This window comes from Brevundimonas sp. (genome assembly GCF_029945885.1).
Lineage (GTDB): Bacteria > Pseudomonadota > Alphaproteobacteria > Caulobacterales > Caulobacteraceae > Brevundimonas.
Genome location: NZ_JAQSDK010000006.1, coordinates 224625 through 279276, shown reverse-complemented (window position 1 = coordinate 279276; position 54652 = coordinate 224625). Strand labels below are relative to the sequence as shown.

The following is a 54652-nucleotide window of genomic DNA, read 5'->3' as shown; positions in this document are numbered from 1 at the left end:
GAAAGGGTGGTCAATCTGGACAAGACCGACGCCCGGATCCTGACGGCCGAGCTGATCCCGGAAACGCCGGAGCTGATCGTGTGCGACGCGAGCTTCATCGGCCTGGCCAAGGTGCTGCCGGCGGCACTGGCGCTGGCGGCGGCCGGGGCCGATCTGGTCACCCTGATCAAGCCGCAGTTCGAGGCCGAAGGCCCGGGTGGCGGCGGCAAGAAGGGGGTGGTCAAGGACCCCGAGGCCCATATCCGGGCGGTAGAGTCGGTCAGTGCCTGGCTGGAGGGCGAGGGCTGGACCGTTCGCGAAACGACCGAAAGTCCGATCACCGGCGGCGACGGCAACATCGAATTCCTGCTGTGGGCGCAAAAGCGGCCGGACTGACCTGACCCCGGACATAGGAGAGCCGCCGGCGGATCTCTCCACCGGCGGCTCCCGTCACGTCGTCGATCGACAGGGGGGCTGTTAATTAATCGACGACGCGATAGCGGCCGTTCTGGTCGGGGCAGGTGCGGACATAGCGCACCTCATCCCGGCCGTCGGGCAGACGGATGCGGCTCTCGGCGAGGCGGCATTCGTCGGTGTTCTGATAACGGGCGTCACGGACCGGCTGGCCATAGCCGTCATAGCGACGGTCATCGGTGCGGCGGTCGTCATAGCGACGGTCGTCACGGCCGTAGCCCTGGTCCCGGTTGTCATAGCCGTAGCTGTTGGAACCGTAGCCGTTCGCGCCGTAGCCGGTCGCGCCGTAGCCGGTCGAGCCGTAGGCCGGCTGGCCATAGCCGTTCTGGCTGTAACCGCCCTGGCCGTAGCGGCTGTCGCACCCCTGGGCCGAGCTGTTGCCGACACTGGCCCCGACCACAGCCCCGAGCACGCCACCGAGGATACTGCCCTCGGTGCGACGGCCCCGGGCGGCGATCTGGGAGCCGGCGATGGCCCCGACCGTGGCCCCGACGAGGCCGCCGGCAGTCTGGCGGCCCTGGACGCAGGAGTCGGCATAACCCGACGGTCCGGCGCGATTGTAGTTATACGGCTGGCCATAGCCCCCGGAGGCGTAGTTCCGGGCCTGTCCCTGATAGCCGTAGGCCTGGGCCGAGGCGGCGGCCGGGATCATCATCAAGCCCGCGGCGGCGAGGGCGACGACGGCGGCGGAGCGGCTGGAGAAGCGGTCAAACATAGGGGTGATCCTGTTTCCCTTTGGCAAACCTGGAAGCCGAACCGTTCGGACCCCTGTCTGTTGCCCCGATAGATAGGGGGGTGAAGCTGAACGGGCTTTGAGCAAGCCGTTCATCTTCGTTCATGTTTCGCGCGGGGGCCCAGCCGGGCTAGAAGGCGGCCATGACCGAGAACGCCCCCCTGACCCTGCTGAAGATCAACCGCCTCGGCGGCCAGGGCGACGGCATCGCCGACACGCCGGACGGGCCGGTTTTTGCGCCCCTGACCCTGGCGGGCGAGACGGTGCGGGCGAGGGTGCGGGACGGGCGGGCCAGCGATATCGAAGTCGTCGAGGCCAGCCCCGAGCGGATCGCCCCGGTCTCGCCCCACTATGGCGACTGCGGCGGTTGTTCGCTGCAACACTGGGCCGCCGCCCCCTATCTGGACTGGAAACAGGAGCAGGTGCGGCTGGCCCTGGCGCGCGAAGGCATCGAGACCGAAATCGAGGCGACCGTGGCCGTCCCCCCCGGCACGCGCCGGCGGCTGGCCCTGCACGCGCGACGCGGACCCGACGGCCGGGTCATCCTGGGGTTCAAGGCCCGCAAGTCGTGGCGACTGGTCGAGGTCACCGCCTGTCCGGTGGCCGATCCGCGGCTGGTCGCGGCTTTTCCGGCCCTGACCCGGGTGGCCGAGGCGTTTCTGGAGCATCCGAAATCGGCTCCGACCCTGCATGTGACCCTGACCCTGACCGGGCTGGACGTCGATGTGACCGGGGTTGAGCGCAAGTCGGGGGGGCTGTCGCGCGACCGGCAGATGCAGGCGATCCGGGCCGCCAATGTCGCCGACCTGGCCCGACTGAGCCTGGCCGGAGAAACCCTGGCCATGATGCGGCAGCCGACGGTGATGTTCGGTCCCGCGACCGTGCCCCTGCCGCCGGGCGGCTTCCTGCAGGCCGTGCCCGAGGCCGAGGCGGCCATGACCGCGCGAGCCGTGGCGGCGGTGCAGGGGGCAAAGAAGATCGCCGACCTGTTCTGCGGCTCGGGGGCATTCAGCTTCCCGCTGGCGACCGTGGCCCCGGTGCTGGCGGCGGACTCCTCCGCTGCCGGAATCGCGGCGCTGAAGGCCGGTACCGGCACGGCCCAGGGGCTGCGCTCGATCACCGCCGAGGCCCGCGACCTGTTCCGCCGGCCGCTGACGCCGCACGACCTGAAGGGCTGTGACGCCATCGTCTTCGACCCGCCCCGCGCCGGAGCGATCGACCAGACGATGCAGATTGTCGACACCAGGGCCTCGGTCGTCGTCGGCGTATCGTGCAATCCGCAGAGCTTCGCCCGCGATGCCCGGGTGCTGATCGACGCCGGCTTCGTGCTGGAGCGGGTCACCCCGATCGATCAATTCCTGTGGTCGGCCCATGTCGAGCTGGTCGGGGTGTTCCGGCGATGACGATGAACGACAACCTGCCCGACGAGGACGGCGGCGGCTTTGACGCTGACGACTGGACCCGGCTGGTGCCCTTCACCGGGGCGGTGGCCACGCTGGACGACGTCCAGGCGCGGCGGGCGGTGTTCGCCCTGGCCGACACCGACGATCCGCGCCCGATCCCGATGGACCTGCCACAGCCGGTCATCTGGTGGGAGGACGACGGGGAACAGGCGGCGGTCGTGGTCCAGGCCGAGACCCATCTCGGACCCGACGGCGAGGAGATGGAGGTCCTGGGTCTGATCCTGCCTGACGGTGGTGGGGCGGTTGCCCTGCGCGAGGATGTCGATCTGGTCGACGACACCGACCCGGTCTGGCGCGACCTGGTCACCCAGGCCATCGATCCGGCGGCGGCGGACGACGACTAGCGACGACGGTCACTTGTCTATGCAGGCCGGGCCCTTATACCGGCCGAATGAAGATGATCGGGCTGATCGGCGGCATGAGCTGGGAGAGCTCTGCGGAATACTATCGCATCCTCAACGAGGGTGTGCGCAACCGGCTGGGACCGACGGCGTCGGCGCGTTGCCTGCTCTGGTCGTTCGATTTTTCGGAAATTGAGCGCCTGCAGCACGAGGGCGACTGGGCCGCACTGACGGCGCGGATGATCGACGCGGCGCGCCGTCTTGAAGCCGCCGGGGCCGAGGTCCTGCTGATCTGCACCAATACCATGCACCGCATGGCCGCGGACGTGCAGGCCGCCGTGACCATCCCCCTGCTTCACATCGTTGACCCGACGGCCGCGCGTGTCACCGCCGCGGGTGTCAGGAAGGTCGGCCTGCTGGGCACGGCCTTCACAATGGAACAGGATTTCTACAAGGGCCGGCTGCGGGACGCCCACGGGCTTGACGTGATCGTTCCGAACGCGCGCGATCGCGCCGAGGTTCACCGGATCATCTACGACGAACTGGTAGCCGGAAAAGTGCGTTCAGAATCGCGCGAGCTCTATCGACAGGTCATCGCCCGGCTTGTCGCCGACGGGGCCGAGGGGGTGATCCTCGGCTGCACGGAAATAATGCTGCTGGTGCAGCCCGGAGACAGCACCGTTCCGCTCTTCGACACGACCGCCCTGCATGGACAGGCCGCGATAGAACTGGCGCTGGAAAGCTGATTCTTTTTTGGAGGCGCGCCGGATCGTCGGTTCAGGCCGCGTCCGGCAGGCCCCCGTCCGTCTCGCTGCGCGCGCCACCTTCCGCCGCAATGGCAGACGGAAGGTCAAAGAGGTCCATCTGCTTTTTCATGTCGGGCGGCACACGGAACTGGCTCATGTCGAGGGGCGGACGCGCTGCGTCCAGACCGTAGCGTTTGACCGCCGCCTTGAACCGGGCGGCGATCAGGTCGGCGACGGGGCCGGTGCCCTTCATCCGCTGTGACCAGTCAGCATCGTAGTCCTTGCCGCCGCGGGTCTGACGGATCAGGGACATGACCCGGGCGGCGCGGGCCGGGCGGGCCTCAGCCAGCCACTCCTGGAACAGGGCCTTGATCTCGAGCGGCAGGCGCAGGATCACATACATGGCCGAGGTCGCGCCCGCCTGGGCCGCGGCCTCCAGTACCGCCTCCAGCTCGTGGTCGTTGAGGCCCGGGATCACCGGGGCGAAGCCGACCCCGACCGGCACGCCTGCGTCAGCCAGTTTGCGGATCGCCTCCAGCCGGCGGGTCGGGGTCGCGGCGCGTGGCTCCATGGTCCGGGCCAGGGCGCGGTCGAGAGTCGTGATCGAGACCATGGCCTGGGTCAGGCCGGCCCGGCCCATAGGGCCGAGGATGTCGAGGTCTCGGGAGATCAGACCCGACTTGGTGATGATGCTGAACGGCTGATTGAAGCGTTGCAGCACCTTGAGCAGGTCCCGCGTGATGTTCAGATCGCGTTCGACCGGCTGGTAGGGGTCGGTGTTGCCGCCCAGGTGGATGCGTTTGCACCGGTAGCGGGGGGCGGCCAGTTCCTGTTCCAGCAGACGCGCACCGTCGGGCTTGAAGAAGAGTCGGCTCTCGAAATCCAGGCCCGGGGATAGGCCCATGAAGGCATGGGACGGACGGGCGTAGCAGTAGATACAGCCATGTTCGCAACCTTTGTAGGGGTTGATGGAGCGGTCGAAACCCACGTCCGGACTGGTGTTCTTCGTGATGATCGTCCGGGCGTGTTCCGGCGTCAGGGTGGTGCGCAGCGGGGCAGGGGTCTGGTCGGCGTCGGTCCAGCCGTCATCGACGGCCTCATGGACGAGCGGTTCGAACCGTCCGCTGGCGTTGGTGCCGGCACCGCGCCCTTTCCTTGCGACTGGAGCCATGACCATCTGTATCGTGCACAACAGAACAAAGCAAGAACGTTGACGACCAAAGAAAACCCGCGGCCGGTCGGGCGCGGGCGGGGACGATGGTGCGGATGAGAGGACTCGAACCTCCACGCCTTGCGGCGCTGGAACCTAAATCCAGTGCGTCTACCAGTTCCGCCACATCCGCATAGGTCCGTACCAGCGTCTAGGCGAGGCCGGTGCCGGCGGCAATGCGGACAATGAAAAAGGCCCGGGATCGCTCCCGGGCCTCTCTCCGATAACCGACCGGTTGAGGGGTCAGTCTTCCTTGATGTTGTCGACACCTTCGCCGAAGGCGGCGGCCGGGGAGTTCATCAGCGACTCCTCGGTGATGTCGATGCCCTTGGCCAGCTTGGAGTGCCAGAAGCCGTAGACCGCGTAGATCACGGCACCGATGGCGGCATAGCCACCCAGCAGTTGCAGGGTCAGCGGATCCGGGATGGCTCCGGCGGCCAGCTGGGCCGGGGTCGGGAAGGCCTGTTCCAGCATCGGCTGGAAATTCTTCCAGGCCAGATACAGGCAGGCGGCGATGCCGAGCAGGGCGGTGAAGATGCCACCCGGCACGCGGAACGGACGTTCCAGCTCGGGATGTTTGACCCGCAGATAGATGACCGACAGGCAGACGATGGAGAAGGCCACAGCCGTGCCGAACGACACCAGCTGACCCAACAGGCTGATCGGCAGGAAGGCGGCGGTGATCGCGATCAGCACGCCCAGCAGGATGGTGCCCAGCCAGGGGGTGCGGAATTTCGGATGGATGACCGCGAAGACGCGCGGCAGCAGGCCGTCACGCGCCATGGTGTAGAAGATGCGCGTCTGGCCGTAGCAGAGCACCAGCATGACCGAGCTCAGGCCCGTGATGGCCCCGATCTTGATCAGGAAGCTGATGAGGTTCAGCTGACCGCCCGGTGCGACTGCCAGCGGAATATCGGCCCAGTGCAGGCCCATACGGTCGATGGCGACAGCGACGGGTGCCGGGCTGCTCAGCTCGGCATAGGGGACGACGCCGGTCATGACGGCGGCGACGGCCATATAGATCAGGGTGCAGACGATCAGCGCCCCGAGGATGCCGATCGGCACGTCCCGGGACGGGTTCTTGGCCTCGGCCGCGGCGGTCGAGACCGCCTCGAAGCCGACATAGGCGAAGAAGATGATCGCCGCCCCGCGCATGATGCCGTCATAGCCGTAGCGACCCGGCACGGCCGGGTCGGCGGCGGGTATGAAGGGATGCCAGTTGTCGGGGTTCACATAGGAGATGCCGACACCGATGAAGGTCAGCAGCACGACGATCTTGATGACGACGATGACGTTGTTCACGTTCGCCGACTCGCTGACACCGAGGACCAGCAGGCTGCAGACGGCGGCGATGCCGATGGCGGCCACGAGGTTGAAGGTGCCGGTGGCGGCCAGGACCGTGCCGTGATCGGCGCGAACAGCCTCGATCATCGGCGTGGCCCACATGGCCCCCTCCTGACCGGCGTACTGGATCGCCGGGAACAGGGTCTGGGACAGGCCAAAATCGCCCATGATCGACACGACGTAGCCGGACCAACCGACGGCGACCGTTGAGGCGGCGATGCCGTATTCGAGCACCAGCAGCCAGCCCATGATCCAGGCGAAGACCTCGCCCAGGGTGCCGTAGGCATAGGTGTAGGCCGAGCCCGAGACGGGCATGGTCGAGGCCAGTTCGGCGTAGCAGAGGCCGGCGAGGGCGACGGCGATGCCGGCGGCGACGAAGGACAGCATGATGGCCGGGCCGGCATAGTCGGCGGCGACCTGACCGGTCAGCACGAAGATACCGGCACCGATAATGGCACCGATTCCCAAGCTCATCAGATTGATGGGACCCAGGGATCGCTTGAGCTCGCTCTTGGCGGCCTCTTTCTGGATCTGGGCTACGGATTTCTTGAGGAACAGGCGGTTCCCCTTGGGCCTAAGGCCTTCTGCGGACATAGAGTCTCGCCCCCTAAATGCAGCGAGTCCTCCCCGGACCGCCTTCAATGCCGCGGACGCTAGCGGGGCCGGACCCTGCTGGCAACGCGGTTTACGTGCCGTGAAAGAATGACGACGCTTTCGTGATGCGGTCCGATACGGCTAGACCCGCCGGATGCTGCCCATCCATGCCGTTCTCGAGGAGCTGAAGACCGCACTGGCGACGACCGGTACCGTGGTGCTGGCGGCCCCGCCCGGTGCCGGCAAGACCACGGTCGTGCCCCTGGCCCTGATGGAGCAGTCATGGCTGGCGGGCGGAAAGCTTCTGGTGCTGGAGCCCCGACGGCTGGCGGCGCGGGCGGCGGCCGAGCGGATGGCGCAGACATTGGGCGAGGCTACGGGCCAGACCGTCGGCTATCGCACCCGGCTGCAGAGCCGGATCGGCCCGTCGACACGAATCGAGGTGATCACCGAGGGAGTCTTTACGCGGATGATCCTGGACGACCCCGGTCTGGACGGGGTGGGGGCGGTGCTGTTCGACGAATTCCACGAACGCAGTCTCGATGCCGACCTCGGCCTGGCCCTGGCCCGGGACAGCCAGTCGGTGTTGCGTGAGGATCTGCGGCTGCTGGTGATGTCGGCGACGCTGGATATTGTCGGGGTGGCGAAACTTCTGGACGGGGCCCCTGTCATTGAGGCCCAGGGGCGGATGTTCCCGGTCGAGACCCGCTATGCCGGCCGCAATCCGCTGGAACGGCTGGAAGACGCCATGGCCCGGGCGGTGATGCAGGCGCTGGGTGACGAGCCCGGCTCGGTCCTGGCCTTTCTGCCGGGGCAGGGCGAGATCCATCGCACGGTTCAGGCGCTGAAGACGCGGTTGCGCGACCCGGCCGTCGATGTGGTGCCGCTGTACGGAGCGCTCGACAAGGCCGAGCAGGACCGGGCCCTGGCCCCGTCTCCGCCCGGGCGGCGCAAGGTGGTGCTGGCGACCTCGGTAGCCGAGACCAGCCTGACCATCGAAGGGGTGCGGGTGGTGATCGACGGTGGCCTCTCACGGGTGCCGCGGTTCGAGCCGTCCAGCGGCCTGACCCGACTGGCGACCGTCAAGGTCAGCCGATCGTCGGCCGAACAGAGACGGGGACGGGCGGGGCGGACCGAACCAGGCGTCTGCTACCGCCTGTGGGACGAGGAACAGACCCGGGGGCTGGTACCGCACCAGAGACCCGAGATGCTGGAGGCCGATCTGACCGGCTTCGCCCTCGACCTGGCCCGCTGGGGCGCGCGCACGGCCGAGGGGCTGGCCCTGCTGGACCCGCCGCCCGCCGGGGCCTTCGCCGAGGCCCGGGCGGTGCTGGCCCGATTGGGTGCCCTGGACGGAGACGGCAATCTGACGGCGCACGGCCGGCGGCTGATCCGGATTCCGCTGACGCCACGGCTGGCCCATCTGGTGGCTGTGGCTTCGGACGAGGGCGACGCCCTGACCGGCGGACGGATTGCGGCGATCCTCAGCGAGCCGGGTCTGGGCGGCAGGGACCCGGACCTGGGAGAACGGCTGCGGCAATTCCGCCAGGACCGCTCACCAAGGGCGCGTGATGCGATGACCCTGGCCGAACGCTGGGCCCGGGCCGCCGGCGGCGGCAAGGGCGGGACGGTCGATCCCGGCAGCCTGCTGGCCGAGGCCTTTCCCGAACGGGTGGCGCGGGCCCGGGGCCGACCGGGCGAGGTGCTGCTGGCCTCGGGACGCGGGGCGTTTCTCGATCCGACCGAGTTGCTGGCACGCGAGCCGTGGCTGGCCGTGGCCGAGATGGGTGGCGGCGATGCGCGCGATCGGATCCGTCTGGCCGCCCCGGTCGATCCGCTGGCGCTGGAACACCGGATCACGGTCGAGGACCGGCTGACCAGGGAACCGTCCGGTCGGATGGTCATGCGCCGCATCCGGCGGCTGGGGGCCATCGTCGTCGACGAGAAGATCACCGGCGCGCCGGACCGGACCCAGATCAGCGCGGCCCTGCGGGCCGAGATCGAGGCCGGCGGACTGTCGACCCTGGACTGGGGCGAGCGGGCCGGGATCTTGCGGGCAAGGCTGACTTTTCTGCGGACCCTCGAAGACGGCTGGCCCGATGTGACGGATGCGGGTCTGCTGGCGACGCGCGAGACCTGGCTATGGCCCTTGCTGGATGGAGCGAAATCCCTGGCGTCGATCGCCGATGCGGCGCTGGAACAGGGGTTGAAGTCGCTGGTGCCGTGGGACCGGCACAGGGCGCTGGACGATCTGGCCCCGGCGCGCCTGACCACGCCGCTGGGCAGTGCCGCCATCGACTATGCCGCCGAGGGCGGGCCGCGCGTCGACATCCGGGTGCAGGAACTGTTTGGGATCACCACCCATCCGACCGTAGGGGGCGGGCGCGTGCCCCTGACCCTGGCCCTGCTGTCACCAGCGCGAAGGCCGGTGCAGGTGACGAAGGACCTGCCGGGCTTCTGGGCCGGGTCCTGGGCGGCCGTGCGGGCCGAGATGCGCGGCCGCTATCCTCGCCACCCCTGGCCCGAGAACCCGGCCGAGGCCCCGCCGACCAACCGGGTCAAGCCGCGTGGGACCTAGGCGTCGTCGGGCAGGGGCGGGAAGGCCCCGGTCCCGCACTGGGTCTGGTCCGGATTCTTGCCGACGGCGTCGCGGTAGTAGCTCTGGATGCGCACAAGGTCGGCGGCATAGTCGCCGGTCGGGTGGATCACGGCCGCAAGGCTGACGGTGCGGGTACGGTAGTCGATCACACCGAGGATGATCGGCACCCCGGCGGCGCAGGCCATGCGATAGAAGCCCGACTTCCATTCCGGAGTCAGGCTGCGGGTGCCCTCCGGAGCCAGGCCGAGGATCATCCGGTCGTGGGTGCGGAAGGCCTCGCTGACCGTCCGGATCACATCGCCGCCGGCCGAGCGGTCGACCGGGATGCAGCCCAGCCAGCGCAGCAACCCGCCAAACGGACTGTCGACCAGACTGGCCTTGGCCAGCCATTTGGGCTTGACGCGCAGATAGCCGGCCGTGGCCAGCAGGATCGGGCCGTCCCAGTTGGAGGTGTGCGGCGCGACGATGGCAACAGCCTTGTCCAGGGGCGGCCATTCACGGGGGACCGTCCAGCCGGACAGGGTCAGATAGAGACCGCAGAGCCAGCGAACGACGTCGGACGCGAGTCCCCGGGACGGCGCGGGACGGACCGCAGGTCTCAATCCGGCGGATGACGCAGAGTCTGCGTCGGTCATGGGGTCGGTCTCAGAATGATCATCGCCAATGCCCTGCCCTGGCGGCCTCACCATTCCGCGGACCCTGACGGTCCTGCGCTGGTCTGCCGATGGCCGATACTCACCAGCTTCGCCGGGAAAATCCAGCGCTCCGTGTCGACCGGTCCCGGCTTGAGTCGGGGAGGGCACCTCGACTACCGTCCGTCACGGAGATCTCACATGATGAAACAGCTGCTTCTCGTCCTGACGGCCGCCGCCGCCGCCGCCAGCCTGTCCGGATGTAGCCCGGCGGCCGAGACCACGGCGGACCCGACGACGCCCCCCGCGACAGAAGCCATGACCCCGGCAACCGAGATCGCACCGGGCATCCCCCGGCTGGCGGCGCAGGGGGCATCAGCGGCGGCCTTCGTGCCGGCGGGCTGGCGGCTGGAACAGGCGGTCGAGGGCGACATCAGCCGCGACGGCGTTGCGGACCTGGCCTTCGTGCTGCGCCGGGCCGATCCCCGGAAGATCCTTCCCCGCGAGGGCCTGCCGGACTCGGACATCAATCCGCGCCTTCTGGCCGTCGCCCTGGGTGGGACGGGCGGTTTCCGCCTGGCTGGACAGAACCATGCGATCTTCCCCGAGCGGGACGCCGACATGCTGCATATGGACGATCCGTTCGACGCCGGACTGAGCCTGGCCAACGGCGTCCTGACGCTGGAACTGAACCTGTTCATGTCGATGGGCGGCGGCAGCACCGGCCCCTATCAGTTTCATTTCCGCGAACAGGACGGTACGGTGAAGCTGATCGGCTATGACCACACCAATGTCGAACGGATGAGCGGTGAGATGACGGCGGTCAGCGTCAATTTCCTGACCGGGCGACGCACGGACACGAGCGGGCGGATCGATTCGGAACAGGAGACGACCGTGACCTCACGAACGACCGTGAGGCCGCTGCCGCTGGATCAGGTCGGGGATGCGTTTGCCTTTGAATATGACCAACTGACGCCCCAAACGCCCTGACAGATTCGCTGAGCCTGACGCCCGATGACCGACGCCCGTCGCCTGTTCGGTGTGAGACTGCTGCACACGGCCATCTATGGCGTGATGGCCACGGCCTCGCTGCTGGTGCTGTGCGGCGGGATCACCGGGGCCCGGGGCCCGTGGCTGATGGTGGCCGTGGGTCTGGTGGTGATCGAGAGTCTGGTCTTTGTCGCCAGCGGCCTGAAATGTCCGCTGACCGCGGTGGCGGTCAAATACGGGGCCGGTCAGGACGGGTTGTTCGACACCTTCATCCCCGAGCGGTTCACCCGCCACACCTTCCGGATCTTCGGGCCGATGATCCTGCTGGGGCTGGCCCTGCTGGCGATCCGGCAATGGTCGGCGGCCGGTTGACGACCTAGGCCCCGGCGGCGATCCCGTCCGTCACAGCATAAACCATGACGCCGGTGGCCACGGCCAGGTTGAGGCTGTCGGCGCGACCGCGCATCGGAATCTTGACGTTGACGTCGCAGGCGGCGGCCAGGGTGTCGGTCAGGCCGGCCTGTTCATTGCCCATCAGGATCAGGGCCGGGGCCTGCACAGGGGCGTCGCGATAGCCGTGGGTGGCGTCCAGCCGGGTGCCGATGACGCTACCCGGCCAGCTGGCGCGCCACTCCAGAAAGGCCTCGGCGGCGCAGCGGGCGATGGAGACGGCGAAGACCGAGCCCATGGTCGCGCGCACGGCCTCGACCGAATAGGGGTCGACGCAGTCGCCGATCAGGATGACCCCGCCGCAGCCGGCGGAATCGGCGGTGCGGATGATGGTGCCCAGATTGCCCGGGTCGCGCACCTGTTCCAGCGCCACCCAGCAGGGGGCCGAGGCCGGGTCGATGTCGGCCAGTTTGACGAAGGTCTGGTCGAACACACCCAGCACCGTCTGCGGATTGTCGCGGCGGCTGATCTTTTCGAGGATCGGATGGGTGACGGTGACGACCTCACCCCCGGCGGCGCGGGTCTCGGCCATGGCCCGATCCAGCAGCGGATGCGGACGGGCCTCCATCCCGACCATCAGCAGGGTCGGGGTGCGGCCCTGATCGAGCGCCTCGCCGATGAATTTCAGACCCTCGGCCAGGAAGCGGCCGGTGGCCTCGCGTTCCTTGCGCATATGCAGGGCGCGCACGGCCTTGACCGTGTCATTGGTCAGGGAGGTGATCAGGCGGGGTTCGCTCACCGGTCGCTCCAGCGCGAGAAGAAGCTGAGACCGATGGCGCGCCCGTCCTTGCCGTCCTCGGCCAGGGCCAGCTCGCCCCAGTCGATACGGCCGCCGCGGGTCGCCGTGGCCTCGGCCATCACATGGGCCAGCGACAGTCCCGAGATGCGGGCGGCATAGGCGTTCAACAGCAGGAAGGAGGCGTCGTCCGACAGCAGGGCGGCGCAGTCGGTCACCAGACCGGGCAGGTCCTCGAACAGCCGCCAGACCTCGCCGGTCGGGCCGCGTCCGTATTTGGGCGGATCGAGGATGATGCCGTCGTACTTCGAGCCGCGCCGGACCTCGCGGGCGACATATTTGCGGGCATCCTCGACGATCCAGCGGATCGGCCGGTCGGCCATGCCCGACAGTTCGGCATTCTCGCGGGCCCAGGCGACCGACTTCTTGGAGGCGTCGACATGGGTGACCTCGGCACCGGCGGCGGCGCAGGCCAGGCTGGCGACGCCGGTATAGCCGAACAGGTTCAGGATCTTCGGCCGCGGCCCGTCCTTGCGTTCCTTGACCAGGGCGCGGATCCGGCCGTCCAGCCAGTCCCAGTTGGCGGCCTGCTCGGGGAAGAAGGCCAGGTGGCGGAAGGGGGTGAAGCGGCTGGTGAAGCGCACGTCGCGCCAGGCCAGCGGGAAATTGTCGATCGGGCCGTCGGCGAAGCGCCAGCGACCGTCGTCATCCTCGTCCTGCGGATCGAACACGGCGTCGGCGCGGGTGAAGGCCTCAGGATCGCGCGGCGACCAGAAACACTGGGGCTCGGGCCGGACCACCGTATAGCGGCCGTAGCGCTCCAGCTTGCGCCCGTCGCCGCTGTCCAGCAGGGCGTAGTCGGGCCAGCCCCGCGTGACGAGGGTTTCGGGCGTGGGGGAAAGAACCGGAGGCATATGCGGCTGATAGGCGCTCAGGCGGCCTGTCGTCCAGAGTCGGTAGCGGCGTCCGTGTCCATGCCGTCGACAGGATCGGCCTGATGCCGGGTCTTGTCCCAGGCGAACGGCTCGCGGATCAGCCGCCAGGCGGCGTGGGCGAAGGCGAGGCTGAGCAGGGACCAGTAGGCGGGGGCGGTGACCATGTCGCCGAGATGATAGGGCAGGCCGGCCCGCTTCGCCCCGACGGCGCAGGTCAGCCAGGCGGCAACAACGCCGAGCCCCAGCACGGCCAGAGCCGGCAGTGGCGTGGCCGGAGACAGGCCCGCCGAGGCGGCGACCAGCACCGCCGAGGCGACCCAGGCCAGGGACGGCGCATGCAAGGCCGCCGACACCAGGGCTACGCCCAGGGTCATGACCAGGGCGACCAGACCGCGCAGCCCCAATCCAGGCGGATCCCGGCTATGGACGCCCCAGGTTTGCATATAGCCCTTGAGCCAGCGCGTTCTCTGCGGCAGCCAGTGTTCCAGACGACCCGGCGGACACTCATGGGTCGGGCTGGCGATCAGGCCCAGCCGCCAGCCGCGGCACCACAGGCGGAAGCCGAGATCGGCATCCTCGGTCACATTCCACGCGTCCCAGCCCCCGACCGCGCGCAGGACATCGGTGCGGAAATGGTTGCTGGTCCCGCCCAGCGGAAACGGCAGGCCCAGCCGCACCAGGCCGGGCAGGGCCACCTCGAACAGGGCCGCGTATTCGGCGGCGAACTGACGGTCCAGAAAGCTCGCCCGTCCGGTGCGAGTCCGGATACGCAGCGGAGCCTGCAGACAGGCCAGCCGTCCGCTGTCGTCGGCGGCGAACCGGGCGGCGGCCTCGCGCAGCTGCCCCGGGTCCGGTTCATCCTCAGCGTCATAGACGGTCAAAAGTTCGCCCGTGGCCCGGCTCAGGGCGTGGTTCAGCGCCCGGGGCTTGGTGCGGGGCACACCCGGCGGAACCAGCAGCAGCTTCAGCCAGGCCGGGGGACGGGCGGCGATCACCGCCTGGATGGTCGGATGGTCATCGGCCTCGAGCACCAGCCAGCCGTCCAGCCGGTTGCGGGGATAGTCCAGGGCGGACAGACGGCGGATCAGCTGGGGGGCGACAGCGACCTCATCATGGAGGGCGGCCAGCACACTGTAGCGCGGCCAGCGTCGTGGTGAAGGCGGACGGCGCGGGGCACGCCCGCTGCACAGCACCAGCAACAGACGCCACACGGCGCAGACCAGAAAGCCGACACCGATGGCCACTCCTGCGGCCCGCGTCACCGGTTCGGGCCACAGGAGGACGGCCGCGACCGCGCCGGCGAGGACCCCACCAACGACCGCAGCCTGGGCCGGGGTCGCCCCTGTATAGGCCGCGCCGTCAGGCCGTCTGCGCCGCGGCGGCCGACGGGGTTGCCATGCCCTGTCCTGATTGCAGGTCACCACCATTCGATACTCGTAATACGGGAAATGCTCGCCATCAACCGCACAGCGTGTGGCGTTGGCGGTCTGGAGCGAATGCCGCTATTCAGCAGCCTGGTCCTTTGGAGTGCAGGTTTGTCCGGCGTCACCCGTCCCAATCGTCGCTCGGCCCGCAAGCCCAAGGGCGAGGGCCATTCCCGCCGCGCCGAGATCCTGGCAGCGGCCGAGCGGATCTTCGTCGAGCATGGCTATGAGGGGGCGACGATCCGCAAGATCGCCGACGAGGTCGGCCTGTCGTCGACCGCCCTCTACATGCATTTCTCCGACAAGCAGGAAATCCTGCACGAGATCTGCCGCCAGTCGTTCGAGACCCTGATCGCCCTGAACCGGACCGTCCTGGACTCGCCCGGCGAGCCGGAGGTCCGGATGCGGCGGATGATGGAAGCCTATGTCACCTTTGGTTTCGCCCATCCCAATGCCTACCGGCTGGTCTATCTGACCCGGCCGCTGGAGGCCCGGGACGGGGCCGAATCCGTGGCCCAGCAGCTGGGGGCCGATCTGTTCCGGTCGTTCGAAACCCTGGTCGAGGATGTGGAACGGGCCGGCCGGCTGCGCGGTGAGGTGCGGGCGTCGACCCAGGCCCTGTGGGCCGGCGGGCACGGCGTGGTCTCGCTGATGATCACCAAACCCTATTTCGACTGGGTCGATCGCGAGACCCTGGTGAAGACCCTGATGGACGCCCTGTTCATGGGACTGCTCAAGCCGTGAAACCGCGGGCCCTGGTGATGATGGTGGCGCTGGCCGGGCTGGCCGCCGGACCGGTGACGGCGGCCCCCTTGCGGGTGCTGTCCCTGGATCAGTGCGCCGATCAATATGTTCTGGCCCTCGCCCCGGATGCCGAACTGGCCCTGTCACCGCGGGCAGACGATCCTGATTCCCGACTGCGCGAGGCGGCACGCGGACGGCGTCAGGTTCGGCCGACACTGGAGGCCGCCATCGCCTTTCAGCCCGACGTGGTGGTGCGCTACTGGGGCGGGGAGCCCCGGCTGCTGGCGGCGCTGGAACGACGCGGTGTCCAGGTCCTGCTGATCGACGATGCGACCGACATGGCCGGGGTCCAGACGACGATCCGGACTGTATCGGCCGGGCTGGGCCACGCGGACCGGGGCGAGGCGCTGATCCGGCATATGGACGCGCAGCTGGCGACGGTCAGCCCGCCGTCCGGGTCGCGACCCGGTGCCCTGTATCTGACGGCCGGGGGGTTCACGGCCGGTCGCGAGACCCTGGTGGGGGCGATTCTGGTGGCGGCGGGCTTCGCCAATCTGGCCGTGTCCCCCGGGTTCGCCCCGGTCAGTGTCGAGCGGATCGCCCTGAACCGGCCGGCGCGTTTCGTCCTGGGCTTCTTCGACCAGATCCGGGCCGACTGGCGCGGTCCCGGACGGCATCCCGTGGTGCGACGGGCCGCCGCCGGACGCGTCGCCGCCCGACTGCCGGCCACGGTCCTGTCCTGCCCGGCCTGGTTCGCGGCCGACGCGGCCGCCCTGCTGGCCCACGCCCCGTGAGGGTCCCGGCGAGCGCAGCACGACTGAATCTCTTGCTGGGCGGGCTGATTGTGCTGGGTCTGGGCCTGGCCGTCAGCCTGGGTGAGAGCAGCTTCGGCCTGACCCACTATGTCGCCGCCTTCACCCGTCCCGGATCAGGTCCGGCCGAGGTGCTTTGGCAGGTCCGGGCTCCGCGGGCCGTCTGTGCCCTGGCCGTCGGTGCGGCCCTCGGCCTGTCCGGCGCGGTGATGCAGGGGCTGTTGCGCAATCCCCTGGCTGATCCCGGCGTGCTCGGGGTCTCGGCCACGGCGGCGCTGGGGGCGGCCCTGGCCATCGTCCTGGGGGCGGCGGCGGTGCCCGGCGCGGTCGAGATCGCCGCCCTGATCGGGGCCGGTCTGGCCGGGGGCATCCTGATCCTGTTCGCCAGCAAGGTGCGCGCGCCGGAGGCCCTGATCCTGTTCGGCGTGGCCCTGTCCAGTTTCGCGGGCGCGGCGACGGCCCTGATCTTCAACCTGTCCCCGTCGCCGATCGCCACCGCCGAGGTGATGAGCTGGCTGCTGGGCTCGGTGCAGAACCGCAGCTGGATCGACGTCGCCTGGGTCGTGCCGGCCGTGATCGTTTCAGGCCTGTTCGCCTGGCTGGCAGCACCGGGGCTGAAGATGCTGTCGCTGGGCGAGGAGACGGCCGCAACCTCGGGCCTGCCGATGGCGCGCCTGCGCCTGTTCGCCCTGATCGCCGCGGCCGTGGCGGCCGGGGCCGCCGTGGCCGTGGCCGGGGTGATCGGCTTCGTCGGCCTGGCCGCGCCGCATCTGGTGCGGACGGCCATGCGCGGGGATCCCGGCCGATTGCTGCTGCCCTCGGCCCTGGGCGGCGGCCTGATGCTGGTGCTGGCCGATCTGGCGGCGCGGATCACACCGACCGATCAGGAGCTGAAACTGGGTGTCTTCACCGCCCTGGTCGGGGCCCCACTGTTCGCCCTGATCGCCTGGCGGGCGGCGCGGGAGTGGCGACTGTGACCGTCGTGGCCCTGGACGGCGTCACAGCCGCGATCGGGGGGCGGACCGTGCTGAACGAGATCGACCTGACCGTCAGTTCCGGCGAACTGGTGGCCCTGTGCGGTCCCAATGGTGCGGGCAAGTCGAGCGCCATCCGGGCCGCCCTCGGTCTGTTGCCGCTCAACGGCGGTCGGGCCTTGCTGGCCGGACAGCCCCTGTCAGACCTGTCTTCGGGACAGCGGGCCGAACAGGCTGCCTATCTGCCGCAGGAACGGCGCATTGCCTGGAACCTGCCGGCGGTCGAGGTCGCGGCCCTGGGGGCCCCGTGGCTGGCGGGTGAGGCGGCGCTGGAGCGGGCCCGGGCAGCCCTGGCCGAGGTGGATATTGCCTTTCTGGCGGACCGGGGCGTGTCCGAGATGTCCGGCGGGGAGCGGGCCCGGGTCCTGCTGGCGCGCTTGCTGACCACACGGGCGCGGGCCCTGCTGGCCGACGAGCCGGTGGCCGGGCTGGATCCGGACGCCCAGCTGATGGTGCTGGAGCGTCTGGCCGCGCGGGCCCGGGCCGGGCAGGCCGTCCTGGTCAGCCTGCATGACCTGTCGCTGGCGGCGCGCTTCGCCGACCGGGTCGTGGTCCTGGATCAGGGGCGAGTCGTCGCCGACGGGCCGCCGCTGGAAGCGCTGCGCCCCGTCATCCTGCGCACGGTGTTCGGCCTGACCGCGACCTGGCTGGACGGGCCGGACGGACCGCTGCTGGCGGCCAGTCGCGCCGCGACCGGCCCGGTCTCGCTTCAGGGCCGGTAGGGACGGGGACCGGCCGAGACGCCACGGGCGATGTCGCTGGAAGTGGTCAGCGGGGCCGCTCCGCCGTTCAGCCGCGCCTTGTAGATGGCCATGTTTTCCATCACCCGCATCATATAGTTGCGCGTCTCGGTGAACGGCGTGCATTCGATGAAATCGACCGGATCGACCGAGCCGTCGCGCGGATCACCGCAGCGGGCGATCCACTGGGGCGGCCGGGCCGGTCCCGCATTGTAGCCGACCGTGGCCAGCAGCATCGAGCCGCCGAACCGGTTGGTCAGGTCGCCGAGGTGATAGCTGCCCAGCGTCATGTTGTAATCGCCGTCCCACAGCCGCTCGGCGCTGAACGGCATGTTCAGCTGGCGGGCCACGGCCGCGCCGGTCGATGGCAGGAACTGCATCATGCCGCGGGCGTCGGCCCCAGAGCGGGCACGGGGGTCGAAGCTGGATTCCTGACGGGTGATGGCCAGGGTGAATTCCAGCGGCGCGGCCCCGGCGACGATCGGCGGGATCTGGATCGGATACTGGCGGTGCGGCATCAGATAGCCGCGCTGGCTGGCGGCGCGACCGACCATCATGGCGGTGAAGCCTTCGCCATAGCCGCGCGACATATCCATCAGCAGGGCCAGGTCGACGGCCCCGGGCAGGGTGCCGTCCAGATGATAGGCGAAGACCCGGAACAGGGAGGTCTCGCCGGTCTCGCCCAGGATGCGGGTGGCGCGTACCACCTCATCGGCCTCGAACCGGGCGATGTCGGCCTGGGTCGGCACCGGGTCGGCGGGCAGGGTCAGGGTGGTGATCCCGGCCCTTTCCGCGGCCAGCTGGCCGTAGAAGGTCTGGAAATGCTCCGATCCCTCCAGATAGCGCTGGTGGGCAGTGGCGGGGTCACCGGCCGCCTCGGCGGCGCGCCCCAGCCAGTAGAGGGCCCGCCCCTGGGTGATCGGAGTCGAGGACATCGCCCTCAGGGACTCGAAATGCCGGGCCGCGCGGGTGGGATCGTTCAGCTTGGTCAGGGCGACCCAGCCGGCGAAGAATTCGGCGTCGACCATCCGCTCGCCGGACGGAAAGCCATGGTCGGCCATCGCGTCATAGGCCGCTCGCCATTCGCGGCGTTCCAGCGCATCGAGGAAATAGTTACGGCGCTCGCTCCACAGGCTGCTCTGGCCGTCGCTGTGGGCCGGGGCCCGGGGCAGGACGGACAACAGGGCGAAGCCTTCGGTCTGGCGGCCGGCAGCGCGCAGCAGCCGGACCCGCTCCAGCACCACGGCCGGGTCGCGGGCCTGGGCCGGCGTCAGCCCGGCCACGATGGAGTCGCCGTTGTAGGCGGTGCGCAGGGCCAGGACGGCTTCCGCCACGACGCGACGCTCGGGCGAGACGAGCGTGATCATCTCGCGGGTGGCCGGGCCGTGCGGACCCAGCAGCAGCATGTCGAGCCGGGCCTCGTGATCCGCCTGGGTCAGCCAGCGGCTCCAGCGCGTGAGAATCCGCCCCTGTGCGGCCGCGTCGAACGACTGCGTCCGCCACCAGTCGCGAATCAGCGGACGGGCCTCCTCGCCACGGTTTCTCTGTTCGAGGGCGGCGGCGAGGGCGATCACCCCCTGGATACTGGTCGGAGCCTGGCCGTCGAAAAAGGCCAGAACCGTATCGGGGCCGGCATTGGCCAGATCCAGGGCCCGTTCACCGGCGGCCTCGCGTGATTCGGTGCGAGGCCAGGCAGCGAAGCGCGACTGGGCTGCGGCCAGTTCGTCAAAGGACAGTTGCTCGGCCGAGGTATCGATCAGGGCCCATTCGACCAGTTTGCGGGCGGTGGGATCGCTGATCCGGGCCATGATCGTCTGGGTGGTGATGACATCGCGGGCCCGCGCCGCAGCCAACCCCTCACGGAACGCGGCAGCATCGGATTCAGTGAGGACCCGGCCCTGATAGGTGGGGCTGGCGACATAGGGGGTCGCCTGGGTGCTGATCAGAACGGCAGGGTCGGGGGCGAGAATCGCCACGGCGGCGGCCAAGGTCGTCGCAAACATGATCTTTTCGATCCCCATTCATCCCGGTTGCAGCAGACCAGCGGGCAACCTACCCTCCGACGCTTCGTATCCGGCGACCGCCGCCAGACTTCCACGCAGGACCATCGTTTCAATGACCGCCCCTTTGTTCAAGGGCGTGATCACCGCCCTGATCACACCACTTCGTGACGGAAACGTGGACGAAGCCGCTTTCGAGCGTCTGGTTGAACGCCAGATTGCCGCCGGGGTTCACGGACTCGTGCCGGTGGGGACCACGGGCGAAAGTGCGACCCTGCATCCGGACGAGCACAGGCGCGTCGTTGAACTGTGCGTGAAATTCGCGGCCGGCCGGGTTCGCGTCATCGCCGGGGCCGGGGCCACGGCCACCGACAAGGCCATCGAACTGGTCCGTCACGCCAAGACCGTCGGGGCCGACGGGGCGCTGGTCGTCACCCCCTATTACAACCGGCCGTCCCAGACCGGGCTGGCCCTCCACTACGAAGCCATTGCCGAGGCGGTTCAGCTGCCGGTCGTGCTGTACAATGTGCCGTCGCGGACCGGGGTCGATCTGGCCAATGAGACCGTGGCGCGGCTGGCGGCCCATCCGAACATCGTCGGCATCAAGGACGCGACCGGCGATATGGCCCGTCCCAGCTGGATGCGCGCCAATATCGACGCGGCCTTCGACCTGATCTCGGGGGATGATTCCAGCGGGCTCGCCCATATGGCCCTGGGCGGGGTGGGGGTGATCTCGGTGACATCGAACGTCGCCCCGGAAGCCATGGTGGCCCTGTACGAGGCCTTCACCACCGGTGATCTGGCGACGGCGCGTGCCTGGCAGGAGCGGTTGATCGGTCTGCATCGCGCCCTGTTCCTCGACAATTCGCCGGCCCCGGCGAAATACGCCCTGTCCCGTCTGGGTCTGTGCGAGGAGTCCGTGCGCCTGCCGCTGGCCCCGACGGCCGATGCGGTGAAGCCGGCGATCGATGCCGCCCTGGCCGATGCGGGCGTGATCTGATGGCGTCCGAACAGCCCAAGACCAAGCTGATCGCCGAGAACCGGCGCGCCCGGTACGACTATTTTCTCGAGGATTTCATCGAGGCCGGCATCCAGTTGCTCGGGACCGAGATCAAGTCACTGCGCGCGGGCCGCGCCAATATCGCCGAGAGCTATGCGGCGGTGGAGGGCCGGGAGATCGTGCTGATCAATGCCGACATCCCGCCGTACCAGCAGGCCTATCGCTTCAATCACGAGCCGCGCCGGCACCGGAAACTGCTGCTGCACCGCAAGCAGATCGACAAATTGATCGGGGCCGTTCAGCGCGAGGGCCGGACCATCATCCCGGTCAAATTGTATCTGAACGAGGCCGGCAAGGCGAAGCTGGAGATCGCCCTGGCCAAGGGCAAGAAGATCCACGACAAGCGCGAGACCGAGGCCGCACGGGACTGGCAGCGCGACAAGGCCCGGCTGATGCGGGACAAGGGCTGATCAGACGGCCGGCGCGCTCGAAATCGGACGGGCGTCGACGATGTCGGGACTGGAGGCGACGGCATAGCTGTCGGTGCCATAGGGGCCGAGCGACGGCGGGCTCCAGCTCTGGCCGACGGTCAGGCCGAGGACGGTCACCACAATGGTCAGGATCAGGGCCGCGACGGCGAGACGCCGTTCCGTCGGCGAGAACATTTGGTCCGAATGTCGCATCCTGCCCTCCTGGCTGTGGCCTGTCTCTGGCTGTGGCCTGTCGGTTGAACGTGATGCGGGCGGGGCCGTTCCAGCGCACGGATGACAAATAGCCCGGGACCGGAGCGGCGTGGCCCGGGGGACACGGGCGGGGCCTGCGATCAGCCCTCGATCAGGGCCCGGGCTCGCCGAAAGACGGCTTCAAACATGTCCGGTGTCAGCCGGCCGGTGTTCGTGTTCAGCCGTGAGCAGTGGTAGCTGTTCAGCAGGATATAGTCCCGCACCGGGGCCTCGACGCCATGGCCGGCGACGACGGCGGAGGCCGGCAGGTCCAGCGCCTTCAGGACATTGCGCCGCGACACGTCGCCGAGGGTGACGATGACCTTCAGCCGGGGCAGGGCGGCCAGGCGCGACACCAGGAAGGGGCGGCAGGTGGCCTCCTCGACCGGCAGGGGCTTGTTGCCCGGGGGGGCGCAGCGCACGGCGTTGGTGACCATACAGTCGACCAGTTGCAGACTGTCGTCGGGGCGGGCGTCATAGTCCCCGGTGGCGAAGCCGGTCTTCTTCAGCGTGTCATAGAGCAGCCAGCCCGCGTGATCGCCGGTGAACGGGCGGCCGGTGCGGTTGGCCCCGGTGCGTCCGGGCGCGAGGCCGGCAATCAGCAGCCGCGCCTGTGGATCACCGAAAGAGGCGGCGGCCCCGTTGAACCAGTCCGGGTTCTCGCGCGCGTTGACGGCGCGATAGGCGACCAGACGCGGACATCGCGGGCAGTCCCGGGGCGCTTCGGGAGGGACGTCATGGCTCATGTTGCGGGCTCCGGCGGGAAGGTCCGGACCGTCGGCGCGGTCGCGGGTGCCCGCGGTCGTTCGAACTGGGTGATCAGATCAGCGAGTTCGATGAAACTATCAGCCTGGCGGCGCAGTTCATCGGCGATATGGGGCGGTTGGACCTTCAGCGTCGAGACGACGGTGACACGAACCCCGTGCGCCTGGACCGCCTCGACGACCCGCCGGAAATCCCCGTCACCGGAAAACAGGATGGCGTGGTCGATGTGCGGGGCCAGTTCCAGCATGTCGACCGCGATCTCGATGTCCATATTGCCCTTGGTCCGGGTCTGGCCCTGACCGTCGGTGAAGCGTTTGACCGGCTTGGTCACCACGCGGAAGCCATTGTAGTCGAGGAAGTCGATCAGCGGCCGGATCGGCGAGAACTCTTCGCCCTCAACCACGGCCGTGTAGTAATAGGCTCGCATTAGCACAGCCCTGTCGCGGAACGACTCGATCATCGCCTTGAAGTCCAGATCGGCGTTCAGCGCCCGGGCCGAGGCGTAGAGGTTGGACCCGTCGATGAAGAGGGCCAGCCGGTCGGTCGGATACAGGGTCATGAATACGGACGTCCCGAATACCAATGGTCAGGTTCCGGTCACGATTGACGGTGACCTGGATCTGGATGCCGCAGTCATCGTTGCGCTGGGCAGTAATGACAAGGGGGTCTGGCCCAGCTGTCGCGACGGACTGCAGGCGGCGCTGGCGCGGTTCCGGGCCGAAGGGCTGGATATCGTGGCCCGGTCCGGATGGTGGCATTCCCGGGCCTGGCCAGACCCGACCGACCCGCCATTTCTCAACGGCGTGGTGATCGTCCGCACGGCGCTGGACCCGCACGCCCTGATGGCCACCCTCGGTCGAATCGAGGAGGCCTTCGGCCGGCACCGGGGACCGCGCAACGGTCCGCGGACGCTGGACCTGGACCTGATCGCCCATGGCCGGATTCGCGGCGATCTTAACGGACTGATCCTGCCGCACCCGCGGGCCGCCGACCGGCTGTTCGTCATGGGGCCACTGGCGGAGATCGCACCGGACTGGCAACATCCCGATGGCATTGGTCAGGCGTCGGATCTGGCGGCCACGGCCCCCGTGGGACGGGACGCCCGGCCGGTTCCAGGTGAAGACCTGGCGACAAACTAGGCGGCAGCCTGCGTCCAATGCCTCATTCCCGCCTATGCGGCGTTGCACAATCACGCGTAACGCTCTATTTTGTGCGGTTCTCCCCGTCGCCAGAGGATTTTCATGGCCCGCGTCACTGTCGAAGACTGCATCGAGAAGGTACCGAACCGGTTCGGACTGGTTCTGCTGGCCGGTAATCGCGCCCGCGCGATCGCCAATGGCGCGCCGCTGACGCTCGATCGGGACAATGACAAGAACCCGGTCGTGGCCCTGCGCGAACTGGCCGACGACATGGTCAAGCCGGAAGAACTGCGCGAGACCATCATCGTCGCCCTGCAACGGGTCGACGAGCGCACCGAGGCCGAGGATGAAGCCGAGGTCGTGGCGCTGCTGGCCGAGCCGCAGCACATGAACATGGCCGAGGCCGAGCTGATCCGCGCGCTGCAAAGCGACCGCGACGGCGGCCAGGAGGAGCGATACTGACAGCGGAACCCGCTAACGGTATCACCATCCTGCCGGCGCGGCCGTCCAAGGCCGCGACGTCTCCCAAGACTGCCAACCAGAATGAACCCGCATCCGGTGATGACGAGGGCGCGCCGCGGCGGGCTCCGATCCTGCGTCAATTCGAACTGATCGAGGCCGTAAAGGCCTATGATCCGACCGCCGACGAGGCCTTGCTCAACCGGGCCTATGTCTATGCGATGAAGATGCACGGTTCGCAGCTGCGGGCCTCGGGCGATCCGTATTTCGCCCATCCGATCCAGGTGGCCGGTATCCTGACCGACTACAAGCTGGATACGGCCAGTATCGTCACGGCCCTGCTGCATGACGTGGTCGAGGACACCTCGGCCACCCGCGACGATATCGCCGCCATGTTCGGCGAGGAGGTCGCCGGCCTGGTCGAGGGGGTGACCAAGCTCAGCCGGCTGGAGCTGCAGGCCGAACACACCCGCCAGGCCGAGAATCTGCGCAAATTCATCCTGGCGATTTCCAAGGACGTGCGCGTCCTTTTGGTGAAGCTGGCCGACCGTCTGCACAACATGCGGACGCTGAAATACGTCAAGCCCGAGAAGCGCGAACGGATCAGCCGCGAGACCCTCGAGGTCTATGCGCCGCTGGGTCGGTCAATCGGTATCCATTCGATCGCCTCGGAACTGGAAGAACTGGCGTTCGAACATCTGAACCCCACGGCGCGGACGGCGATCGAGCGACGGCTCGAGGCTTTGAAGCTGGAGCATGGCCGGGCCATCGACGGCGTGTCGCGCGATGTGGAAACGGTGCTGGCCGAGGCCGGGGTCAAGGCTCATGTTTTCGGCCGCCAGAAGACGCCCTATTCGATCTGGCGCAAGCTGCAGCGCAAATCGGTCGGCTTCTCGTCCCTGTCCGACATCTACGGATTTCGCGTCATCGTGATGAGCGAGGACGATTGCTACCGGGCGCTTGGGGTCATCCACCGGGCCTGGCCCGTGGTGCCGGAGCGATTCAAGGATTTCATCTCGACGCCCAAGTCGAACAACTACCGTTCGCTGCACACGACCGTCGTCGGACCGTCGGGCCTGCGGATCGAGATGCAGATCCGCACCGAGGCCATGGACCGGGTCGCCGAGGACGGGGTCGCGGCCCACTGGGCCTACAAGAACAAGAGCTACGGCTTCGACCAGGAGGCGATGGAACGCGACGGCGGTCGTGACCCGCTGCAGAACCTGCGCCACCTCGTCCAGGTCATCGAGCACGGCGAGGGCGGCGAGGACTGGGTCGAGCACGCCAAGCTGGAAATGTATCTGGACCAGGTCTTCGTGTTCACGCCCAAGGGGGCGCTGATCACCCTGCCGCGCGGCGGCATGGCCCTGGACTTCGCCTATGCCGTCCATACCGAGGTCGGCGACACCGCCGTAGGGGTCAAGGTCAATGGCGAGCTGAAGCCGATGCGGACCCAGCTTCAGAACGGCGATGTGGTGGAGATCATCCGCGGAGCCAAACGCGAGATCCCCGCCGACTGGCGCTCGCTGACCGTTACCGGCCGGGCCCGGTCTGCCATCCGGCGGCATATCCGCACGAGCGAGCGCGAGGAGTTCCAGAAGCTGGGCAAGGCGACCCTGGAACAGACCCTGGCCCGGGGCGAAAAGCTTCTGGCCGAGGTGACACTGACTCCGGTGCTCGAGACCCTGGCCATCGCCAACGACGAGGACCTGTTCGAGGCCATCGGCCGCGGCCAGCTGTCGGCCGGCAAGGTGGCCGAGACCCTGTTCCCCGCCCTGAAGGGGCGGATGAAGGCCGGACCGGACCGGCGCCGCATCGTCGACGAACAGGCCCGCCTGTTCGTGCGTGGCGGCGGACTGACGCCCGGCGTCAGCGTCCATTTCGGCCAGTGCTGTTCCCCGGTGCCGGGTGACCGGATCGTCGGCATCCTGGGAGAGGACGTCGGTCTGACCGTCCACACCATCGACTGCCAGAGGCTGGCGGATTTCGCCGACGATGATTCGGTCTGGCAGGACCTGCAGTGGACGGCCCATGCCGAACAGGGGGCCGTGGCCGCGGCCCGGCTGCACGCCACGATCAAGAACGCGCCGGGTGTGCTGGGCGAGGTCGCGACCCTGATCGGGGAGGCCGGGGGCAATATCCTGAACCTGGTAATGAGCCACCGGCAGCAGGACTTCTTCGACGTCGTCATCGATCTCGAGGTCGAGGACGCCAAGCACGCGACCACCATCATGGCTGCCCTGAGAGCGAATCCCTCGGTCGACACGGTCGAACGCGCGCGGGGATAGGCCTTGCGGCGCGGACCAGTCGCGCTATGACGGCTCCCATGACCTCAGAAGACGTATTGAACGAGTTCCGCGCCGTGGGTGCCCTGCGTGAGGGCCATTTCGTGCTGTCCTCGGGCCTGCACAGCCCGGTCTTCCTGCAAAAGAACCTGGTCTTCATGGACGGGGCCCGTTGCGAGCGGCTTTGCAGGGCGCTGGCGCACAAGATCACCGCCGCCATCGGCCCGGTCGATGTGGCCATCTCGCCCGCGGTCGGGGGGATTATTCCGGGCTATGAGACGGCCCGGCATCTCGGCGTGCCCTCGATGTACGTCGAGCGCGAGGGCGGCACCTTCAAACTGCGCCGGGGCTTTCAGATCGAGCCGGGCCAGAAGGTGGTGATGGTCGAGGACATCGTGACGACGGGGCTGAGTTCCCGCGAATGTATTGCGGCGATCCAGGCCGCCGGGGGCGAGGTCGTGGCCGCAGCCTGTATCGTTGACCGCTCGGGCGGGCGGGCCGATGTCGGGGTGCCGCTGATCGCGCTGGCGACCCTGGACGTTCCCGCGTACGCGGCGAACGCCTTGCCGCCGGAGCTGGCAGCGCTACCGGTCGAGGATCCCGGCAGCCGCCGTCTGGGCAAACAGGCCTGATACGATGACCGAGCGGGTCCGGCTGGGCGTCAATATCGACCATGTGGCCACCGTCCGGAACGCCCGGGGCGGCAGCCACCCTGATCCGGTGCGGGCGGCGCGCATGGCCCTGGCGGCCGGCGGGGACGGCATCACCGCCCACCTGCGCGAGGATCGTCGCCATATCACCGACAGCGACATCGCGGCCCTGAGCCAACTCTGTGCCGAGGCCGGCCGGCCACTCAATCTGGAAATGGCCCTGACGGAGGAGATGCTGGCCATCGCCCTGCGGCACAGGCCCCACGCTGCCTGTCTCGTCCCCGAGCGTCGCGAGGAGGTGACGACCGAGGGCGGGCTGAACGTCGCTGCCCAGGCCGGGGACATGACCCGGGCCGCCCGGGCCCTGTCGGCGGCGGGAATCCGGGTATCGCTGTTCATCGATCCGGTCGCGGAACAGGTCGAGGCCTCGGCCGCGGTCGGGGCCCAGGTGGTTGAACTGCACACCGGGCGTTTCTGCCATGCGGTCGGTGCCGAACATGACATCGAGCTGAAACGCCTGGCCGAGGCGGCCCGGCTGGCCCATGGCCTGGGGCTGGAAGTCCATGCCGGACACGGCCTGGACTATGAAACCGCGGCCGAGGTGCTGGCCATCCCGGAAATCCGCGAGCTCAACATCGGCCATTTCCTGATCGGTGAGGCGGTTTTCATCGGCCTGGACGCCGCTGTGGCCAGGATGCGGGCCGTGATGGATGGAGTTTCCGGGTGATCGTCGGGGTCGGCGCGGACCTGTGCGACATCCGCCGGATCCAGACATCGCTGGACCGGTTCGGTGACCGGTTCAAACAGCGCTGTTTTACCGAGCTGGAACGGACCCGTTCGGATCGCAAGCCTGATGCGGCCTGGAGCTATGCCAAACGGTTCGCCGCCAAGGAAGCCTGCGCCAAGGCCCTCGGGACCGGCATGCGGTCGGATGTCTACTGGCGGGACATGGGGGTGGTGAACCGCCCCAGTGGCCAGCCCACCCTTGCCCTGACCGGCAACGCCGCCAACCACCTGAAACAGTTGACGCCGATCGGTCATGAAATGCGGATACACCTAACGCTGAGCGACGAGCATCCTTACGCACTCGCCTTCGTGGTGATCGAAGCCTTGCCGCTGGCTTAATCACGTTATACCCGTTTCGCGGTCAAAGACCGTGAACAGCGGCTGGGGGACAGGGGTCACATGAGCGACGAACACAAGACGGACGACGCGCACGGCACGCACGGAGCGCACGACACGCACGACACGCACGACACGCACGACACGCATGACACGCATGACGCAGGCCATCACGATGCCGCCCATGCCCCTGCCGATGACCATGATCATGCGCCGGCCGAGGCGACGGACCACGGTCATGCCGCGCCCGACGACCATGCCGCACACCCGGTCCATGAGGAGCACACGCCGGTCGAGGCCGCGCACACCGATCATGACGTCCACCCGGCGCACGACGATCATGCCGCGCACGACGATCATGGCGGACACGCCCATCATGAGGATCATGCGCCGGCCGAGGCCGCGCACCCGGACCATGACGCCCATGCGGACCATGGGGATCACGCCGCGGACCATGGACACGAGGCTCCGGCCGAGTCGGCCCATCACGAAACCACTGACCATCACGAACACACCGCCGGCCATGACGTGGTTGCGGCAGCGCCTGTAGCGGCGGCCGCCGTGGCCTCTGCCGTTTCGGCAAAGCCGCCAGTGTGGAGCGACCACGGCGACGCCCCGTTCGAGGACGCCGAGCCTGCCCCCGTTGCCACCTCCAAAAAGAAGGCGAAGAAGACGTCCGGCGGCGATAACGAATTCGTCGAGATCGTGAAGACGATCGTCTTCGCCCTGCTGATCGCCCTGGTGCTGCGGGTCTTCCTGTTCCAGCCCTTCACCATTCCGTCGGCCTCGATGGAGCCCAACCTCTATGAGGGCGACTACATCGTCGTGACCAAATGGAGCTACGGCTATTCCAAACACTCCATTCCGGGCAGCCCGGGCCTGTTCAACGGCCGGATCCTGGAACAGGCACCGCAGCGGGGCGACATCGTCGTGTTCAAACTGCCGACCGACAACAAGACCGACTATATCAAGCGCCTGATCGGCCTGCCGGGCGACCGGATCCAGATGATCAACAACCGGCTGTACCTGAACGGCACGATCGTGCCGGACGTGGTGCTGGGCCAGACCGAAGAGGCCGATGCCTATGGCCCGCGCCCGGTGAGCCGCCTGTCCGAGACCCTGCCCGGCGGCAAGGACTTCACCATCAACGATTTCGGCCCCGGTTTCCCGCTGGACAATACCGAGGTCTTCACCGTGCCGGCCGGCCACTATTTCATGATGGGCGACAACCGCGACAATTCGGTCGACAGCCGTGAACACCCCGAGCGGGGCGGCGTCGGTCTGGTGCCGGCCGAGAACCTGATCGGCAAGGCCCAGATCATCCTGTTCTCCTGGTCGCCGGGGGCCTCGCTGTGGGATCCCGTCAGCTGGTTCACCAAACTGCGTCCGAGCCGGTTCTTCACCGTTCTGGACTGATGGCCAACCTGCGGGCCGAGGCGGTCGCTGAACTTACGCGCCGTCTCGGCCACGCTTTCCGCGATCCGGCCCTGCTGGAACGCGCCCTGACCCACGCCAGCGTGGGGGAGGGGGCGGTGCGCGACGCCGCCGGTCGCCCGATCCGCGACAACCAGCGTTTCGAATTCCTGGGCGACCGGGTGCTGGGCCTGCTGGTGGCCGAGAAGCTGATGCGCGATTTTCCCGAGGCCGATGAGGGCGACATGTCCTCACGCCTGCACAGCCTCGTGGACAAGGTCGCCTGCGCCCGGGTGGCCGAGTCCCTTGGCGTCGGACCGGCCATGCGGCTGTCGGCCGGGGAATCCAAACAGGGCGGCCGCCGGCGCGAGAGCGTGCTGGGCGACGCCATGGAGGCCATCCTGGCGGCCGTCTATTTCGACGGCGGTCTGGATGCCGCCCGCCAGGTCTTCGACGCGACCTGGGCAGCGGAATTCCAGGCCACGCCGACGCGGGCCGTAACCAATCCCAAATCGGTGTTGCAGGAATGGGCGCTGAAGCTGGGGCGGGCCCTGCCGGTCTATCGCGTGGTGGACCGCAGCGGCTCCGATCATGCACCGACCTTTACCGTCGAAGCCGTGGTAGAAGAGGTCGAAGCCTTGACCGCGACCGGACGATCACGTCAGGAGGCGGAGAAGGCGGCCGCAACGGCCCTTTTGAAACGTGAAGGCTTGATTTGACCGATACCGAAAACCCCAACCAGCACGCCGGCTTCGCCGCCATCATCGGCGCGCCGAACGCGGGCAAATCAACGCTGGTCAACCGGCTGACGGGGTCGAAGGTCTCGATCGTGACGCAGAAGGTCCAGACCACGCGCTTTCCCGTGCGCGGCATCGCCATCGAGGGCGACGCCCAGATCGTTCTGGTCGACACCCCGGGGATCTTTACACCCCGCCGCCGGCTGGACCGGGCCATGGTCGCCTCGGCCTGGGGCGGAGCCCAGGATGCCGACGTCGTCGTCCACCTGATCGACGCGGCCTCGCATATCGCCTCGGAAGGCAAGGACGGCACGCCTGCCGACCGCCGCTCGGCCGAGGACACCGAAACCATTATCGCCAACCTTAAGGCGACCGGCCAGCAGGTCATCCTGGCGCTGAACAAGATCGACGGCATGCGCCGCGACACCCTGCTGGCCCTGTCGCACGCCCTATTCGAAACCGGCGTCTATTCCGAGGTCTATATGATCTCGGCCCTGAGCGGCGACGGGGTCGACGACCTGAAGCAGCGGCTGGCCCGGGGCATGCCCAAGGGCCACTGGCTGTATCCCGAGGACCAGAGCGCCGATGTGCCGATCCGGGTGCTGGCCGCAGAGATCACGCGTGAGAAACTGTATCTGCGGGTCCACGAGGAACTGCCCTATTCAGCGGCCGTCGAGACCACGGCCTTCGACGAGAAGCCGGACGGCTCGGTGCGGATCGAGCAGATCGTCTATGTCGAACGCGAGAGCCAGCGCCCGATCATCATCGGCAAGGGCGGCCAGACCCTGAAATGGATCGGCCAGAAATCGCGCGAGGAACTGACCCTGCTGCTGGATCGGCCCGTCCACCTGTTCGTGACGGTCAAGGTCGATCCGAAATGGCAGGACAGCAAGGCGCTGTACGCCCAGTTCGGCCTGGACTTCAACGCCTGATGGCGACCGGGGAGACACCAGCCCCGGTCGACTTCTATTTCTCGTTCCGCAGTCCCTATTCCTGGCTGGCGGTCCGTCAGGTTCGGGCGTTGGCGGAGGCCCACGCCCTCGACGTGACCCTGCGCGTGGTGCGGCCGCTGGCCGTGCGGACCCCGGACTTCTTCAAATCGGTCAATCCCATGTGGCCGCCCTATCTGTTCCGGGACGTGACCCGGATCGCCGAACGGCTGGGCCTGACCTTTCGCTGGCCCCGGCCTGATCCGGTGGTTCAGGACCTGGCGAGCGGCACGATCGCCGCGAACCAGCCCCATATCGGCCGGTTGAGCCGGATGGGTGTGCTGGCGGCCGAACAGGGGGCAGGCCTGGCCTATGTCGAGGCGGTCTCGCATCTGATCTGGTCGGGTGAGGTCGACGGCTGGGACCAGGGCGAGCATCTGGCCCGCGCCGCGATCACGGCCGGACTGGACCCCATGGCGCTCGAGGCCCGGGCCGTGGCCGAGGCCGGGCGGCTGGACGCGGTACTGCTCGCCCATGAGTCGGCCCAGGCCGCAGCCGGACACTGGGGTGTGCCGTTGTTCGTCTATCGGAACGAGCCCTTCTTCGGTCAGGATCGGCTGTCAGACCTGATGTGGCGCATCACGCAGAATCGCCGGACTGAGGCGGATTGAGCAAGGCGGGCCGCAGGGCGCGCCGGGTCGTTCGAGAGTAGACGTTTCGTGTTCCATGTTCCCCGACATGCCGGCGGTCATCCGCGTCTGACCCTGGCCCTGATCGCGGCGACCGTGCTCGGCGCGGCGGTCGCGACCGGTGTGGCTTCAAGCCGCCCCGTCAATCCGCCGCCTGCCGACGAAGCCAGACGTCCGGTTGCGCGGCCACCGCTCCAGGTGGTCGAGGCGCTGCCGGAATTGACCGAAGCCCTGGACCGGGTCTCACGTGGCCCGCGCGGCTTCAGCGGCGCGGTGCTGGTGGCGCGCGGCGACCGGGTCCTGTTCCGGCAGGTCTATGGCATGGCCGACCACGAGGCGGACCGCCCGCTGGCGCTGGACTCCCGTTTCCGGCTGGCGTCAGTCAGCAAACAGTACACCGCCGCCGCTATACTGAAGCTGCAGGACGCGGGGGTACTGTCGGTCGACGATCCGTTGTGCCAATGGATCCAGCCCTGTCCCGAGGCCTGGGCCCCGATCCGCCTGACCCACCTGCTGTCCCACACCTCGGGTGTGCCCGACCTGATGGCCCGCCCGGCCTGGGGTCTGCAACGGGTCACGCCGGCGACCTCCGCGGCGCTGACCGAAGACTCAAAGCGATACCGCCTTCAGTTTCCGCCCGGCTCCAAGGTTCGCTACGACAACGCCGGCTATAATCTGCTGGGGGCCGTGGTCGAGCGGGCGTCCGGTGTGTCGCTGGCGACCTATCTGCAGCGGACCTTTTTCACACCCCTGGGCATGATGGATACCGGGTCGGACGCCGACGGCAAGGCCCGCGATCTGGTGACCGGCTATGCTCATTTTCCCGGCGGCCTGACTCCGCAGAACGACGCCAATGTCAGTATCGTCTTCGCGGCCGGGGCCCTGTATTCGACACTGGACGACATGCTGGTCTGGGAACGGGCCCTGCATCACGGCCGGGTTGTCAGTGCCCGGTCCTATGCCCAGATGACGGCCGACCATGCCCCGGCGACCACCCCGAAGGAGCGCGGTCGGGTCCGGCGCGACTGGGGCTTCGGTCTGTTCGCCAATAGTCTGGGACGGCAGGTGCGGCCCGCCTTCGATGACCGGCAGATTTATCATACGGGCAGCTGGTCCGGGTTCCGCAACCTGGTGACCTACCAGCCCGAAGCCGATGTCACGGTGATCGTCCTGTCCAACAACTACCACCAGCGCGACCAGGTGTTCCTGATCGCCGAACAGGCGATGGCCGAAGCGCTTGGGCGGTCGTTCCCGACAACGCTGGCGCGCTGAGACTCCCGCTCCGGGCCGGCACGGGCTAGCAGTGGCAGGCACCGACTCCGGAGTTCACCCATGTTTGCCCTGATCGCCGCCCTGACCCTGGCCCCGCCCCAGGACCCGACCCTCGCCGCGCCGGACGCTGCGGTGGGAGCGGTCATTGACCGGATGCACGCCGCTGCCGCGACAGCAGACGGCGCAACCTATTTCGCCCAGTTCACGCCCGATGCCCGTTTCATCGGCACCGACGCCGGCGAGCGCTGGTCTCTGCAGGCGTTCCGCGCCTATGCCGAACCCTATTTTGCCCGCGGCCAGGGCTGGACCTATGTGCCGCACGACCGGGTGGTGACGATCGCCCCGATCGCCTGCCGCTGCGTGGCCTGGTTCGACGAGCGGCTGGACAATGCCAGCTATGGCGAAACGCGGGGCTCGGGCGTGCTGCGCCTGACCGAGGACGGCTGGAAGATCGAGCAATATGTGCTGAGCTTCGCCGTGCCCAATGACGTGGCCCGCGACGTGGTCACCGTCATTCGCGGTCAGCCAGGCACGCCCGACTGATGGAATTCTCCGAGGAAGCCTTCGTCCTGTCGGCCCGGGCGCACGGGGACACCGGCGTGGTGGTCGAGTTGCTGACCGAGGGGCATGGTCGACACGCCGCCTACGTCGCGGGCGGAGCCTCGCGCAAGATGAAGCCCTTCCTGCAGCCCGGGGCCCGGGTCATCGCCGACTACCGGGCGCGGACCTCGGATCATCTGGGTTCGGCGCGGCTGGAGCCGGTAGGCGAGGGGCCCAGTGCCCTGTTCGAGGATTCCATGGCCCTGACCGGCCTGGCCGCCGCCGCCGCCGTGGCCCAGGGCGCCCTGCCGGAGCGCGAGCCGCATCCGGGGGCCTTCCTGGCCTTCGAGGCCCTGATGGCGGCCTTTGCCCTGCCCGAGGTGTGGCCGGCGATCTTCGTGCGGTTCGAGGCTGGCCTGCTGGAGGACCTCGGCTTCGGCCTCGACCTGTCCAGCTGCGCCGTCAGCGGGACGATGGACGATCTGGTCTGGGTCAGCCCACGCACCGGCCGGGCGGTCAGCCGCGACGCCGGCGCGCCCTATGCCGACAAGCTGCTGGTGCTGCCGCCCTTCATGCTGGGGGCCCAGGCGGGACTGGGACCCGGCGACGTCGGAGCCGGACTGGCCCTGACCGGGCATTTTCTGGAACAGTTCGTCTTCCACCCGCAGAACCGGCCGATCCCGTCGGCCCGGGTCTGGATGCTGGACAGGCTGGGAGAGACGGGGCGGCTGTAGGCTAACGAGCGCCGATTCCGGAATTCGATCGTACCCGGAACAAGCGTAGCCATTCGGGCACGCCGGGCCGCAAAGCGGTCCCAATTGCGCGACGTCACACAAAGCCGGCACGGCCGTCGTCGCTTTGTCTTGGCCGCTAAGTAGGGCGTTCCGGTGCGCAATCCTGTGCCAACCATCGGGGCTAAAATGAGTAACCATCGTCTTCTCATGGGCGTGTCAGCGCTCGCGTTCTCTCTCGCCGGCCTGGCATTCGCGCCGTCCGCCGCCTTCGCGCAGACCGGTACAGATGCCCCGCAAACGCCCTCCAGCCTGGACGACGTCCTGGTCTTTGGCCAGGGCCAGAGCCGCCAGCAGGCCTCGGTCACCGAGGCCATCATCGCCATGGAAGCCCCCGGCACCAGCCCACTGAAGGCGATCGAACGCCTGCCCGGCGTCAGCTTCCAGTCGGCTGATGCGTTCGGCAACTATGAATGGTCTGCCCGGCTCGTACTGCGCAGCTTCAACCAGAACCAGCTGGGCTTCACCCTCGACGGCGTGCCGCTGGGCGACATGAGCTACGGCAACCATAACGGTCTGCACATCTCGCGCGCGACCATCTCCGAGAACGTGGCCCGCGTCGACGTGGCCCAGGGCTCGGGCGCGCTCGGCACTGCCTCCAGCAGCAACCTGGGCGGTACCATCCAGTTCGTCAGCCGCCGGCCGACCGAGAATTTCGGCGTCGATCTGGCCGGCACCTACGGCAGCGAGAACACCAGCCGCGGCCTGGTCCGGATCGATACGGGCTCCCTGTTCGGCGATGACAGCCTGCGGGCCTCCCTGACCTATGTCGATCATCAGGCTGACAAGTGGAAAGGCTTCGGCGAGCAGAACCAGAAGCAGCTGAACCTGAACGCCGTCCTGCCCGTCGGTCGCGGCGAACTGTATGGCTTCTACAATACGTCCGAGCGTCGTGAGAATGACTATCAGGACATGTCGCTGGAGCAGATCAGCCGCCTGGGTCGCAACTGGGACAACAACTCCGACAACTATGGCAATGCCGTCACCAACGCCGACATCTATCAGGCCAATCCGGGCGGCGACTGCCCGCAACTGGGCGGTGGCTCGGGCACCAATGCCTACGTCGGCGGTGCCAGCTGCATCGACGACGCCTATTTCAACGCTGCGGGCCTGCGCGATGACACCCTCGCGGCCCTGACCTTCACCTATCCGGTCACTGATCACCTCGACATCAGCCTGACCGGCTACGCCCACAAGAATGAAGGCCAGGGCCTGTGGTGGTCGCCCTACGTCCCCACCCCGGCCGGCGCGCCTGACCAGACCGGCACGGCCATCGTGAACCCGAGCCCGATCTCGGTCCGCACGACCGAGTATGACATTGATCGTCGCGGGATCGTCGGTTCGGCCACCCTCGTCGTCGGCATGCACACCCTCGAGGGCGGCTTCTGGATGGAGAACAACGACTTCACCCAGGCCCGTCGCTTCTACGGCCTGGACCGGGTCGCCAACACCCGGAACTCGCTGGACTTCCTGGCCAACCCCTTCTTCACCCAATGGGCCTATGACTTCGCGACCGAGACCCGCCACTATTATCTGCAGGACACCTGGACGGTCACCGATGCCCTGACGGTCAATTTCGGCTTCAAGTCCCTTGCGGTCGAAAATACCGCCACGACCATCACCGGTGCCAACAAGACCGGTACCATCAAGGCGGACGACAATTTCCTGCCGCAGATCGGGGTCGCCTTCGAGGTGAATGAAGATCACCAGCTGTTCGCGTCCTACACCGAGAACATGCGGGCCTATGAGTCCTCCAATACCGGGGGTCCGTTCTCGGCCACCGCGGCGGGCTTCGCCGCCCTGCAAAACAACCTGGAGCCGGAAAGCTCGAAGACGATCGAGGCCGGCTGGCGCTTCCGTATGGACCAGATCCAGGGTTCGGTTGCGGTCTATGACGTCCGGTTCGAGAACCGCCTGCTCGGTGTCGCCCTCGGTGCCCCGATCCTGGGCCTGGGCAACGGCATCCAGAACGTCGGCGCGGTCCAGAGCCGCGGTTTCGAGGCCGCCGCGATCTGGTCCTTTGCCCAGAACTGGTCGGCCTACGGATCGTTCAGCTACAACGACTCGACCTACCAGGACGACGTCCTTGACGGTGCGGGAGTCCTGGTGGCCGCCACGGCCGGCAAGACCGTGCTCAACACGCCGGAAACCCTGGCCCGGGGCGAAGTGGCCTATGACGACGGTCACCTCTACGCGACCCTGGCCGGAGCCTTCACCGGCTCGCGTTTCTCCAGCTACCTGAATGACGAGTCGGTCGACAGCTACACCGTGTTCGAATTGACCGCGGGCTACCGGTTCCTCGACCGGGCCGACTGGCTGGACGGCACCATCGTGCAGCTGAACGTGACCAACCTGTTCGACGAAGACTACATCTCGACCGTCGGCTCGGGCGGTTTCCAGAACACGGCGGGGCGTCAAACCTTCCTGCCGGGCGCGCCGCGTCAGGCCTTTGTGACGCTGCGTCGCCGCTTCTAGGCGGTCTGGCAGGGACGGGGCGCATCCCAGGGATGCGCCCCGTCTTCCATTTTTTGATTCAAGCAGGGAATATGGACATGACCCGTCTGTCGCGCCGCCATTTGATCGCCGGAACCGCCGGTGCCGGACTCATGGTCGGGACCGCCAGGGCGGAGCCGGATCCCCACCCCCGGGCGAACCAGGCCCTGACCCGGATCGCCTTCGGATCCTGCGCCCGGAGCGACAAGCCGCAGCCGATCTGGGACGCCGTCCTGGAAACCCGCCCCGACCTGTTCATCTTCCTGGGCGACAACGTCTACCTGGACACCCGCGACCCGGTGGTGATGCGCCGCAAATATGCCGAGCTGGCGGCCCAGCCGGGCTTCCAGCGCCTGAAGGCCAGCGTACCGATCATCGCCATCTGGGATGATCACGACTTCGGCGAGAACGACGCCGGGGTCGACTATCCGATGAAGGAGGAGACCCGCCGGCTGTTCCTCGACTTCTTCGGTGAGCCGGCCGACAGCCCGCGGCGGACCCGTGACGGTATCTATACTGCCCATGTCTTCGGACCTGCCGGCCAACGGGTACAGATCCTGCTGCCCGACCTGCGCTGGAACCGGACCCCGCTCCTCCCGCTTGACCTGGGACCCCAGGAATATGACGACTGGGTCGCACATCGCGCGGCCGCCGGGCAGCCGACGCCGGGGCCCTATACCCGAAATCCGGAGTTGACGGCCACCCAGCTGGGCGAGACCCAGTGGCGCTGGCTGGAGGACCAGCTGTCGGTCCCCGCTGACATCCGCATTCTGGCCTCCAGCCTGCAGGTCGTTGCCGATTTCGCCGGTTGGGAAGGCTGGATGAATTTCGCTCACGACCATCAACGGCTGATTGCCGCGATCCGGGACCGACGGGCCAATGGCCTGTTCTGCCTGTCGGGCGATACCCACTATGGCGAGATCTCGCGCCTGGACGTGAACACCCCCTATCCCCTGTGGGACATCACCTCCTCCGGGCTGACCGAGGTCTGGCCGGTGACCCCGCCCAACGCCCTGCGTGTCGGGGAGGTGTTCCGCGACCAGAATTTCGGCCTGTTGACCCTGGGCTGGGGCGGCGAGAATCCGACCGTTCTGGCCGAAATCCGGGACGTGAACGGAGTCGTCCGACTGGAACAGGCCCTGCGCATCGGCGATCTCACCGTTCGATGAACCACCCGGGGGCCAGACCGCGCACCGGCCCTCGGCCGCGGTGGGGGACAAACGAGCCGATACGGGCGAATGTAGGCTGACGGGCTAGACTTCCGGCTCTGCTTCCCTGATTCGAAGGCCCATGACCGTTCACACTCCGACGCCCGAGGGCGGCCGCATTATCGATGAGCCGATGAGCGAAGCGCTGTCTCAGCGCTATCTGGCCTACGCCCTGTCGACGATCACCAACCGCGCCCTGCCGGACGTGCGCGACGGCTTCAAACCGGTCCACCGGCGCATTCTCTACGCCATGCACCAGATGCGGCTGAACCCGCAGGCGGCGGCCCGCAAATGCGCCAAGGTCGTCGGCGAGGTCATGGGCGGCTACCACCCGCACGGCGACGCCTCGATCTATGAGGCCCTGGTGCGACTGGCCCAGGATTTCGCCCAGCGCTATCCGCTGGTCGACGGCCAGGGCAATTTCGGCAACATCGACGGCGATAGCGCCGCCGCCATGCGCTACACCGAGTGCAAGCTGACCTCGGCGGCGACCCTGCTGCTGGAAGGCATCGATCAGGATGCGGTCGATTTCCGCGCCACCTATGACGACCAGGACGAGGAGCCGGTCGTCCTGCCCGCCGGCTTCCCCAATCTGCTGGCCAACGGTTCATCGGGCATCGCCGTCGGCATGGCCACCTCGATCCCGCCGCACAATGTCGGCGAGTTGATCGATGCCTGTATGGTGCTGCTGGAGCGGCCCGAGGCGACGACCGGGGAACTGGCCACCATCGTGCCGGGACCCGACTTCCCGACCGGCGGTGTGGCGGTCGAGGGCCATGCCTCGATCCTCGACGCCTATGAGACCGGGCGCGGGGGCGTGCGTCTGCGGGCGCGCTGGGAGACGGAGGACCTGGGTCGGGGCGTGTGGCGGATCATCGTCACCGAGATGCCCTACCAGGTGCAAAAGAGCCGGTTGATCGAGGCCCTCGCCGATCTGATCGAGCACAAGAAGGCCCCGCTGCTGGGCGATGTGCGCGACGAGTCGGCCGAGGACATCCGGCTGGTGCTGGAGCCCAAGAGCCGCACGGTCGAACCCGAGGTCCTGATGGAGAGCCTGTTCAAGCTGTCCGACCTCGAGGTGCGCTTCCCGATCAACATGAATGTGCTGGACGCCACCGGTACGCCACGGGTCATGGGGCTGAAGGCCTGTCTGCAGGCCTTCCTCGATCACCGGCGTGACGTGCTGGTGCGGCGCTCGCACTGGCGTATCGACCGCGTCGAGAAGCGGCTTCACCTGCTGGAAGGTCTGCGGATCGTCTTCCTCAATATCGATGAGGTGATCCGCATCGTCCGAGAGGAGGAGCAGCCCAAGGCGGTGCTGATCGCCCGGTTCGGCCTGTCCGAGCTGCAGGCCGACTTCATCCTCGACACCCGGCTGCGCCAGCTGGCGCGGATCGAGGAGATGACGATTGAGAACGAATACAAGGCGCTGGCCGAAGAACTGGCGGCGCTGCAGGCCCTGTCCCTGTCGCCGGCCAAACAGTGGAAGACGATCGGCAAGGAGCTGGAGCTGGTGCGCAAGGCGCTGATCTCTCCGCGCCGGACCACGATCGCCGAGGCCGTCGACGCCTCGGCCTATGCCCCGGTCGAGGCCTTCATCCCGCGCGAGGCCATCACGGTCATCCTGTCCGAGCGCGGCTGGATCCGGGCGGCCAAGGGCAAGGTCGAGGATCCGTCCGAGCTGAAGTTCAAGGAGGGCGACGCCCTGGCCTTCCTCGAGCCGGCCTTCACCACGGACAAGATTCTGGTGGCGGCCTCGGACGGCCGCATCTTCACCATCGGGGCCGACAAACTGGCCTCCGGTCGCGGGCACGGCGAGCCGCTGCGGCTGATGATCGATCTCGACGAGAGCGCCGGCATCATCGCCGTCCTGGCGCATCAGCCGGGCGCGAAACTACTGGTGGCGTCGAAGGCCGGTTACGGCTTCATCGCGCCGGAAGATGACCTGCTGGCCCAGAAGCGCGGCGGCAAACAGGTGCTGAACGGCGACCTGCTGGCGGCGCTGCGGGTCAGGGGTGATTATGTCGCAACCCTCGGCGAAAACCTGAAGGCGCTGATCTTCCCGCTGGCAGAGCTGCCCGAAATGGGACGCGGCAAGGGGGTCAAGCTGCAGACCTACAAACAGGGCGGGCTGCAGGACCTGACCGTATTCGACGCCGAGACCGGACCTGAGTGGGCCGACGGCGGCGGGCGGCGCCGCAACTGGCCCGACTGGAAGGACTGGCTCGGCAAACGCGCCGGGGCCGGCCGGATGGGGCCGCGGGGCCTGCGCAAATTCCGCTAACGCCCGCAGGTGACGCCGATTTCATTAGAGGCGCGCCGCCGGACGCGCGATACTGTCAGTTAAAGTCTGGAGGACCATTCATATGACCACCCTGATCGTCGTCGGCGTCATCGTCGTCATCCTGCTGTTCGTCATCGTTGGAGCCTACAACCGGCTGGTGGCGCTGGATCAGTCGGCCAACCAGTCGTTCGCCGACATCGATGTGCAGCTGAAGCAGCGCCAGGACCTGATTCCCAATCTGGTGGATACGGTCAAAGGCTATGCGACCCATGAGAAGAGCACGCTGGACGCCGTGATCCAGGCCCGCAACGCGGCGACCTCGGCCGATTCGATCAACGACAAGGTCCAGGCCGAGAACATGCTCAGCGGCGCGCTGGGCAAGCTGTTCGCCCTGTCGGAGGCCTATCCGGACCTCAAGGCCAACACGAACTTCCTGCAACTGCAGGCCGACCTGTCGGACATCGAGAACAAACTGGCCGCCGCACGCCGCTTCTTCAACAATGCCGTCAGCGAATTCAACGCCGTCCGTCGCCAGTTCCCGACCGTGCTGTTCGCCGGCCTGTTCGGCTTCGGCTCGGACAAGCCGTTCTTCGACGTCGGCGACGGCGAGCGGGCCACGATGTCGGCCGCCCCGCCCAAGGTCAGCTTCTAGGAGGCTTGAGCCTTGGCTGCCGTCGGACTCAAGACCCATATTTGGGCCAATAATACCCGGTCAGCCCTGCTGCTGGCCGGGTTTCCCGTCCTGCTGATCGGCATCCTGTACGGGGTGCAGCTGATCCTGATGGGATTGGGTATGATCGCGGGCACGGGCGGCAGTCTGGGCGACGATATGGCCCTGGCCGGTGCGATGCTGGGCTGGACCGTGCCGATGGCCTTTGTCATCGCCGCCATCTGGTTCGCCATCGCCTATTTCGGCAGCCAGACGATGATCGATGTGATCACCGGAGCCCGAAAGGTCGAGCGACGGGACGAGCCTGAACTCTATAATCTGCTCGAAAACCTGGCGATTTCGCGCGGGATGCGGACGCCGGCGCTGCGGATCATCGAGACGCCGGGCATGAACGCCTATGCCTCGGGCCTGCACGAGGGTCGCTATAGCGTCACCGTGACCCGCGGCCTGATGCAGGCGATGGACCGAGATGAGCTGGAGGCGGTGCTGGCGCACGAGATGACCCACGTCATCAACAAGGACGTCCGCACCATGGTGATCGCCTCGATCTTCGCGGGCATCATCAGCGTCATCGCCGAACTGGTGGTGCGCGGCATCTTCTTCTCGCGCGGCGGTAGCCGGGACAACAAGAACGCCGGACCGCTGATGCTGATCGGTATCGCCATCGCCGCCGTCGGATTCGGCCTGGCCCTGGTGATCCGCATGATGCTGTCGCGGACGCGGGAATATGTGGCCGACGCCGGTTCGGTGGAGCTGACCAAGAATCCGGATGCGATGATCGCGGCCCTGCGCAAGATCGAGGGCCGCTCCAATGTGCGCGCGCCCGACGAGGTCCAGCTGATGTTCCTCGACAACCAGCCCGACGGGCGCGGGCTGGAGGGGCTGTTCGCGACCCATCCATCGATCGACAGTCGCGTCGCCGCCCTGGTCGAATTCGCCGGCGGTCGGGATCCGGGTCCGTGGCAGGCCCCGGATCAGGAACCTGGCCCGGGGCCCGCACCGGGACCCTGGGGCGCTTCACAGCGGGCGGCTGCACCGCCACCGTTCGCAACCTCGGTTCCGTCGACCCGCTGAGACGGTCGGCCTAGCTGTCTACAGGGGGCACTGCGGGCGTGTCCGTATGAACCGGCAAACGCTGCCAGCCGGACCGGGTCAGGGCGTCCATCGGCCGGAAGCGCGCCTTGTAGTCCATCTTCTGTGAACCCCGGACCCAGTAGCCCAGATAGACATAGGGCAGGCGCACGATGGCGGCCTGACGCAGATGGTCCAGGATGGCGAAGACCCCGAGGCTGCGCCGTTCCAGATCCGGGTCGAAAAAGCTGTAGACCATCGACAGACCGTCCCCGAGCAGGTCGGTCAGGCAGACCCCGACCAGATCGCCGGGCCCGCCGTCGGGCGAGGGCAGGCGGTATTCGATCAGATGGGTCCGTACCGCCGTGTCCTCGATCATGGCGACATAGTCGAGCCAGCCCATGTCGCTCATGCCGCCGTCCGGATGGCGACGATGCAGGTAGCGGCGCAGCAGGTCGAACTGTTCGGTCGTGGCCTCAGCCTCGACCAGATCGCGGGACAGATCGGCGTTGCGGGCCAGCACCTTGCGGTGGGATCTTGAGAAACTGAATTCCCCGACCGGCAGCCGAACGGACACACAGGCGTCGCAGGCCTCGCAGGCCGGGCGGTAGGCGATGTTCTGGCTGCGGCGGAACCCCGCCTGGGTCAGTTCGTCATTGACCCAGGCCCCGTCGCTGAACGGCAGGTTGGCGAACACCTTCCGCTCGGTCTGGCCCGGCAGATAGGGGCAGGGCGCGGTCGCCGTCATAAAGAAGCGAAGCTGGCGCTGGGGGATATGCTGGGTCACGGCCCTAGGTCCACACCGGAATCCGACGAGATTTTGACAGCGGACCGTTCATGGTCAGATCAGGCGACAGCTTGCCGTCCGACGCAAGCCGGTTCGCGCGCCAGCCGAAGCGCGCCCGGGTCACAGGCTGGTGTCCGAGGGCAGGACCGGGGCTTCGCGCAGCAGGACGATGGCGATGCGGCGGTTGCCGGCCAGGGTGGGGTCATCGGGATACAGGGGATCGGATCCGGCCTTGCCCGAGACCTGGTAGACCCGGTCCGGATCGACCCCGGCCGCCTGCAGGATCACGCGCGAAGCATCGGCCCGCTCGGACGACAGGGCCCAGTCGGCCGGGCGGGTGGCCCGGTTAGAACCGGGGGCGGCGCTGGTGTGGCCGGTCACCGAAATCCGGTTGGGCAGCTGGTTGATAACCCGGGAAATGGCGCGCAGCAGGATCTGGGCCCGGGCATTGGGACGGGCGGAATTCTGTTCGAACATCGAACGGCCCTCCTGGTCGACCAGTTGGATGCGCAGCCCCTCGGGGGTCTGGTCGACGATCAGCTGTTTCGACAATTCAGCCAGTTCCGGCATCGACTGCATGGCCTGACGCAGGGAGGCGGCGGCACTGGCGAAGTCCGCGGCCTCGCGCCGGGCGATCTCCTCGCGCAGGTCGGACTCACTGGCGGCGGCGAGATTGCTGCTCTGGCCGGCTTCCGGCGGCGCATCCTGCGGGGCCTCGGGCGCGAGCTGGGTGACGACCGACATGGCACCGGAGCCCTTGGCCCCGTCATCACCGAGCGAGGTGCCACCGAGGATACCACCCGAGCCGGAGGTCGTCTGGGACACACTGGCCGGGGCGAAATATTCGGCGATACCGCGCTTCTGCTCGGGATCGGTCATGTTGATCAGCCACATGAGCAGGAAGAAGGCCATCATCGCGGTCACGAAATCAGCGTAGGCGACCTTCCAGGCCCCGCCGTGGTGGCCACCGCCAACGACCTTCTTGATCTTCTTGATCAGGATGGGACGGTCGCTCATGGACATGGTCAGGCTGCTCTTAACGCTGTTCGTTAGCCGTAAAATCCGCCCTCGACGTTAAGAACCGGTTTTCATTTCACGACCATGCACTGATCGGACGTCAAAGGTGCCAATGCCCTTGCCCGGGACGGGGGGCTCGCCTAGTCGTGGGAGGTGACCCAGACCCCCATCGCCCCCCCCTTTGACCTGACCGAGTATCGCAAGGCGCTGGGCGGATTCGCCACCGGCGTCTGCGTCGTCACGACCCAGTCGGACGACGGCGGGATCGGGATCACGGTCAACTCCTTCACCTCGGTATCGCTGGATCCGCCGCTGGTACTCTGGTGCCTGGATGACAGCTCTGACCGCCACGACCTGTTCGCCGCCGCCGGGCGATTCGCCATCCATGTCCTGCCGGTCGATGACCGCGAGATGTCGGACCGGTTCGCCTGGGGCAGCTGCCGGCTGAGTCCCGACGAGTTCGACACCACCAATCCCGAGCCGCCCCGGCTGCGCAATGCCTTGGTGCGGCTGGACTGCACGGCCCACGACCGGATCCGGATGGGCGACCATCTGGTCATCGTCGGTGCGGTACAGGCCGTCGAGAGCCGGGCCGGGGACGCCCTGACCTATTTCCGCGGCCGCTACGGCACCGCATTGGAGCCGCAGACATGAAGATCGCCTTTGCCGGACTGGGTGTCATGGGGGCCCCGATGGCCCGCCACCTGCTGAGCGCAGGCTATACGGTGACGGGCTTCAACCGCTCGTCGGCCAAGGCCGGGGCCTGGACGTCGGCGACCGGCGGGGCCTGCGCGCCGACGGTGGCGGAAGCGGCCGCAGGGGCAGACCTTCTGGTCCTGTGTGTCGGCAATGACGACGACGTGCGCCAGGTCGTCACCCAGGCCCTGCCGCATCTGGCCGCCGGGGCGGTGATCGTCGACCACACGACGACCTCGGCGACGGTGGCGCGCGAGATGGCGGCGCTGGCCCTGGAGTCGGGCCGGTTCTTCATCGACGCCCCGGTGTCGGGCGGTCAGGCCGGGGCCGAGAACGGCCAGTTGAGCGTGATGGCCGGCGGCGATGCCGATGCCCTGGCCCGGGTCGAGCCCGCCGTGCTGGCCTATGCCAAGGCCGTCAAACATATGGGGCCGTCCGGGGCCGGACAGCTGACCAAGATGGTCAACCAGATCGCCATCGCCGGCGTGGTCCAGGGCCTGGCCGAGGCGGTGCATTTCGCCAAGGCTGCCGGTCTGGATACCGACGCCGTCTATGACGCCATCTCCAAGGGCGCGGCCCAGAGCTGGCAGATGGACAACCGCTGGAAGACGGCGGCCAGGGGCGAGTTCGACTTCGGCTTCGCCGTCGACTGGATGCGCAAGGATCTGGGCCTGGTGCTGGACGAGGCCCGGGCCAATGGCGCGACCCTGGACATGACAGCCCTGGTCGACGGCTACTACGCCGAGGTCCAGGCCATGGGCGGCAACCGCTGGGACACGTCCAGCCTGAAGGCCCGCCTGAAACCCTGAGACCGGGAAATCAAACATCGCCGGCCAGCCATCCGGCGGCCTTGAGCTCCGCGATCCTGGCGCGGGCGACCGGAGCCTCGAGGCCCGAGGTCAACCTGAGCCGGAGATTGCGCCCGTCGTGGATGACGCCCCGAACGGCCTGACGCGCCACCCACCAGGAGCGATGCACCCTCAGGCCATCGATAGGTCCGACGTCGGCGATGGCCCGGGTGAAGGGCATCAACACGAGCACTGAGCCTTCCAGCGTATGAAGGCGAACATAGTGATCCTCCATCTGCAGGCAGAGCAGGTCCCGCCCGAGCCGTCGCGGCAGGCGATCCAGGATCCGGGCCGCGCCCGCCTCAACAGGGACCATCGCCGGCGCTGCGGGGCCGGTCAGCCATCCCGCCCGGGAATGGGCCGCGACATAGAGAGCCAGAAGCACCAGCTCGACCAACAGGGCCTGACCATACCACTCGGTCCAGCCGACAGCCTGACGGACACCCGGCCAGAGGCCGATGGCGATGACCCGCGACAGCAGGCCCAGCGGAACGGTGATCGCCACGGCGACGGCCGGGACCCAGGCCCAGGCCGGCAACCCCCGACGCCGCGCCGGGGGCCAGGTCCAGCGCACGGCCGCGCCGATGACCACGCCGCTGATCAGGCACAGGCACATCCAGTAGGCAACACGCTGCGGCAGGGCGTCGTTGAAGAAGGTCCCGAACGGCCCGACGACGCCGAGGATCACACCGGCCGCCGCGAAGCCCGACAGGTCGATCACCCAGGCCCGGGTCGTGTTCATCGACTGCATCGTCGCATCCCTCATGGACCAACTATAGCGATGAGGTCGGCAAGCGGAACCATTCGCCGCCACACGAACCCACTCGCCCGTTGGCGAAAACCGACTGGCGATGGCGCGTCGGAGAGGGACAGTCGGGCCAGTCCAAACCGGAGACTTCCATGCGCCTTCCTGCTTCCAGCCCGCACCTTCTGGCTGCGGTGCTCGCCTTCGCCCTGATCGGGGCCGTGCCGGTCACGGCACGCGCCCAGGCCGATGCCCCTGATCAGCTGATCCATTTCGCCGGTCCCGACGGGGAGACGATCGAGGGGGGCGTCTGGCTGCCGGCAGGTTCGGACGATGGGTCGGCGCGACCCCTGGTGGTCATTTCGCACGGCAGCGGCGGCTGGTACGGCGGCCACGCCGACACCGCCGAGGCGCTGGCGGAGGCCGGCTTTGTCGTCGCCGCCCTGACCCATCCCGGCGACAATTTCCGGGATCAGAGCCGCGGCCTGCACCTGACCGGGCGGGCACCCCAGCTGAGCCGCCTGATCGACTATATGACCGGCCCCTGGGCGGGTCCCGTCACGGTCGATCCCGAGCGGGTCGGGGCCTTCGGCTTCTCGGCCGGCGGCTTGACGGTGACGTCCATCATCGGCGGGGTTTCGGACGCGCAGATGATCCTGGCTCACTGTGCAGCCCATCCGGAGGTCTTCGCCTGTCGGCTGGTGGCGGCGCTCGGCGGGCTGGACCTGACGGACTGGCAGCCCGAGACTCGCGACCTGCGCGTCAAGGCCGCTGTCATCGCCGCCCCGGCCCTGGGCCTGTCGTTCACAGATGAAAGCCTGACGTCGGTCATCCTGCCGGTACAGCTGTGGCAGGCGGCTGACGACCAGATCCTGCCGTCCCCCTACAACGTCGAGCCCGTGCGGGACCGGCTGGGGCGGGCTCCGGAGTATCACCGCGTCGACAGGGCCGGCCACTATGACTTCCTGACGCCGTGCGGCCCGGACATGCAGGCCGTTGCGCCTGAGTTGTGCGCCTCGGCACCTGGTTTCGACCGCGCCGCCTTCAAGGTCGGGTTCAACCGGGAGGTCGTGCGATTCTTCAGACAGGCCCTGGCCCAGGCTTCCGCCCCCCGGGTCGCCCGGCCAATACCGTGACACCGGATTGACCCGGCCGGGTTGATCAATTCCATCCGGAGGTTCAGGCCATGGAGGGGCAGGCGGGACCCCCGCGGAACTGGACAGGGAGCAGGCCGATGCGGATCACGACAGGATGGATGGCGGGGGCGGCGCTGGCGCTGTGGGCCGGTTTGGCCGGGGCCCAGACCCCGGTACCGGTCGAGGGGGACTATCGCACCCGGGAATTCGCCCTGGAATCGGGCGCGGTCCTGCCCGAGCTGACGATCCACTACCGCACCCTGGGCACGCCGGCGCGTGACACCACCGGCCGGATCACCAATGCGGTGATGATCCTGCACGGCACCGGCGGGACGGGCGCGCAATTCCTGGTGCCGCAGTTCGCCGACGAGCTGTACGGACCCGGCCAGCCTCTGGACCTGACCCGCTACTACGTCATCCTGCCCGACAACCTGGGCCACGGCGGCTCGTCCAAGCCCAGCGACGGACTGCGCGCGGCCTTTCCCGAATACGACTATGCCGACATGGTCGAGGCCCAGCGGCGGCTGCTGGTCGAGGGGCGGGGGTCGATCACCTGCGGCTGATCTTCGGCACCTCGATGGGCTGTATGCATATCTTCGTCTGGGGCGAGACCCATCCCGAATTTGCCGACGCCCTGATGCCGATGGCCTGCCAGCCGACGGCCATCACCGGGCGCAACCGGCTGTGGCGGGCCATGCTGCTGGACGGTATCCGCAGCGATCCGGCCTGGCAGGGCGGCGACTATGTCGAACAGCCGCGGCAGGGGCTGCGCACGGCGGTCGACCTGCTGCTGCTGGCGGGTTCGGCCCCGATGCCGATGCAGCGCGACCTGGCCACGCGCGAGATCGCCGACGGCTGGCTGGCGGCGCAGCAGGACCGGCGCATCCCGGCGCTGGACGCCAATGACCTGTGGTACCAGGTCAATGCCTCGTGGAACTATGATCCCTCGGCCGGTCTGGAAAAGATCACCGCGCCCCTGACCTGGATCAACTCGGCCGATGACTTCATCAATCCGCCCGAGCTGGGCCTGTCGGAACAATATGCGCCGCGCATCCGCAACGGCCGCTACCGGCTGATCCCGAACAGCGTCGACGGCCACGGCCACGGCACCCATACCTGGGCGGTGTTCTGGAAGGCCGATCTGGCGGAATTGCTGGCGCATTCGGGCCGCTAGGGCACGGGGGCGGTTTCGCGTCGCGCCGAGACGATGGTGATGCGCGGCTCCAGCATCTGGCCGCGCATGAAGCCGTCACCCTCGGTCGGAGAGGTCGGGGCGACCAGGATGCCGCGCACGACATCCATACCCTCGACCACCCTGCCGAAGACGGCGAAACCATAGTCATCGATCGAGAACGGCCGACCCGCGTCATAGGAGGGGGAGGGGCCGACCGAGACGAAGAAGTCGCCCGTGGCCGTGCCGGGGTCATAGCGGGCCATCGACACCGCGCCGTCGACATGGCTGAGGCCGGTCACCGTCGTCGGCTCGTGGGCGATGGGCGGCAGGGTCTTGGCCGGGTCATTGTTGGTGCCGCCCTGGACCAGTCCCAGATCGGGGGCCGCGCGCACGGCGCGATAGAAGCTGGTGCCGTCGAACCGGTGTTCATCGACATATCTGAGGAAGTTGCCGCCGGTGATCGGGGCCTGACGGTCGTTGACCGCGATGACAATGCGACCGGCCGAGGTTTCCATCACCACCCGGGGCAGGGGTGGCGGCGGCGCGGCAGCGTCCTGGGCCAGGGCGAGGGTCGGCCACAGCAGCAGCAGGGCGAGGGCGGCGAGGGAGCGTCTGATCATGGGGGTGAGCCTATGGCGGCAGATTCGGGGCGACAAGGTTCCGCCGCGTGGAGCGTCAGGTGGCATTCCAGTGGGCGGCCGGCGCACCGCGCAGCAGGCCCTCGGCGCTCAGGTCTTCGTCAAGGTCCGGCCAGTGGATACCTTCCCCGTCGCCGATCAATTCCCAGCGGCCTCTTTGATCCGCCGTGCCGTTCAACAGTCGCGGGTACCAGGCGAGGGGCAGGGCAATGCCCCGTCCGTCGTCGAACTCAACCTTGATGCGGTCGTCATCAAACGAAACGTCGAGAACGCGGGCGTCAGATGTTTGGACTTGCGCCGAAATGGTCATGCCAAGCTTCCAGAAAGAGCTCGCGATTTGAACGGACGAGCCGAATTATAGCACCGAGTTCATGGGCCGGAAAACCTTTGCTGCGCGCCAGCGAGACCGTCCCGGTCCAGACCTTGGCTGTCGCCCGGCCGCTGGCGACATGGATATGCGGCGGCTCATTCGGCTCATGGCTGTAGAAAAAGAAGCGGTAAGGCCCGATCTGCAGAATGGTCGGCATCCTAGCCCCCCAGCAACCTCGCCGCCTTCGGGGCGAAATAGCTGAGCACGCCGGCGCAGCCGGCGCGTTTGAAGCCGTGCAGGGTCTCGAGGATGGCGCGGTCCTCGTCCAGCCAGCCGTTGGCGATGGCGGCCTGCATCATCGCGTACTCACCGGACACCTGGTAGGCGAAGGTCGGGACCTGGAAGGTCTCGCTGACGCGGCGGACGATGTCGAGATAGGGCATGCCGGGCTTGACCATGACGGCGTCGGCCCCCTCGGCGATATCCATCGCCACCTCGCGCAGGGCCTCGTCGCTGTTGGCGTAATTCATCTGGTATGTTTGCTTGTCGCCGGTCAGCTGTTTGGCCGAGCCGACGGCGTCGCGATACGGGCCGTAGAAGGCCGAGGCGTATTTGGCGGCATAGGCCAGGATCATCGTGTCGTGCAGGCCGTTGGCCTCCAGCGCCTCGCGGATGGCCTGGACCCGGCCGTCCATCATGTCGGACGGGGCGACGATGTCGGCCCCGGCATGGGCCTGGATGAAGGCCTGTTCGGCCAGCCGCTCCAGCGAGTCGTCGTTCAGGATGCGGCCGTCGGCCATCAGGCCATCGTGGCCGTGGTCGGTGTAGCAGTCCAGGGCCACATCGCACATGACGCCGATCTCCGGCGCGGCGTCCTTGATGGCCTTGATACAGTCGGGGATCAGGCCGTCGGGATCGGTGGCCCCGGTGCCGTTGGCGTCCTTGATGGCGGCATCGACATGGGGAAACAGGGCCACGACCGGGATGCCCAGATCGCGGGCCTCGACCGCGGCGGCGGCGGCGGCCCGGGGCGACAGGCGGAAGACGCCGGGCATGGAGGCGACCGGCACCCGGTCCTCGGCCCCGTCATGGACGATCAGGGGCCAGATCAGGTCCGACGGGGTCAGGACGGTCTCGGCCACCAGCCGCCGCACCCAGGGGCTGCTGCGCAGGCGGCGGGGGCGGGCATAGGGAAAGGCGGCGGGGGGAAACGGCTGGGTCATGCAGGGGTCATAGGCGGGTTGGGCACCGGAGAAAACAGGGTCCACTCAGTCCACTCAGTCCACTCAGTCCACCGGGTCCACATCGGACGCTGAAAACACCGGCCGAGGCGTGGCGATCGCGGGGATGGACGGTCGTCATCGGCGCAGTCTGGCCGCAGACTGCGTCAGACCCGGTCGTGGACCGGCGCGAGGGTGACGTCGCGCGAGGGTGACGTCGCGCGAGGGGTTGGATAGAAGCACGGCGAACGGTCCTCCAGCGGCCGATGCGACGGGAGCTTCCATGGACTTCGCCCTTACCGACGACCAGCGCGCCATCCAGGACGCCGCCCGGGCCTTTGCAGCGGCCGAGCTGGCCCCGCATTCGGCCGAATGGGACGAGCGCAAACATTTCCCGATCGAGACGATGAAGCTGGCGGCCGAGATGGGCTTCTGCGGCATCTATACCGGCGAGGAGCACGGCGGCATGGCCCTGGGCCGGGTCGAGGCGGCGCTGATCTTCGAGGAGCTGTCGCACGGGGATGTGTCGACGGCGGCCTTCATCTCGATCCACAATATGGCGACCTGGATGATCGACCGGATCGGCTCGGACGACCTGCGGGCCCGCTATGTGCCGAAGCTGGTGACGATGGATCTTATTGCTTCCTATTGCCTGACCGAGCCGGGCTCGGGCTCGGACGCGGCGGCGCTGCGGACCACGGCCAAACGCGACGGCGACCATTATGTCCTGAACGGCTCCAAGGCCTTCATCTCCGGAGCCGGGACCAGCGACGTCTATGTGGTGATGGCCCGCACCGGGGCCGACGGACCCAAGGGCATTTCGACCTTCGTCGTCGACAAGGACGCGCCGGGTCTCAGCTTCGGGGCCCAGGAGCGGAAGATGGGCTGGAACAGCCAGCCCACCGCCATCGTCCAGTTCGATGACTGCCGGGTGCCGGCGGCCAATCTGCTGGGCAAGGAGGGCGACGGCTTCCGCTATGCGATGATGGGTCTGGACGGGGGGCGGCTGAACATCGCCGCCTGTTCGATCGGCGGGGCAAGGCTGGCGCTGGAGACGGCCCAGGATTACGTCACCACGCGAAAACAGTTCGGCAAGCCGTTGGCGGACTTCCAGAATACGCAGTTCAAACTGGCCGATATGGCGACCCAGCTGGAGGCGGCGCGGCTGCTGGTGTTGCGCGGGGCCTGGGCGCTGGACACCAAACACCCCGAGGCGACCAAATGGTGCGCCATGGCCAAACGGTTCGCCACCGACGCCTGTTTCCAGATCGCCGACGAGGCCCTGCAACTGCACGGCGGCTACGGCTATCTGAAGGACTATCCGCTGGAGCGGATTGTGCGCGATCTGCGAGTCCATCGGATCCTCGAGGGGACCAATGAGATCATGCGGGTGATCACCGCGCGGGAGATGTTGCGACAGTGAGCCTGATATCCCGGTGACGTCGCGTCATGACCGTGCCAACCTCCGGTTCGGGAGGATACCGACCATGAAAATCTTCGCCACTGCCGCCATGCTGGCCCTGCTCGCAACGCCCGTCCTGGCCCAGTCTTCGGGCGTCGAGGAAATCGTCGTCACCGGGTCGCGAATGATCGAATGGGATCGCGATGAGGTGCCGGTCATCCAGCTGGCCCGGCGCGCCGACAATCTGATCGTCGAGGTCCGAGTGGTGAACGACACGCGCGAAGCGGTTGGCCGCCGCGACGAGATCACCCGGACGCTGCGGACCATGGCGCGCTCGGCGGCCCGGCGCGCGGACATCGACCTGTCGATCGAGACCGAGGGCGTCCTGGTGCCCCTGACCGAGGACATGATCGCGACCCTGACGCTGGGCATGGACGGCGCGCGCTCTGACACCAGTGTGGCGACCCTGATCGTCAAGACGCCGGTTCAGGCAGGCGACACCCTCGACACGGCATCGGGCCGGATCGAGGCCTTCGTCGACGGGGTAGAGCAGGCGGGCCGGTCACTGGTCGACATCAGCGGCGACTGGCAGCTGTCGATCATCGACCCGCCGCAATACCGGGCGGCGATCCTGGCGGCGATCGCGGCCGATGCGCGGACTACCTCCGCCGCGTTCGGCGAGGGTTATGCGGTAGCGGTCGAAGGGATGTCGAACCGGGTGACTTGGCGTCAGTCCGGCCCGCTGGAGCTGAGCCTGTTCATTCCCTACGACATGACGGTGACGCCGAAGCCGTAGTCGGCTATTCTGACCAGAGTTATGGTCAGGAGGTCGCCATGCGGACCGTGGGCGTTCTGGAAGCCAAGACGAATCTCTCGGCGTTGATCGACGAGGTCGAGACGTCGGGCGAGGCCATCGTCATCACCCGCCACGGCAAGCCCGTGGCGCGGTTGTCGCCGGAGGATGGGTTCCCCCTGCCTCGGCGTCGCCTGTCCGGTCATGAATTGGCTGAGCGTGCGCGGCGATTCCGGGAGGCCCAGGCACCCGATCCGGAGTTCGACCGCATGAGTTGGGAAGAGCTCAAGAAGGTCGCCCGCGAATGATGGCCGTGGTGCTCGATGCCTCCGCGGCGCTTGCCTGGCTCCTGCCTTCGCAGGCGACGGCGACGGCAGACCGGTTGCTGGCGCGGGCAGACGATTACGCTTTCATCGCCCCGGGTGTTTTCGTCTGGGAAGTCGCCAATGTCCTTGTGGTCAAGGCACGCAACCAGAGCATCGTGGTCAAGGACGCATTTGACCAGTTGGACGGGTACGAGATCGCATTCGATCAGCCCCTGACCGAGGGTGACGTTCGGCAGTTGGCGGATGTCGCCACCACCGCCGGGCTCAGTTTGTTCGATGCGGCCTACCTCGCGCTGGCGATTGAACGGGGCGCGGTCCTGGCCTCTCGGGACAAGCCGTTGCTCTCCGCCGCGACTGCTGCCGGCGTGGACGTGCTCGACCTTCGCGACTAAGTCGGGCGGATGACCGATGAACCCGAAGTCCTAACCCGCGTCGAATCCGGCGTCGGCCGTATCACCCTGAACCGGCCGAAGGCGTTGCATGCGCTGAACCATCCGATGTGCGACCTGATGATCGCGGCCCTGCTGGACTGGCAGGACGACGAATCGGTGCTGTCGGTGCTGATCGACCATGCCGGCGAGCGCGGCTTCTGTGCCGGGGGTGATATCCGCATGATCGCCGAGAGCGGGGCGGGGGACGCGGTCGCGGCCAAGGCCTTCTTCCACGCGGAATACCGGCTGAACGCCCTGCTGTTCGACTATGCCAAGCCGGTCACGGCCATCGTCGACGGCATCGTCATGGGCGGCGGCGTGGGCATTTCCGAGCCGGCCGTGGTCCGCATCGCCACCGAACGCACCACCTATGCCATGCCCGAGACCGGTATCGGCCTGTTCCCCGACGTCGGGGGCGGCTGGTTCCTGCCGCGGCTGCCGGGGTTCGCCGGGACCTGGCTGGCCCTGACCGGGGCGCGGCTGAAGGCGGCGGACACGGTGGCCCTGGGCATCCACACCCATTTCATGCCGTCCGACGAGATCGAGGTCTTCCGCACCATCCTGGCCGCCGATCCGGGCTATCCGGTCGACATCGCCGATGAACTGGCCGTTGATCCGGGCGAGGCCCCGCTGGAGGAACAGATCGACGCGATCGACCGGCTGTTCAGCTTCGACACGGTGGAGGCGATCTTCGCCGCCCTGGAGGCCGAGGGCACCGACTGGGCCCGGACCCAGCTGGCGGTGCTGAAGACCAAGTCGCCACAGTCGCTGAAGGTGACCCTGCGCCAGCTGCGCACCGGCCTGCATCTGACGACCTTCGCCGACAACATGGCGATGGAATACCGGCTCGGAGGCCGAATCGTGCGGACCCACGACTTCCAGGAGGGGGTGCGGGCGGTGATCATCGACA

At 67.9% G+C, this 54652-nt stretch carries 60 protein-coding genes and 1 tRNA gene (2 of these 61 only partly in view); 41 read left to right on the top strand and 20 right to left on the bottom strand.

Annotated features, from left to right (window positions below):
• Positions 1 to 375 carry the 3' portion of a TlyA family RNA methyltransferase gene (locus PSV00_RS05560; RefSeq protein WP_300445503.1) on the top strand. Its footprint begins 366 nt before the window's first position, so only the last 375 of its 741 coding nucleotides appear in the window; its start codon lies off the left edge, out of view; its stop codon occupies positions 373 to 375.
• A gap of 85 nt (positions 376 to 460) precedes the next feature.
• Here PSV00_RS05560 and PSV00_RS05555 read toward each other — a convergent pair whose 3' ends face one another.
• Positions 461 to 1168 (bottom strand): glycine zipper 2TM domain-containing protein, encoded by a 708-nt coding sequence (locus tag PSV00_RS05555; protein ID WP_300445502.1) that lies wholly within the window; start codon positions 1166 to 1168, stop codon positions 461 to 463.
• Positions 1169 to 1347: 179 nt separating this feature from the next.
• On the opposite strand from PSV00_RS05555, the gene PSV00_RS05550 reads away from it, so the two are divergent.
• The 3 genes from PSV00_RS05550 to PSV00_RS05540 are packed head-to-tail and all read left to right on the top strand — an operon-like array spanning position 1348 to position 3736.
• The gene (locus PSV00_RS05550; protein WP_300445527.1) at positions 1348 to 2589 is read left to right on the top strand and encodes a class I SAM-dependent RNA methyltransferase; all 1242 of its coding nucleotides are present in this window, start codon (positions 1348 to 1350) and stop codon (positions 2587 to 2589) included.
• 2 nt (positions 2590 to 2591) lie between these two features.
• Positions 2592 to 2993 (top strand): hypothetical protein, encoded by a 402-nt coding sequence (locus PSV00_RS05545; protein WP_300445501.1) that lies wholly within the window; start codon positions 2592 to 2594, stop codon positions 2991 to 2993.
• A 47-nt stretch (positions 2994 to 3040) separates the two neighbouring features.
• Positions 3041 to 3736 (top strand): aspartate/glutamate racemase family protein, encoded by a 696-nt coding sequence (locus PSV00_RS05540; RefSeq protein WP_300445500.1) that lies wholly within the window; start codon positions 3041 to 3043, stop codon positions 3734 to 3736.
• A 31-nt stretch (positions 3737 to 3767) separates the two neighbouring features.
• On the opposite strand, the gene PSV00_RS05535 is transcribed toward PSV00_RS05540, so the two are convergent.
• From PSV00_RS05535 to PSV00_RS05525, 3 genes are all read right to left on the bottom strand, one after another.
• A complete protein-coding gene (locus PSV00_RS05535) occupies positions 3768 to 4913 on the bottom strand; it encodes a PA0069 family radical SAM protein (protein WP_300445499.1) in 1146 nt (381 codons plus the stop codon).
• An 81-nt stretch (positions 4914 to 4994) separates the two neighbouring features.
• Positions 4995 to 5079, bottom strand: a tRNA-Leu gene (locus PSV00_RS05530).
• A gap of 110 nt (positions 5080 to 5189) precedes the next feature.
• A complete protein-coding gene (locus PSV00_RS05525; protein WP_300445498.1) occupies positions 5190 to 6884 on the bottom strand; it encodes an amino acid permease in 1695 nt (564 codons plus the stop codon).
• A gap of 154 nt (positions 6885 to 7038) precedes the next feature.
• Here PSV00_RS05525 and hrpB point away from each other — a divergent pair, with 154 nt between their 5' ends.
• Complete coding sequence (gene hrpB / locus PSV00_RS05520; RefSeq protein ID WP_300445497.1) at positions 7039 to 9462, top strand: ATP-dependent helicase HrpB; 2424 nt, start codon at positions 7039 to 7041, stop codon at positions 9460 to 9462.
• On the opposite strand, the gene PSV00_RS05515 is transcribed toward hrpB, so the two are convergent.
• Positions 9459 to 10118: a 1-acyl-sn-glycerol-3-phosphate acyltransferase gene (locus PSV00_RS05515; RefSeq protein ID WP_300445496.1), complete on the bottom strand. Its 660-nt coding sequence runs from the start codon at positions 10116 to 10118 to the stop codon at positions 9459 to 9461. The two genes, hrpB and PSV00_RS05515, sit on opposite strands and share 4 nt — an antisense overlap.
• Before the next feature lie 198 nt (positions 10119 to 10316).
• Here PSV00_RS05515 and PSV00_RS05510 point away from each other — a divergent pair, with 198 nt between their 5' ends.
• Together PSV00_RS05510 and PSV00_RS05505 are read left to right on the top strand one after the other, a co-directional pair.
• Positions 10317 to 11105, top strand: a complete 789-nt coding sequence (locus PSV00_RS05510; RefSeq protein WP_300445495.1) for a hypothetical protein — start codon at positions 10317 to 10319, stop codon at positions 11103 to 11105.
• A 24-nt stretch (positions 11106 to 11129) separates the two neighbouring features.
• Positions 11130 to 11477, top strand: a complete 348-nt coding sequence (locus PSV00_RS05505; RefSeq protein ID WP_300445494.1) for a hypothetical protein — start codon at positions 11130 to 11132, stop codon at positions 11475 to 11477.
• A gap of 4 nt (positions 11478 to 11481) precedes the next feature.
• Here the strand turns inward: PSV00_RS05505 and PSV00_RS05500 are convergent, their stop codons facing one another.
• From PSV00_RS05500 to PSV00_RS05490, 3 genes are all read right to left on the bottom strand, one after another.
• On the bottom strand, positions 11482 to 12228 hold the full coding sequence (locus tag PSV00_RS05500; RefSeq protein WP_300445526.1) for an RNA methyltransferase: 747 nt from the start codon (positions 12226 to 12228) through the stop codon (positions 11482 to 11484).
• Between the two features lie 62 nt (positions 12229 to 12290).
• Entirely contained in the window at positions 12291 to 13205 is a 915-nt protein-coding gene (locus PSV00_RS05495; protein WP_300445493.1) for a class I SAM-dependent methyltransferase, read from the bottom strand.
• A 17-nt stretch (positions 13206 to 13222) separates the two neighbouring features.
• Positions 13223 to 14470, bottom strand: a complete 1248-nt coding sequence (locus tag PSV00_RS05490; protein WP_300445492.1) for a glycosyltransferase family 2 protein — start codon at positions 14468 to 14470, stop codon at positions 13223 to 13225.
• Positions 14471 to 14761: 291 nt separating this feature from the next.
• Here PSV00_RS05490 and PSV00_RS05485 point away from each other — a divergent pair, with 291 nt between their 5' ends.
• The 4 genes from PSV00_RS05485 to PSV00_RS05470 are packed head-to-tail and all read left to right on the top strand — an operon-like array spanning position 14762 to position 17962.
• A complete protein-coding gene (locus PSV00_RS05485) occupies positions 14762 to 15394 on the top strand; it encodes a TetR/AcrR family transcriptional regulator (protein WP_300445491.1) in 633 nt (210 codons plus the stop codon).
• Positions 15391 to 16188 carry an ABC transporter substrate-binding protein gene (locus PSV00_RS05480; RefSeq protein WP_366944636.1) on the top strand — a complete coding sequence of 266 codons (798 nt, stop codon included), beginning with the start codon at positions 15391 to 15393 and terminating at the stop codon, positions 16186 to 16188. The genes PSV00_RS05485 and PSV00_RS05480 overlap by 4 nt, the downstream gene beginning before the upstream one ends.
• Before the next feature lie 32 nt (positions 16189 to 16220).
• Positions 16221 to 17183, top strand: a complete 963-nt coding sequence (locus tag PSV00_RS05475) for an iron ABC transporter permease (RefSeq protein ID WP_300445490.1) — start codon at positions 16221 to 16223, stop codon at positions 17181 to 17183.
• Complete coding sequence (locus PSV00_RS05470; protein ID WP_300445489.1) at positions 17180 to 17962, top strand: ABC transporter ATP-binding protein; 783 nt, start codon at positions 17180 to 17182, stop codon at positions 17960 to 17962. Before PSV00_RS05475 ends, PSV00_RS05470 begins: the two co-directional genes overlap by 4 nt.
• On the opposite strand, the gene PSV00_RS05465 is transcribed toward PSV00_RS05470, so the two are convergent.
• Positions 17950 to 19983, bottom strand: a complete 2034-nt coding sequence (locus tag PSV00_RS05465; RefSeq protein WP_300445488.1) for a lytic transglycosylase domain-containing protein — start codon at positions 19981 to 19983, stop codon at positions 17950 to 17952. The genes PSV00_RS05470 and PSV00_RS05465 overlap by 13 nt on opposite strands.
• 112 nt (positions 19984 to 20095) lie before the next feature.
• On the opposite strand from PSV00_RS05465, the gene dapA reads away from it, so the two are divergent.
• A complete protein-coding gene (gene dapA / locus PSV00_RS05460; protein ID WP_300445487.1) occupies positions 20096 to 20980 on the top strand; it encodes a 4-hydroxy-tetrahydrodipicolinate synthase in 885 nt (294 codons plus the stop codon).
• Complete coding sequence (smpB, locus tag PSV00_RS05455) at positions 20980 to 21450, top strand: SsrA-binding protein SmpB (RefSeq protein WP_300445486.1); 471 nt, start codon at positions 20980 to 20982, stop codon at positions 21448 to 21450. Before dapA ends, smpB begins: the two co-directional genes overlap by 1 nt.
• Here the strand turns inward: smpB and PSV00_RS05450 are convergent, their stop codons facing one another.
• The 3 genes from PSV00_RS05450 to PSV00_RS05440 all read right to left on the bottom strand — a co-directional run bounded on the left by PSV00_RS05450 (position 21451) and on the right by PSV00_RS05440 (position 23026).
• Positions 21451 to 21663, bottom strand: a complete 213-nt coding sequence (locus PSV00_RS05450) for a hypothetical protein (protein WP_300445485.1) — start codon at positions 21661 to 21663, stop codon at positions 21451 to 21453.
• A gap of 140 nt (positions 21664 to 21803) precedes the next feature.
• Positions 21804 to 22448, bottom strand: coding sequence for a uracil-DNA glycosylase (locus tag PSV00_RS05445; RefSeq protein WP_300445484.1), 645 nt, complete (start codon positions 22446 to 22448; stop codon positions 21804 to 21806).
• A complete protein-coding gene (locus PSV00_RS05440; RefSeq protein ID WP_300445483.1) occupies positions 22445 to 23026 on the bottom strand; it encodes an NYN domain-containing protein in 582 nt (193 codons plus the stop codon). Before PSV00_RS05440 ends, PSV00_RS05445 begins: the two co-directional genes overlap by 4 nt.
• Here PSV00_RS05440 and folK point away from each other — a divergent pair.
• The 6 genes from folK to acpS all read left to right on the top strand — a co-directional run bounded on the left by folK (position 23025) and on the right by acpS (position 28125).
• Complete coding sequence (gene folK, locus PSV00_RS05435; protein ID WP_300445482.1) at positions 23025 to 23606, top strand: 2-amino-4-hydroxy-6-hydroxymethyldihydropteridine diphosphokinase; 582 nt, start codon at positions 23025 to 23027, stop codon at positions 23604 to 23606. The genes PSV00_RS05440 and folK overlap by 2 nt on opposite strands.
• Positions 23607 to 23708: 102 nt before the next feature.
• Positions 23709 to 24068, top strand: a complete 360-nt coding sequence (rpoZ, locus tag PSV00_RS05430) for a DNA-directed RNA polymerase subunit omega (RefSeq protein WP_300445481.1) — start codon at positions 23709 to 23711, stop codon at positions 24066 to 24068.
• Positions 24069 to 24196: 128 nt separating this feature from the next.
• Complete coding sequence (locus tag PSV00_RS05425) at positions 24197 to 26353, top strand: bifunctional (p)ppGpp synthetase/guanosine-3',5'-bis(diphosphate) 3'-pyrophosphohydrolase (RefSeq protein WP_300445524.1); 2157 nt, start codon at positions 24197 to 24199, stop codon at positions 26351 to 26353.
• Positions 26354 to 26391: 38 nt separating this feature from the next.
• Positions 26392 to 26982 (top strand): orotate phosphoribosyltransferase, encoded by a 591-nt coding sequence (gene pyrE / locus PSV00_RS05420; protein WP_300445480.1) that lies wholly within the window; start codon positions 26392 to 26394, stop codon positions 26980 to 26982.
• 4 nt (positions 26983 to 26986) lie between these two features.
• Complete coding sequence (locus tag PSV00_RS05415) at positions 26987 to 27727, top strand: pyridoxine 5'-phosphate synthase (protein WP_300445479.1); 741 nt, start codon at positions 26987 to 26989, stop codon at positions 27725 to 27727.
• Complete coding sequence (gene acpS, locus PSV00_RS05410; protein WP_300445478.1) at positions 27724 to 28125, top strand: holo-ACP synthase; 402 nt, start codon at positions 27724 to 27726, stop codon at positions 28123 to 28125. Before PSV00_RS05415 ends, acpS begins: the two co-directional genes overlap by 4 nt.
• Here acpS and PSV00_RS05405 read toward each other — a convergent pair whose 3' ends face one another.
• A complete protein-coding gene (locus tag PSV00_RS05405; RefSeq protein ID WP_300445477.1) occupies positions 28126 to 28647 on the bottom strand; it encodes a hypothetical protein in 522 nt (173 codons plus the stop codon).
• 36 nt (positions 28648 to 28683) lie between these two features.
• Between PSV00_RS05405 and lepB the strand changes: the two genes are divergently transcribed.
• The 12 genes from lepB to PSV00_RS05345 all read left to right on the top strand — a co-directional run bounded on the left by lepB (position 28684) and on the right by PSV00_RS05345 (position 42222).
• Positions 28684 to 29538, top strand: coding sequence for a signal peptidase I (gene lepB / locus PSV00_RS05400; RefSeq protein ID WP_300445476.1), 855 nt, complete (start codon positions 28684 to 28686; stop codon positions 29536 to 29538).
• Positions 29538 to 30254 carry a ribonuclease III gene (rnc, locus tag PSV00_RS05395; RefSeq protein ID WP_300445475.1) on the top strand — a complete coding sequence of 239 codons (717 nt, stop codon included), beginning with the start codon at positions 29538 to 29540 and terminating at the stop codon, positions 30252 to 30254. The genes lepB and rnc overlap by 1 nt, the downstream gene beginning before the upstream one ends.
• Positions 30251 to 31204, top strand: a complete 954-nt coding sequence (gene era, locus PSV00_RS05390) for a GTPase Era (protein ID WP_300445474.1) — start codon at positions 30251 to 30253, stop codon at positions 31202 to 31204. The genes rnc and era overlap by 4 nt, the downstream gene beginning before the upstream one ends.
• Positions 31204 to 31872, top strand: a complete 669-nt coding sequence (locus tag PSV00_RS05385) for a DsbA family protein (RefSeq protein WP_300445473.1) — start codon at positions 31204 to 31206, stop codon at positions 31870 to 31872. Before era ends, PSV00_RS05385 begins: the two co-directional genes overlap by 1 nt.
• Before the next feature lie 48 nt (positions 31873 to 31920).
• Positions 31921 to 33162 carry a serine hydrolase domain-containing protein gene (locus PSV00_RS05380; protein ID WP_300445472.1) on the top strand — a complete coding sequence of 414 codons (1242 nt, stop codon included), beginning with the start codon at positions 31921 to 31923 and terminating at the stop codon, positions 33160 to 33162.
• A 60-nt stretch (positions 33163 to 33222) separates the two neighbouring features.
• Positions 33223 to 33705, top strand: coding sequence for a nuclear transport factor 2 family protein (locus tag PSV00_RS05375; protein WP_300445471.1), 483 nt, complete (start codon positions 33223 to 33225; stop codon positions 33703 to 33705).
• On the top strand, positions 33705 to 34436 hold the full coding sequence (recO, locus tag PSV00_RS05370) for a DNA repair protein RecO (protein ID WP_300445470.1): 732 nt from the start codon (positions 33705 to 33707) through the stop codon (positions 34434 to 34436). Before PSV00_RS05375 ends, recO begins: the two co-directional genes overlap by 1 nt.
• A gap of 186 nt (positions 34437 to 34622) precedes the next feature.
• Positions 34623 to 36968, top strand: coding sequence for a TonB-dependent receptor (locus PSV00_RS05365; RefSeq protein ID WP_300445469.1), 2346 nt, complete (start codon positions 34623 to 34625; stop codon positions 36966 to 36968).
• Between the two features lie 77 nt (positions 36969 to 37045).
• Positions 37046 to 38155, top strand: coding sequence for an alkaline phosphatase D family protein (locus PSV00_RS05360; RefSeq protein WP_300445468.1), 1110 nt, complete (start codon positions 37046 to 37048; stop codon positions 38153 to 38155).
• A 121-nt stretch (positions 38156 to 38276) separates the two neighbouring features.
• Positions 38277 to 40478, top strand: a complete 2202-nt coding sequence (gene parC / locus PSV00_RS05355; RefSeq protein WP_300445467.1) for a DNA topoisomerase IV subunit A — start codon at positions 38277 to 38279, stop codon at positions 40476 to 40478.
• A gap of 82 nt (positions 40479 to 40560) precedes the next feature.
• Positions 40561 to 41130, top strand: a complete 570-nt coding sequence (locus PSV00_RS05350; protein WP_300445466.1) for a LemA family protein — start codon at positions 40561 to 40563, stop codon at positions 41128 to 41130.
• A gap of 12 nt (positions 41131 to 41142) precedes the next feature.
• Positions 41143 to 42222, top strand: a complete 1080-nt coding sequence (locus PSV00_RS05345; RefSeq protein WP_300445465.1) for a M48 family metallopeptidase — start codon at positions 41143 to 41145, stop codon at positions 42220 to 42222.
• A gap of 10 nt (positions 42223 to 42232) precedes the next feature.
• Here the strand turns inward: PSV00_RS05345 and PSV00_RS05340 are convergent, their stop codons facing one another.
• Together PSV00_RS05340 and PSV00_RS05335 are read right to left on the bottom strand one after the other, a co-directional pair.
• The gene (locus PSV00_RS05340; protein WP_300445464.1) at positions 42233 to 43006 is read right to left on the bottom strand and encodes an arginyltransferase; all 774 of its coding nucleotides are present in this window, start codon (positions 43004 to 43006) and stop codon (positions 42233 to 42235) included.
• Between the two features lie 120 nt (positions 43007 to 43126).
• A complete protein-coding gene (locus tag PSV00_RS05335) occupies positions 43127 to 44029 on the bottom strand; it encodes a flagellar motor protein MotB (protein WP_300445463.1) in 903 nt (300 codons plus the stop codon).
• A 147-nt stretch (positions 44030 to 44176) separates the two neighbouring features.
• Between PSV00_RS05335 and PSV00_RS05330 the strand changes: the two genes are divergently transcribed.
• A complete protein-coding gene (locus PSV00_RS05330; protein WP_300445462.1) occupies positions 44177 to 44677 on the top strand; it encodes a flavin reductase family protein in 501 nt (166 codons plus the stop codon).
• Positions 44674 to 45528 carry an NAD(P)-dependent oxidoreductase gene (locus PSV00_RS05325; protein ID WP_300445461.1) on the top strand — a complete coding sequence of 285 codons (855 nt, stop codon included), beginning with the start codon at positions 44674 to 44676 and terminating at the stop codon, positions 45526 to 45528. The genes PSV00_RS05330 and PSV00_RS05325 overlap by 4 nt, the downstream gene beginning before the upstream one ends.
• 10 nt (positions 45529 to 45538) lie before the next feature.
• On the opposite strand, the gene PSV00_RS05320 is transcribed toward PSV00_RS05325, so the two are convergent.
• Positions 45539 to 46318 (bottom strand): LytTR family DNA-binding domain-containing protein, encoded by a 780-nt coding sequence (locus PSV00_RS05320; protein WP_300445460.1) that lies wholly within the window; start codon positions 46316 to 46318, stop codon positions 45539 to 45541.
• 149 nt (positions 46319 to 46467) lie between these two features.
• Here PSV00_RS05320 and PSV00_RS05315 point away from each other — a divergent pair, with 149 nt between their 5' ends.
• The 3 genes from PSV00_RS05315 to PSV00_RS05305 all read left to right on the top strand — a co-directional run bounded on the left by PSV00_RS05315 (position 46468) and on the right by PSV00_RS05305 (position 48622).
• Positions 46468 to 47448: a dienelactone hydrolase gene (locus PSV00_RS05315; RefSeq protein WP_300445459.1), complete on the top strand. Its 981-nt coding sequence runs from the start codon at positions 46468 to 46470 to the stop codon at positions 47446 to 47448.
• Between the two features lie 98 nt (positions 47449 to 47546).
• A complete protein-coding gene (locus PSV00_RS05310) occupies positions 47547 to 48011 on the top strand; it encodes an alpha/beta fold hydrolase (protein WP_300445458.1) in 465 nt (154 codons plus the stop codon).
• Between the two features lie 23 nt (positions 48012 to 48034).
• A complete protein-coding gene (locus PSV00_RS05305; protein WP_300445457.1) occupies positions 48035 to 48622 on the top strand; it encodes a hypothetical protein in 588 nt (195 codons plus the stop codon).
• Here the strand turns inward: PSV00_RS05305 and PSV00_RS05300 are convergent.
• Genes PSV00_RS05300 through hemB form a run of 4 tightly spaced genes read right to left on the bottom strand, consistent with a single transcriptional unit; the run spans position 48619 to position 50793 of the window.
• Complete coding sequence (locus tag PSV00_RS05300; protein WP_300445456.1) at positions 48619 to 49242, bottom strand: peptidylprolyl isomerase; 624 nt, start codon at positions 49240 to 49242, stop codon at positions 48619 to 48621. The genes PSV00_RS05305 and PSV00_RS05300 overlap by 4 nt on opposite strands.
• A gap of 55 nt (positions 49243 to 49297) precedes the next feature.
• On the bottom strand, positions 49298 to 49570 hold the full coding sequence (locus PSV00_RS05295; RefSeq protein WP_300445455.1) for a DUF2442 domain-containing protein: 273 nt from the start codon (positions 49568 to 49570) through the stop codon (positions 49298 to 49300).
• Positions 49539 to 49787, bottom strand: coding sequence for a DUF4160 domain-containing protein (locus PSV00_RS05290; RefSeq protein WP_300445454.1), 249 nt, complete (start codon positions 49785 to 49787; stop codon positions 49539 to 49541). The genes PSV00_RS05295 and PSV00_RS05290 overlap by 32 nt, the downstream gene beginning before the upstream one ends.
• A gap of 1 nt (position 49788) precedes the next feature.
• Positions 49789 to 50793, bottom strand: a complete 1005-nt coding sequence (gene hemB / locus PSV00_RS05285) for a porphobilinogen synthase (RefSeq protein WP_300445453.1) — start codon at positions 50791 to 50793, stop codon at positions 49789 to 49791.
• Positions 50794 to 51073: 280 nt separating this feature from the next.
• Between hemB and PSV00_RS05280 the strand changes: the two genes are divergently transcribed.
• The 5 genes from PSV00_RS05280 to PSV00_RS05260 form a co-directional block, all read left to right on the top strand.
• Positions 51074 to 52213 (top strand): acyl-CoA dehydrogenase family protein, encoded by a 1140-nt coding sequence (locus tag PSV00_RS05280; protein ID WP_300445452.1) that lies wholly within the window; start codon positions 51074 to 51076, stop codon positions 52211 to 52213.
• A 64-nt stretch (positions 52214 to 52277) separates the two neighbouring features.
• On the top strand, positions 52278 to 52988 hold the full coding sequence (locus PSV00_RS05275) for a hypothetical protein (RefSeq protein ID WP_300445451.1): 711 nt from the start codon (positions 52278 to 52280) through the stop codon (positions 52986 to 52988).
• Positions 52989 to 53026: 38 nt separating this feature from the next.
• Positions 53027 to 53293, top strand: coding sequence for a type II toxin-antitoxin system prevent-host-death family antitoxin (locus PSV00_RS05270; protein ID WP_300445450.1), 267 nt, complete (start codon positions 53027 to 53029; stop codon positions 53291 to 53293).
• The gene (locus PSV00_RS05265; protein WP_300445449.1) at positions 53290 to 53703 is read left to right on the top strand and encodes a type II toxin-antitoxin system VapC family toxin; all 414 of its coding nucleotides are present in this window, start codon (positions 53290 to 53292) and stop codon (positions 53701 to 53703) included. Before PSV00_RS05270 ends, PSV00_RS05265 begins: the two co-directional genes overlap by 4 nt.
• A 9-nt stretch (positions 53704 to 53712) precedes the next feature.
• Positions 53713 to 54652, top strand: the 5' portion of a protein-coding gene (locus tag PSV00_RS05260) for an enoyl-CoA hydratase/isomerase family protein (RefSeq protein WP_300445448.1). 110 nt of this gene lie beyond the right edge of the window; the window shows 940 of its 1050 coding nt (coding positions 1-940); it begins with the start codon at positions 53713 to 53715; its stop codon lies beyond the right edge, outside the window.

What these genes read in the sequence shown, in the direction of transcription:
- PSV00_RS05555 (WP_300445502.1), bottom strand. Translation starts at nt 1,168, where the DNA reads ATGTTTGACCGCTTCTCCAGCCGCTCCGCCGCCGTCGTCGCCCTCGCC.
- PSV00_RS05545 (WP_300445501.1), top strand. Translation starts at nt 2,592, where the DNA reads ATGAACGACAACCTGCCCGACGAGGACGGCGGCGGCTTTGACGCTGAC.
- PSV00_RS05540 (WP_300445500.1), top strand. Translation starts at nt 3,041, where the DNA reads ATGAAGATGATCGGGCTGATCGGCGGCATGAGCTGGGAGAGCTCTGCG.
- PSV00_RS05535 (WP_300445499.1), bottom strand. Translation starts at nt 4,913, where the DNA reads ATGGTCATGGCTCCAGTCGCAAGGAAAGGGCGCGGTGCCGGCACCAAC.
- PSV00_RS05525 (WP_300445498.1), bottom strand. Translation starts at nt 6,884, where the DNA reads ATGTCCGCAGAAGGCCTTAGGCCCAAGGGGAACCGCCTGTTCCTCAAG.
- hrpB (WP_300445497.1), top strand. Translation starts at nt 7,039, where the DNA reads ATGCTGCCCATCCATGCCGTTCTCGAGGAGCTGAAGACCGCACTGGCG.
- PSV00_RS05515 (WP_300445496.1), bottom strand. Translation starts at nt 10,118, where the DNA reads ATGACCGACGCAGACTCTGCGTCATCCGCCGGATTGAGACCTGCGGTC.
- PSV00_RS05510 (WP_300445495.1), top strand. Translation starts at nt 10,317, where the DNA reads ATGATGAAACAGCTGCTTCTCGTCCTGACGGCCGCCGCCGCCGCCGCC.
- PSV00_RS05505 (WP_300445494.1), top strand. Translation starts at nt 11,130, where the DNA reads ATGACCGACGCCCGTCGCCTGTTCGGTGTGAGACTGCTGCACACGGCC.
- PSV00_RS05500 (WP_300445526.1), bottom strand. Translation starts at nt 12,228, where the DNA reads ATGCGCAAGGAACGCGAGGCCACCGGCCGCTTCCTGGCCGAGGGTCTG.
- PSV00_RS05495 (WP_300445493.1), bottom strand. Translation starts at nt 13,205, where the DNA reads ATGCCTCCGGTTCTTTCCCCCACGCCCGAAACCCTCGTCACGCGGGGC.
- PSV00_RS05465 (WP_300445488.1), bottom strand. Translation starts at nt 19,983, where the DNA reads ATGTTTGCGACGACCTTGGCCGCCGCCGTGGCGATTCTCGCCCCCGAC.
- dapA (WP_300445487.1), top strand. Translation starts at nt 20,096, where the DNA reads ATGACCGCCCCTTTGTTCAAGGGCGTGATCACCGCCCTGATCACACCA.
- smpB (WP_300445486.1), top strand. Translation starts at nt 20,980, where the DNA reads ATGGCGTCCGAACAGCCCAAGACCAAGCTGATCGCCGAGAACCGGCGC.
- PSV00_RS05450 (WP_300445485.1), bottom strand. Translation starts at nt 21,663, where the DNA reads ATGCGACATTCGGACCAAATGTTCTCGCCGACGGAACGGCGTCTCGCC.
- PSV00_RS05445 (WP_300445484.1), bottom strand. Translation starts at nt 22,448, where the DNA reads ATGAGCCATGACGTCCCTCCCGAAGCGCCCCGGGACTGCCCGCGATGT.
- folK (WP_300445482.1), top strand. Translation starts at nt 23,025, where the DNA reads ATGAATACGGACGTCCCGAATACCAATGGTCAGGTTCCGGTCACGATT.
- PSV00_RS05440 (WP_300445483.1), bottom strand. Translation starts at nt 23,026, where the DNA reads ATGACCCTGTATCCGACCGACCGGCTGGCCCTCTTCATCGACGGGTCC.
- rpoZ (WP_300445481.1), top strand. Translation starts at nt 23,709, where the DNA reads ATGGCCCGCGTCACTGTCGAAGACTGCATCGAGAAGGTACCGAACCGG.
- pyrE (WP_300445480.1), top strand. Translation starts at nt 26,392, where the DNA reads ATGACCTCAGAAGACGTATTGAACGAGTTCCGCGCCGTGGGTGCCCTG.
- PSV00_RS05415 (WP_300445479.1), top strand. Translation starts at nt 26,987, where the DNA reads ATGACCGAGCGGGTCCGGCTGGGCGTCAATATCGACCATGTGGCCACC.
- PSV00_RS05405 (WP_300445477.1), bottom strand. Translation starts at nt 28,647, where the DNA reads ATGGCCGGCGGTGTGTTCGTGATGGTCAGTGGTTTCGTGATGGGCCGA.
- rnc (WP_300445475.1), top strand. Translation starts at nt 29,538, where the DNA reads ATGGCCAACCTGCGGGCCGAGGCGGTCGCTGAACTTACGCGCCGTCTC.
- PSV00_RS05385 (WP_300445473.1), top strand. Translation starts at nt 31,204, where the DNA reads ATGGCGACCGGGGAGACACCAGCCCCGGTCGACTTCTATTTCTCGTTC.
- PSV00_RS05375 (WP_300445471.1), top strand. Translation starts at nt 33,223, where the DNA reads ATGTTTGCCCTGATCGCCGCCCTGACCCTGGCCCCGCCCCAGGACCCG.
- recO (WP_300445470.1), top strand. Translation starts at nt 33,705, where the DNA reads ATGGAATTCTCCGAGGAAGCCTTCGTCCTGTCGGCCCGGGCGCACGGG.
- PSV00_RS05365 (WP_300445469.1), top strand. Translation starts at nt 34,623, where the DNA reads ATGAGTAACCATCGTCTTCTCATGGGCGTGTCAGCGCTCGCGTTCTCT.
- PSV00_RS05360 (WP_300445468.1), top strand. Translation starts at nt 37,046, where the DNA reads ATGACCCGTCTGTCGCGCCGCCATTTGATCGCCGGAACCGCCGGTGCC.
- parC (WP_300445467.1), top strand. Translation starts at nt 38,277, where the DNA reads ATGACCGTTCACACTCCGACGCCCGAGGGCGGCCGCATTATCGATGAG.
- PSV00_RS05350 (WP_300445466.1), top strand. Translation starts at nt 40,561, where the DNA reads ATGACCACCCTGATCGTCGTCGGCGTCATCGTCGTCATCCTGCTGTTC.
- PSV00_RS05335 (WP_300445463.1), bottom strand. Translation starts at nt 44,029, where the DNA reads ATGTCCATGAGCGACCGTCCCATCCTGATCAAGAAGATCAAGAAGGTC.
- PSV00_RS05325 (WP_300445461.1), top strand. Translation starts at nt 44,674, where the DNA reads ATGAAGATCGCCTTTGCCGGACTGGGTGTCATGGGGGCCCCGATGGCC.
- PSV00_RS05320 (WP_300445460.1), bottom strand. Translation starts at nt 46,318, where the DNA reads ATGCAGTCGATGAACACGACCCGGGCCTGGGTGATCGACCTGTCGGGC.
- PSV00_RS05315 (WP_300445459.1), top strand. Translation starts at nt 46,468, where the DNA reads ATGCGCCTTCCTGCTTCCAGCCCGCACCTTCTGGCTGCGGTGCTCGCC.
- PSV00_RS05310 (WP_300445458.1), top strand. Translation starts at nt 47,547, where the DNA reads ATGCGGATCACGACAGGATGGATGGCGGGGGCGGCGCTGGCGCTGTGG.
- PSV00_RS05305 (WP_300445457.1), top strand. Translation starts at nt 48,035, where the DNA reads ATGCATATCTTCGTCTGGGGCGAGACCCATCCCGAATTTGCCGACGCC.
- PSV00_RS05300 (WP_300445456.1), bottom strand. Translation starts at nt 49,242, where the DNA reads ATGATCAGACGCTCCCTCGCCGCCCTCGCCCTGCTGCTGCTGTGGCCG.
- PSV00_RS05295 (WP_300445455.1), bottom strand. Translation starts at nt 49,570, where the DNA reads ATGACCATTTCGGCGCAAGTCCAAACATCTGACGCCCGCGTTCTCGAC.
- PSV00_RS05290 (WP_300445454.1), bottom strand. Translation starts at nt 49,787, where the DNA reads ATGCCGACCATTCTGCAGATCGGGCCTTACCGCTTCTTTTTCTACAGC.
- hemB (WP_300445453.1), bottom strand. Translation starts at nt 50,793, where the DNA reads ATGACCCAGCCGTTTCCCCCCGCCGCCTTTCCCTATGCCCGCCCCCGC.
- PSV00_RS05280 (WP_300445452.1), top strand. Translation starts at nt 51,074, where the DNA reads ATGGACTTCGCCCTTACCGACGACCAGCGCGCCATCCAGGACGCCGCC.
- PSV00_RS05275 (WP_300445451.1), top strand. Translation starts at nt 52,278, where the DNA reads ATGAAAATCTTCGCCACTGCCGCCATGCTGGCCCTGCTCGCAACGCCC.
- PSV00_RS05270 (WP_300445450.1), top strand. Translation starts at nt 53,027, where the DNA reads ATGCGGACCGTGGGCGTTCTGGAAGCCAAGACGAATCTCTCGGCGTTG.
- PSV00_RS05265 (WP_300445449.1), top strand. Translation starts at nt 53,290, where the DNA reads ATGATGGCCGTGGTGCTCGATGCCTCCGCGGCGCTTGCCTGGCTCCTG.